This window comes from Inhella sp. (assembly GCF_041912635.1).
Taxonomy (GTDB): Bacteria; Pseudomonadota; Gammaproteobacteria; order Burkholderiales; family Burkholderiaceae_C; genus Inhella.
This window is the reverse complement of sequence record NZ_JAYRMO010000030.1, coordinates 1-54,000: the sequence shown is the minus strand read 5'-3', so window position 1 is coordinate 54,000 and position 54,000 is coordinate 1. Positions and strand designations below refer to the sequence as shown.

The following is a 54,000-nucleotide window of genomic DNA, read 5'->3' as shown; positions in this document are numbered from 1 at the left end:
GAAAGCCCAGCAGCCCGAAGGCCGGCAGGCCGAGCAGCGTGGGCCCGCCGCCCACCGTCATGACGATGGACGAACCGATGATCAGCGCAGCGATCACCAGCGCCAGCGAAAGCCGGCTCGACGCCCGCTCCAGCTGGTCGCCCACCTGGCGGATGTGGGCAATGTCCACTCCCACGCGCAGTTGCCCATGGCGGGCGCGGCGCAGCAGGCGCGAAAGATCCTCGGGCAGGCCTTGCGCCACCTTGAGCGTGCGCGTCAGCAGCTGCCAGCCGCGCTGGGCGATGGCCTTGGGCTGGTAGCGCGCCGTCATCACCTGGCGCAGCAGGGGCAGGGCCTCGGCCGTCATGTGGAAGTCGGGGTCGAGCGCGCGGCCCATGCCCTCCATCGAGATGAAGGCCTTGATCAGCAGGGCCAGATCGGGCGGTAGCGCCAGGTGGTGCTCGCGCAGCACCTGGGTCACCTCGGCCAGCATCTGGCCGATGTGCAGCTGCGCCAGCGGCACGCCGTGGTACTGGTCCACGAAGGCCTCGATCTCGTCCTCCAGCTGCTCCAGGTTCAGGCCGGCGCGGTGGTCGCCGGCCCATTCGAGCAGCACGTCGGCCACTTCCTGGGGGCGCCGCTCCACCAGGCCCAGCAGCAGCTGCAGCAGCTGCTCGCGGCGCTTCAGCGGCAGCCGCCCCACCATGCCGAAGTCGATCAGGGCGATGCGGTTGCCGGGCAGGTAGAACACATTGCCGGGGTGCGGGTCGGCGTGGAACAGGCCGTCCTCGACGATCATCTTCAGCACCACGCGCGCGCCGCGCTGGGCCAGCAGCTTGCGGTCCAGGCCGGCGCGGTCCACGCGCTCCAGGTCTTCGCCCGGCACGCCCTCGATGAAGTCCTGCACGTTCACGCGTTCATGCGTGAAGGCCCAGTGCACGGCCGGGATCTGCACCTCCGGCAGGCCGGCCAGGTTGCGGGCGATGCGCTCGGCCTGGCGGCATTCGTTGGCCAGGTCCAGTTCGCGGCGCAGCGAGCGCGCAAATTCGCGCACCAGCTGCACCGGGCGGTAGGGCTGCAGCGTGGGCCAGTCGCGTTCGGCGCTGGCGGCAAAGCGCGCCAGCAGGCGCAAGTCAGCTTCCACCACTTCGTGGATGTTGGGGCGGCGGATCTTCACCACCACCGCGCGGCCGTCCTGCAACCGGGCGCGGTGCACCTGGGCGATCGAGGCCGCCGCCAGCGGTTCGGGGTCGAACTCGGCGAACACCGTCTCGGGCTCGCCACCCAGGTCCTCGCGCAGCTGCGGCCGCAAGGCCTCCAGCGGCACCGGCGGCACGCGGCTGTGTAGCTTGGAGAGCTCGGCAATCCATTCGGGCCCGAGCAGATCGGCACGGCCGGCCAGGATCTGCCCGAGCTTCACAAAGGTAGGCCCCAGCTCTTCCAGCGCGCGCCGGGTCTGGGCCGGCGGCTCTAGCCGGGCCAGCGCATCGGCCTGCGGGATGTGCAGCGCGCGACCGGCGCGCGCCAGCGCATCGGCCAGGCCGAAGCGCCGCACCATGTCGCCCAGGCCGTGGCGCACCAGCACGGACGCGATGTCGTGCATCCGCCCGATGTCCTGCATGCCCCCGACGGCTTCGATCAGCATGGAGTCAGTATCTGCGTTGCGTCAGCTCAGCTGCGCACGCTGTCCGGCGTGGTCCAGGCCTTCAGGGTCACGCTCAACAGGTACAGGCCGATCAGCGTGCCGAACGGAAAGCCGAGCAGCATGATGACGGCGAGGGCCACGGAGAGGCTGCGGCCCAGGTTGCTGCCGGTGCGGCAGGCCCTGCCCGTCCACCAGTGCACGCAGGCCATCAGGCCGAAGAACAACACGAAAGGCAACGGGCTCAGCCAAGCCGGCACGGCGGGCCCCACAGCCACACTGAGACCGGTCAGCAGCGTCAACAGGCCATACAGCACAAGCAGCGCGCGATGGACAAGAAAGGCTTGTTCCGGCTTGGTCATCTCACCGCGCTGGGTCCGAGGCACTGCTCAGCCCTCGCGGTAAAAGGCTTCCACCTGGCCCTTGAGCTTGATCAGCATCGGCCGGCCCTTGCGGTCCACCGTCTTGCCGGCGGCTACCTTGACCCAGCCCTCGCTGACGCAGTACTCCTCCACGTCGCTGCGCTCCTTGCCGTTGAAGCGGATGCCGATGTCGTGCTCGAAGACTTCGGCCACATGGTGGGGGCTGCGCGGGTCGATGGCCAGGTGGTCGGGCAGCGGGGGGCGGGTGTCGCTCATGGTGAATTCGGCAAAAAGGGGGCAAAGGCGGCGATTGTCCTGCCCATATCCGAGGGCGGGGCAGGGCCTTCGCTTGCCGGATTGACGGCCGCGCCGCCCAGCGGGGATGCTCGCGGCCACTACGGGAAGGAAGATGCCCTACCAAGCCGCACGTTATTCGCTCAAGCTGCAACTGGGTCTGCTGGTGGCCGTCTGCGTGCTGCCGCCGCTGGCCTTCGGGGGCCTGCTGGTACAGCGCTACTGCGAGCAGCTGCGCGCCCAGGTACACGGCCAGACCCTGCTGCTGGCCAAGAAGGTGATGGCCGAGGTGGACAGCGAATGGGCCGCCATCGAAGGCGGTCTGGCCGTGCTGGCCACCTCGGACGACCTGGCTCAGGGCCGGCTCGAAGATTTCCGCCAGCGCGCCCAGGCCGCCATTGCCAGCGGCATCCTGCTCAACTACGTCATCACCGATGCCCAGGGCCGCCAGCTGCTCAACACCCTGGTGCCGCCCGGCCAGCCGCTGCCGCAGGAGGGCACGCCGCCGGCCCTGCAGCGCGTGTTCAGCGAACGCCGCACCGCGCTGACGGACTGGTTCATCGGCCCCGTCACCGGCCGGGCCACCGTGGCCATGGGCGTGCCCGTGCGGGTGGGCGACGAGGTGCGCTACAGCCTCAACATGGGCCTGCCGGCCGCGCGCCTGAGCGAGTTCCTGACCCGCCAGGCCCTGCCCGATGGCTGGCTGGTGGCGCTGATCGACCGCTCCGGCCGCATCGTCACGCGCTCGCGCGAGGCTGCGCGCTTCATGGGCCAGCCCATCACCCCCGATCTGGCTGAGGCCCTGCGCCAGCAGCGCGAGGGCCGACTGATCGGCACCACCAAGGAGGGCGTGCCCGTCTACACCGCCTTCACCACTTCAGAGCGTTGGGGCTGGCGCGTGGCCGTGGGTGCGCCGGTGGACCTGCTGCAGGCCGAGCAGCGCCATCTGCTGCGCGGCCTGGCCGTGGCGGGCGCGCTGGCCCTGCTGGCCGGAGTGCTGACGGCGATGTGGCTGGCGCGCCGCGTGCTGGCCACCGTGCACGCGCTCAACCATGCGGCGGCCACCCTGCACCAGGGCAGCGCCCTGCAGCTGCCCCAGCTGCAGCTGCGCGAGGCCGAAGAAGTGGGCCAGGCCCTGCAGCGCGCCGCCCAGGCCATGGAGCAGGTGCAGTACCTGGCCAACCACGACCCGCTCACCGGCCTGGCCAACCGCGGCCTGTTCTTCGAGCTGGGCCGCCAGCGCCTGGAGCTGGCGCGCCGCCAGCAGCGCCCGCTGGCCCTGCTGGCGCTCGATCTGGACGGCTTCAAGGGCGTGAACGACCACGAGGGCCACGCCGCCGGCGATGCCGTGCTGAAGGAAGTGGCGCAGCGCCTGCAGGCCAGCTGCCGCAGCGCCGACGTGGTGGCGCGCCTGGGGGGCGACGAGTTCATGCTGCTGCTGGGCGACAGCGATGCTGAGCAAGCCCGGCAGACCGGCGAGCGTCTGCTGGCCGCGCTGGCCCCGCCCTGGGCCGCCACGCAGCAGCCGGTCAGCGTCAGCGTCGGCCTGGCCCTGTTCAGCGGCGGTGCCGAAGACCTGGAGACCTTGATGCAGCGTGCCGACCGCGCGCTCTACGCCGCCAAGGCCGCGGGCAAGCAGCGCCTGTCCGAGTAGGCCCGGCTTGCCAGACCGGGCCGGCGCCGCGATGCTCGGCCCCAGCATGCACACCCTCAAAGCCATCGGCATCGTCGCCTGCTCCTCCGAAGGGGCGGCGCTGTGCTACCGCACGCTCTGCCTGGAAGCGGCCGAACGCCTGGGCCCCCATGCCCACCCCGAGGTGGTGATGCACGGCCACTCGCTGGCCCGCTATGTGGAAGCGCTGGACGCCAACGACCTGCCCGCCGTGGCCGCGCTGATGCTCGACTCGGCGCGCAAGCTGGCCAAGGCCGGCGCCGGTTTTCTGATCTGCCCGGACAACACGATTCACCAGGCCCTGCCCTGGGTGCTGCCCAAATCGCCCCTGCCCTGGATCTCGATCGCCGACGCCGTGACCAAGGCTGCCCACCAGCGCGGCCTGCGCCGCCTGGGCCTGCTGGGCACCAACTGGCTCGTGGGCAGCGAGGTCTACCCCCAGGCGCTGGCGGTGCGCGGCATCGCCTGCGTGCGCCCGAACACGGCTGAGCGCGAGCAGGTCTCGCAGCTCATCATGGACGAGATGGTGCGCGGCAGCTTCACCGACGCCGCGCGCCAGCACTGCCTGCAGGTGATGCAGCGCCTGCGTGACGAGGAGCGCTGCGACGGCGTGGTGCTTGGCTGCACCGAGCTGCCCCTGCTGATGGCCGACAGCGAGGGTCCGCTGCCCATGCTCGACTCGACCCGCCTGCTGGCACGCGCCGCGCTGTCGCGCGCGCTCGACTGATGCGCCGCACCGCGGCACTCGCCGCCGTGCTGCTGCTGGCCGCCTGCGCCTACCCGCGCACCGTCAGCGTGTACGACGCCGAGTGCCAGGTTGAGCGCCGAAAGATGGTGCTCGAAGTGGCCGAGTACAACCGCGTGCGCGGTTGCGTCAACGAGGGCTGCGTGGCCCAGCTGGTGTTCGAAGGCGCGGTGCTGGCCACCTCCACGGTGATCTCGGGGAGCATCGTGCTGGTGGGGAACATCGTGTATTGGTTGGAGCAGAGGCGGGGGTGCCCGGAGGTGGTGGTGCCGGCTGCTTCGTCGGCTTCGGCGGTGGGGCGCTGAGGCTTACTTCGTTGGAGCCCGCAGGGGTCTTCAACCCCTGCACCCCGACCCGCATTTCTTTGCTGCGCCAAAGAAACGCGGGGCAAAGAAAGGCGCTCAATGCACGCAGCCGGCCTCGGGCCGGCCGCGATTGGACGGCTGGCTCACATGGCTCCCACGGCCCTCCCCTGCCTGCGAAAACCTGCCCGCTAAGCTGGCCGGAGTACCGGCCGACTAGACCACCGCAAACCATCGCGGGCTTTCTGCGATGACGGGAGCCCCAATGAGCTTGTGGGTTCGGTGGCTGCAGCGCGCCGAGTTGCACAAGCCATGCACGACGATGCCGACCCATGCGAACCCTGCAAACCCAACTGACTCTGTGGACCGAAGGCCTGCTTGACCGCAGTGCGCTGGTGGACTGGGCCGCTGCCCAGATTGCGGCACAGGATGAGCCGGCCTGGGAGTTGATCGAGTTGGTGCTGGAGGGGCCCGAGGCTTGCATGCGCAAGGCGGAGGCGGACTTTCCGATCCGTCCGCTGGAGCTGACCTACGCCGACCACTTTGCCCTGCGCGCCTTGGTGCTGGAGTTGACTGACGACGCGGCCAGCCTGCGTTTCTGCGGCTGGGCCGCGCAGGCGGCGTTGGCGGAGGACCTTGAGAACCCGATGGTCAAGCTGGGCTACCGCCTGGACCACTGGTTGGTGGACTGCGAGAACGCCGTCGGCGCCTTGCAATGCCTGCGCGAGCAACTGCCCGCTCTGCTTCCTGAGTGCCGCGACCGCGCCGCCCGCCTCGGCTGGAGCTGAGCCCCCGTTACAAGCCCGCACACCCCCTTGTACGCATTGCGGCCCCCGCCCGCCATTGCGTACAAGCCAGCCCGCGCGCATCTGCCGAGCATGCCGGTCCCCCTGTTTACCGGAGACCGACCATGTCCACCCCCCGCCTTGCGCTGCTGGTCAGCGCCCTGAGCCTGCTCAGTGCCGGTGCCCAGGCGCAGCAGGTGTTGCTGCGCATCCAGCAGGATGGCCAGCAGCAGCTCAGCATCAGCCATGCCCAGAAGGGGCGCTTCGCGCTGCAGCCCGAACGCAGCGAGGTGGCCGAGGGGGAGCTGCTGGTGATCGGGCGTGATGCCCAGGGCCAGGAGCTGTTCCGCCAGGCCACGCGTCGGCCCAACCACATCCGAGCCGAGGTGTTCGACCCGCGCACCGGCAAGATCCAGCAGGCCAAGGACCTGAGCGGCGCGGGCGCGCTGGAGGTGCGCCTGCCCTACCCGGAGGGCCTGGCCAGCATCGAGCTGCAGGAGCAGCGCAGCGGCCGCGTCGGCATCAGCAGCGCCAATGCACTCAAGCGCATCGGCCGCAACGAGATCGAGGCCCTGGCCCAGGCCGATGCCGTCGCGCGCAGCCGCATCAGCCCGATGGCGGTGGCCAGCGGCAGCGCCATGCTGTGGGAGTCCGGCGCCACCGGCGCGCGCATGGACCTGATCCTGATTGGTGACGGCTTCACCAGCGCCGAGCTGGGCCGCTGGCAGACCGAGGCGCGCCGCATTGCCGATGGCATCCTGGCCGACCCGCTGTTCGCGCGCCACAAGAACGCCTTCAACATCCGCCGCGTCGATGTGGCCAGCGCCCAGTCCGGCGTGAGCGAAGGCGGCGTGACGCGCAACACCGCGCTGGGCACGGTGATCGGTTGCTACAACATCGAGCGGCTGGTGTGCGTGGACGAGAACAAGGTGCTCAACACCGTCAGCCCGCTGACCCCCGCCGATGGCCGCGACGTCTACCTCGTGGTGGCCAACAGCAGCACCTATGGCGGTGCGGCGCTGGGCAATGTGGGCACCATGACCCTGCACCCGCAGTCCATCGAGGTGGCGCTGCACGAGATCGGCCACTCCGCCTTCAACCTGGCCGACGAGTACGACTACGGCAGCTGCGGCACCAGCAGCGAACCCAGCGAGGTCAATGTGACCCGCCAGACTTCGCGCGCCAACATCAAGTGGCGCCAATTCATCAACGCCAACACACCGGTGCCCACGCAGGCCGGTTCGGTGGCCAACGGCACGGTGGGTCTGTTCCAGGGCGGCAAGTACTGCACCAGCGGCGTCTACCGCCCCACCGAGAACTCGCGCATGCGCGCCCTCAACAACCCCTGGCATGGGGTGAACGAGGCGCGCGCCCAGGCGGTGTTCGATTCCTACACCGGCACCCAGGTGAACCTGCCGGCCATCACCAGCCAGCCCGCCAGCGTGACGGTGGACGCCGGCCGCACGGCCACCTTCAGCGTCAGCGCCAGCAGCAGCGCGGCGCTGAGCTACCAGTGGCGCCGCAACGGCAGCACCATCAGCGGCGCCACCGCGGCCAGCTACACCACGCCGGCCACCACGGCGGCCGACAACGGCGCGAACTTCTCGGTCGTCGTGACCAACAGCCGCGGCAGCGTGACCAGCAACAACGCCACGCTGACGGTGCGCAGCGTGGGCGGCGGCACCACGGTGAGCGGCAACCTGGCCAGCGGTGGCAAGGCCAGCTTCCCCAGCGCCTCGCCCGGCTACCACTACAGCGCCAACGGCGGCAGCTTCAGCGCCACGCTCAGCGGCCCGGCCGCGCCGGTGGACTTCGAACTCTTCCTTTACAAGTGGAACGGCAGCGCCTGGGCCGTGGTGGCCAAGTCCGAGGGCCCCACCAGCCAGGAGTCCATCAGCTACAGCGGCACGGCCGGCTACTACTACTGGGAGGTCAAGTCCTACAGCGGCAGCGGCGGTTTCACGCTGAGGTACAGCCTGCCGAACTGAGGCTCAGCAAGCCCCCCAGCCCCGGCAGCAGCCAGGGCGAGGGGGCGCGGCGTGCCTGCTCGCGGTATTGCGAGGGCGCAAGGCCCATCACGCGGCGGAACTGGCGGCAGAACTGCGCCTGGTCGTAGAAGCCGCAGTCCAGCGCGATCTCGGCCAGGCACTCGCTGCCGCCCTGCAGGCGCAGCGCGGCGGCGCGCACGCGGTTGTGCACGATGAACTCCATCGGCCCCATGCCGAAGATGCGCCGCACCAGGCGCGCAAAGCTGGCCGGGCGCAGGCCGGCCAGCTGGCTCAGCCCGGCCACCGTCAGCCGGGTTTCGCTGGCCTTGGTCATGCGGTCCACCGCCTCCACCAGGCCTTCGTCCACGGCGGCGCGGGCCAGGCCCTCGATGTCGCGCGACAGGCTCAGCAGCCCGCTCTGCTCGCCGCGGGCGTTCAGCAGCGGGTACTTGTGCGTCACCGCCCAGCCCGGCAGGCCCTCGGCCAGCAGGATGGGGTCGAGCTGCTGCAGCAGCGGCTGGCGGTGCGTGGCCACCCAGTCGTCCTGCAGCTCGTAGCGCCGCGCCAGTTCGGCCGGCCACAGCGAGCGTGCCGGCAGGCCCTGCAGGCGCTCGGGTGCACGCCGGCCCAGGCGCCGCGCCAGCGAGGCGTTGAAGCTCACGTAACGCCCGGCGTCGTCCTTGACGACGAACAGCAGGCCCGGCACGCCGTCGAACAGCAGCGCCGTCTGCGCCGCGCCGCGCAGCAGGGCCTGGGCCTCCAGGTCATCGGCCGGCAGCAGATCCCAGCACTGCACGCAGCGTGCAGCCGGCGGGGCCGGGGCGCGGAGACGGCGGGCGGGTGCGGGCACGGTGCAGGCGGAAGTGGGCCGGGGGCGCGGATCCTGCCCCGTGCGGGCGGGCTGTGCGCTCGGGGCCGGCCCGATCCGGTTTGCCCTGACTAGGCAGCGGCGGGTTGCCGTGCTTGCGCAGCGTGAGGTTTAGAGCGTGCGCGCCGCAAAGGTGTCACAGGCCGCCAGCGCGCCCTGCTGCAGCCCGGCCCGGAACCAGCGCTGGCGCTGCGCCGCGCTGCCATGCGTGAAGCTCTCGGGCACCACCACGCCGCGCGCGGCCTTCTGCAGCACGTCGTCGCCAATGCGGCTGGCGGCATTCAGCGCCTCTTCCACATCGCCCTGCTCCAGCCAGCCCTTGCCCTGCTGCGAGTGGTGCGCCCACACGCCGGCCAAGCAGTCCGCTTGCAGCTCCAGGCGCACGCTGAGCTGGTTGCCCTGCGCCTCGGACACGCGCTGGCGCGCCTGCTGCACCTTGGCGCTGATGCCCAGGCGCTGCTGCAGATGGTGGCCGACTTCGTGCGCGATCACGTAAGCCTGCGCAAAGTCGCCCGGCGCGCCCAGGCGGCTCTGCAGGGTCTCGAAGAAGCCCAGGTCCAGGTACACCTTCTCGTCGCCCGGGCAGTAGAACGGCCCCATCGCCGCCTCGCCACGCCCGCAGGCGGTCTGCACCGGCTCGCGGAACAGGGCCAAGGTGGGCGGCGCGTAGCCCACAGCGGGCTGCCGGGTCTTGAAGTAGGCGGCCCAGACATCCTCGGTATCGGCCAGCACCGTGGCCACGAAGCGCTCCGACTCCGTCTGCGCCGCCAGCGGCCGCCCCGGCTCGCTCTGCGCCCCCGGTGCGCCGCCCCCACCCATCAGGCCGAGCACCGTCATCGGGTTGACGCCAAAAATCCAGGCCGCCAGCAGCGCGATGACGATGCCGCCCAAGCCCAACCCGCGCCCACCCACCCGCGGCCGGCCGCCCCCGCCGCGCAGGTCCTCGATGCGCTCGCTCTGGCGATGCCCTTCCCACTTCATGGCCGGCCCTCGCTCAGAACTTCAACAGGCCGCTGAGCTGGCCGAGCAAGTCGGCCACGCCCCCCTCGGGCAGCTGGCCCTGCGGCGTCAGCCGGTCCACCGCGCCCGGCAGCTGCTGGGCCAGCTGGGCGCTGATCTGCTGGCTGTCCAGCCCGAACTGCGCCGCCAGCGCGGCCAGCGGCCCGCTGCCCAGCGCCGCCTCGATCTGCTGCGCCGAAACCGGCAGGTTCTGCCCCGTGCCCACCCAGCTCTGCACCAGCTCACCCAGCCCGCCCTGGCCCAGCTGCTGCACCAAACCAGCCAGGCCCTGGCCGCCACCAAACTGCTGCAGCAAGGCGCCGATCAAGGCCGCGCCATCGGCACCTTGGTCACCGCTGCCGCCGAGTGCTCCGGCAAGTGAATCGAGCAGGCCCATGGTGATCTCCGTTGTGTTGAGGGGGCCTGCATTGACGCACGGGGCCGGCGGGCTGTCGAGTCCGGGAGCCCCGGCGGCTTGGCGGGCGACCCGGTGGAGCACAGTCGCTTACAGCGCGCGAGCCTCGTTCCGGTAGAACCGCCACCTCGTCCACAAGATGCGAGCCGAAGAAGTTGCATTCCAAACCCGTTGCCTCCGTGCGCTTGGCTCCCAGGTTCTGGCTGGGCATGGTGCTGCCGGCGCCGTTGTTGGTGCCCGCGTTCATCGGCTTGGCGATCGATGTCGGTGCCTATGCGGCGCTGCCCTTGCTCTTCCTGGCTGCCGTAGCGCTCCCGGCGGCGGTGCTGCTCAACGGCTGGGTGCTGTTTCTGCGCTGGCCACCGCAGTGGCTTGCGCTCGGTAGCCTGCTGGCGCCCGCTGTCCTGCTCTGGGGTGCGGCGGATGCCGTGCGTGCGCAGCGGGGCGATGAGGCGGGGGGGCTCGCGCAATGGCTGTTCGACACGTTGAAGTGGGCGGGCAATCGGCCGACCGAGTCGGCCGCGCTGTGGCTGCTTCTACTTGCGGGCTCGCTGGGGGCCGCCAAGCTTTACCACCTCCAAAGGGCGAGTGCATGAAGGGGGTGCGGCGGCAGCCTTCTCCCAAACGGCCAGGTGTGCAGGATTCGCTGCACTGCAAGCTTCGCGTCTATGCCAAGCAGGCGCCGGCCGGCGCAGTGCCGGCGGGCTTTGCCGAGTTCGTGGACTCCCCCGACTGTTTGCAGCACGGCATTGCGTTCCTCCGAGGCCTGTACAAGGAGGTCGATGTCTGGGTGCGGGAACTGCTGGCGCCGGAGCAGCAGGACGCCATGGTTCAAGCAATGCGCGCGGCGGGGGTACTGGAGCCCGAACTGCCCAGCACCCAACGCACCCGGCGCATTCGCCGCTTGTTGCGCACACAGGTGACGCTTGAATCTGAGCAATTGGAAGAACTGCGCCAGGCACGGGCCTGTTGGCAGTGCCTGGCCCTCAGCGCTGCCGAACTGCAGCAGCTTCTCGAAGGGCAGATCGCTGAACCCGCAGACCGCCCTACAAATTCCCCGCAAACAGCTTCCGAATGAACATCGCCTTGAAGCCCTGGGCCTCATCCAGCCCCAGGCGCTCCAGGTAGGCCGGCGGCGCTTCCTTGCCTTCCCAGAAGGCCTTCATGGCCAGCTTCACCAGCTCGACCGGGTTCTGCGTGGCCTTCTTCAGCCGACGCAGCGCACTCGGGTTGGGATTCACCAATGCTTACCAAAAGCCTGCCCAACTCCAGCTTTTGGAGATGGTCACGGCAGTCCAAAGCCGCGACAGTCCGCCCGCAGTTCCAAGCTCTCGCTGAAGTTAGTGCCTGAGCCCTGATGACGAGTGGCCCGGGGCCACGCTGGACAGTGGGAGAGACAAGATGAAGAACTGGCGCAAGGCCATCACGGCCCTGTTGTTCGCGCTCGGCACCGCCGGCGCGCAGGGTGATTCCGTCACCATTTCGTATCTGGAAGGCAAGGCGCCGGTCGCACCGGATGCCATGACCGCCTACGGCGTCGATCTCTTCGGCGACCGCATCAACCTCTACAACGGTTCGCTGTCCTTCCAACACACCGATCTGAGCCTGCCGGGCAACAACGCCTTGCCGGTGGCTCTGGTGCGCAGCCACAGCCCTGGGCGCTCGCATCAAGTTCGTGGCCAGCTCGGCACCTGGGACATCGAGACCCCGCGCATCGGTGGCAGCTTCTCCCAATTGCGCGGCTGGGTCACCAGCAGTGGCGGCGTCGATCGCTGCAGCGGCTTCTCGCTACCGCCCATCGTGTCCGTTGGCGGCGGTGGTCCGAGTTCCTCGACCTTGCCTTCCGTGCTGCCGCGCCCGCCGGCCGGAGCAGCCTCCACGCCGGAGCCCAATGCCACGTCGGTGGTGGGCTTCAACGCCTCGAACTACTGGCAAGGGACGCACATCACAGTCCCAGGACAGGGCAGCCAGGAAGTGCTGCGTCGGTCCTCTGGTTACACCGGCAGCCCCAGCGACGCCTCTTACCCTCTGGTCACCCACCAGAACTGGCAGATCCGCTGCTTGCCCAGCATCCAGAACGGCAGCGGCGAGGGCTTCCTGGCTGTTGCCCCCGATGGCACGCGCTATCGCTTCGACTGGATGGCCAGCCGACAGCAGACCAACGTCAAGAAGGCCGGCGCCGAGATCGCTCGGCAAGACGTTTACCTGATGGCCACGCAGGTCAGCGACCGCTTCGGCAACTGGGTTCGCTACAGCTACGACAGCGCCAACCCGATGCTTCTCACCCGCATCGAGTCCAGCGATGGTCGCCTGATCACGGTGGGGAACGCCAGTGGACGCGCGGCATCTGCCAGCGATGGCACCCGCAGCGTGACCTACGGGTACAACGGCATCGGCAGCCTGACCAGCGTGCGGCAAAACGATGGCAGCACCTGGACCTTCAATCTGGATGGCATGGTGCCCGCCACCCTGCAGACCGCCGGTGAAGGTGCCACCTGCGACACGGTCGGGGACTTTCCGTCGGAAGCTTTGACCGGAACCATCACCCACCCGTCCGGCGCGGTGGGCAGCTTCACCACCAATTTCGTCTTGTTGGGACGCACCTTCGTGGAGCGGTACTGCATACCGCACCCCAACGGGACCAGCGCCACGATCGGCGCCGTCTATCCGCGCTACGTCAACACCCAGGCCCTGACCGCCAAGCAAATCAGCGGACCCGGCATGGCCACGCTGAGCTGGGGCTATGCCTACACAGCCCCGGGCGGCTGGACGACCTGCACCACCTGCTCACAAGAGCGCACCATCACTGTGACCGAACCTTCGGGCAGCCGGACGCGTCATGTGTTCGGCAACCGCTGGCGCGTCAGTGAGGGCCAGCTGCTGCGTCTGGATGAAGGTTGGAACGGCAGCACGGCGCTCCGGACCACCAACTATCGCTACCGCCAGCCAGCCGGCCAGGCCTACCCGGAGCAATTCGGCGTCAGCCTGCTGCCGAACGAGGACTGGCTGGCCAGCCGCCACCGCCCCGAGGACTTGCGCACTGTGAGCCAGCAGGGCCAAACCTTCACGCATGAAGTACTGAACACCGCGGCTGGTTTTGATTACTACGTGCGCCCGACCCAGGTGCGGAAGTACAGCAGCCTGGGCTTCAGCCGCACCGAGCGCACTTCCTACAACGATCACCTTGGCCATTGGGTGATGGGCCAAATCGCAAGCGTGACCGAGGTCGCTGTTGGTCAGGTCATGGAGGCCAACTCCTACTACCCGGCAACGGCACTGAAGGCCACGACCAGCCGCTTTGGCAAGCAGATCGAGGCCTTTGAGTACAACCCCGACGGCACGCTGGCCGTGGTGCGCGACCAGGCCAATCGCCCCATCCAGTTGCTGCAACACAAGCGCGGCAAGCCGCAGACCGTGCTCTACCCGGACGGCACATCCGAGAGTCAGGTCATCAACAACCTGGGCAACGCCGACAGCCGCACCAACGCAGCGGGCTCGACCACGACTTATCAGTACGACGCCATGGGGCGCGTGTCGGCTGTCATCTACCCAACCGGCGATCCGGTGGGCTACAGCCCCACCATCCAGACCTTCGAGCAGGTCGGCTCCTCTGAGTTCGGCATCGCAGCCGGGCACTGGCGCCAGACCATCAGCACCGGCAATGCCCGCAAGGTGCGCTTCTTCGATGCACTCTGGCGCGAGCGCCTGGAGTGGAGCTACGACGCCGGCAATTCGGCGGCGACCAGCAAGTTCGAGGAAACGCGTTACGACAAGCTGGGCAAGACAAGTTTTGTCAGCTACCCGCAGCGCACCTTCGGCACCGTCGACGGTGCCATCGGTGGGCAGACCACGACGAACGATGCCTTGGGCCGTCCGACTCTGCAGGTGGCCAGCAGTGAGCTGGGCAATCTGAGCACTGTCATCACCTACCCGGCCAACTTGTTCCAGCGCGTCGTCAAGAACCCACGCAACTTCAGCACCACCTACGCCTTCCAGGCCTTCGAAACCCCCAGCGAAGACTCGATTGCGCAGATCTCTGCACCCGAGGGCGTGACGCTGACCATTCAGCGCGACGTGTTCGGTAAGGCCCTGCACATGACGCGGGCAGGTGGCGGACTCAGCGCCACACGCAGCTACGTCTACGACAACTTCCATCGCCTGTGCAAGACGGTCGAGCCCGAGACCGGTGCGACGGTGCAGGACTACGACGCCGCCGGCAACGTGGCCTGGCGCGCGCCGGGCCAGGCGCTGGCCGGCACCAGCAGTTGCGACCTGGGCAGCGTCAGCCCGAGTGCCGTCATCAGCTTTGGCTACGACGCACGCAATCGCCTCAAGACCACCAGCTACGCCGACGGCAGCCCGGCTGTGACTCGGAACTACGAGAGCGACGGCCTGCTGCGCAGCATCGAAAGCGGCGGCGTCACCTGGGTTTATGACTACAACCGCCGCCGCCTGATGTACCGCGAGACCATCAGCGGTGCGGGCCAGAGCTACGCCTTCAATCACGGCATCGACAGCCAGGGTAACCGCGTGAGCCTGACGTATCCGAGCGGCCTGAACGTGGCCTACGCGCCCAATGCGCTGGGCGAACCGACCCAGGTGGGCGGCTATGCCAGCGGCGTGGCCTTCCACCCGAACGGGCAACTGGGGAACTACACGACCGGCAGCGGTATTGCGTTCAGCGCCACCCAGAACGCCCGTGGCCTGCCGCTGCGCTGGAGCCATGCCGGCGTGGTGAATGACGAGTACAGCTACGACGGCAATGGCAACGTCTCTCGCATCGCCGATCTGCAGGAGGCCGGCGCCACCACTCGGGTACTGGGCTACGACGGCCTGGACCGCCTGAAGACCGCCAGCGGCATTTGGGGGTCTGGCAGCTTCACGTACGACGGGCTCGACAACCTGCGCTCGGCCAGTCTGGGCAGCAAGAGCATCAGCACCACGCTGGACGCGCAGCTGCGCATCGGCAGCATCACCGTCAACGGCAGTGCCCAGACGATTGGCTACGACGCCTACGGCAGCGTGCGCAGCAAGGGCAGCCAGACCTACGGCTTCGACCTGGGCAACCGCATGACGGCCGCCACTGGCAAGGCCAGTTACCTGTACGACGGCCACGGCCGGCGCGTGTGGATGGCCTTCGCCGATGGCAAGACCCGGCTGCAGGTCTACAGCAACGACGGCCGTTTGCTGCTGACGCAGGACAGCGCGCAGGGCCGCACCGAGCACATCTACCTGGGCAGCCAGCTGATTGCCGAAGTCGGGCCCACCGGCGTCGAGTACCCGCACACCGACGCACTGGGTTCACCGGTGGCGCGCACCAATGCAGCTAGGCAGATCCTCAGCCGCACGCGCTACGAGCCCTACGGCGGCATCCACTCGGGCACGGCGCCGACGGTGGTGGGATACACCGGGCATGCGCAAGATGCGGATACCGGGCTGGTGTACATGCAGCAGCGGTATTACGAGCCGCTGATTGGGCGGTTCTTGTCAGTGGATCCGGTATTGGCCAACACTGCCGATGGCGCAAGCTTCAATCGCTACGAATACGCAGAGAGCAACCCATACAGGTACACCGATCCCGATGGGCGGGAAATTGTTGGGTACTTCAGTGGGGACTCTACAAGCAGGCTTGATGGGCAAGTGCAGGGCGGCGGCAAGAAGAATGGAGCAGGCCCAAGGGTCCATCCTGATCCAAAGTCCCTCGTCGGCAAACCGGCACTTCCGAATGCCGAAGGCAGCAATGAATGCGTTGAACTGGTGAAGCAGACAGTAGGAAACCGCCAGCCGACCACCACATGGCGCAAAGGAGAGAAGGTTGACGAAAAAACACTCCCGGGGACTGCTATCGCCGCAGGCTGGGATCTAGATGGCCGATTCCCTGGAGATAGGGAAACTGGGCAACATGCTGGCCTATTGGCAAGCAATAAGCGGGCGGATGGCAGTTTCTCAATTGTGGATCAATCTCGCCACATCCTAGAATATCAGGGGGCTATAGGGATGCGTAATGTCAGACCAAAGCCATTCGATCTCGGCTCATCCAGCAATAACGCAAGAGAGTACTATGTCATTATTTTCGGCAAGTAGATCTGCTCCCGTGCTTTTGATTGCTCAGGTTGCACTACTGAGTGGCGGCGCTTCGGCGCAAAGCTGCCCGATGCAGCTCGATGAAATCACAGTTCGGTCCATTCACAAAAATTGGGTTGTCAAGGGCAAACCTATTGTTGGGGCCACTCTCTCAGGCATGGGGATTATTGAGGGTCCGCTGGAGGGTGGTAATGGCGTTCCACCTGGTTATTTATTGCCAGAGCTGGAGGAAGATAGAATAGTATGGCGTCTTGAATACAGAGACCGGTCACAGGAGTATTGGTTTCAGTGTGTGTACCAAAAACTATCAATCTCCAGGCGCTTGCTTCCCGAAATAAATTTTTGTGACGGAGGCGTACAAGTGATTGATGCAAGAGGCCGTAAAGCCATTAGGCCGTTGGGCCGCTGCGAATGACAGAGGTGGCCAGGGCAATTCATAAATTCCCCGCAAACAACTTCCGAATGAACATCGCCTTGAAGCCCTGGGCCTCATCCAGCCCCAGGCGCTCCAGGTAGGCCGGCGGGGCTTCTTTGCCTTCCCAGAAGGCCTTCATCGCCAGCTTCACCAGCTCGACCGGGTTCTGCGTCGCCTTCTTCAGCCGGCGCAGCGCGGCCACGATCTTGAGTTCGTCGGGCGTCAGGTCGGTGCCGAAGGGGAAGCCGGGCAGCAGGCCCTGCTCGGTGAAGGGGTGCAGCTTGGCGTCCAATTCCTGCGGGGTGTTGTGGCGGTAGGCCTCGGGAAGCTGCCAGTCGTCCTCCAGCTTGCCGTGCTGCTTGGCTTCCTTGATCAGTTCGTCCTGGAAGCGTGAATCGGCAATCGCCAGCAGGCGCTTGACGATGTCGGTGTCGCTGCAGCCGCGCAGCTCGGCCACGCCGTATTCGGTGATCACCACATCCCGCAGATGGCGCGGGATGGTGCAGTGGCCGTAGCGGTAGACGATGTTGCTGACCGGGCCGTCGGCGGTTTCCTTGGTGGCGCGCAGCATCAGGATGGAGCGGGCATCGGGCAGCGCATGCGCCATGGCCACGAAGTTGTACTGGCCGCCCACGCCGCTGACCACGCGGCCGTCTTCCAGCGCATCGGAGGCCGCCGCGCCCAGCAGCGTCACCTTCATCGTCGTGTTCATGAAGGCGGCCTTGCGGCGCTGCGCACGCTTCAGGTCCATGGCCGCGCCGCCGTGGGCGTCCAGGCGGTTGATGGCGTCGATGCGCGTCATGTCGATCTGCGCGCGCTGCTCGGGGGTGAGGTCGCGCAGGGCTTGGTAGAAGCTGCCGGGGCCGAGGAAAAAGCCGCCGGTCATGCAGACGCCGCCGCTCAAGGTGGCGGGGTCCAGCTGGCCTTCGTTGACGGCGAGCTGGGTGGCCAGGTCGTCGAACACGCGGCGGCGCACGATGCCGGCCTGCATCAGCTGCAGCAGGCCGTTGACGAACATTTCCGAGCAGCCGTAGAGGCCCTCCTGGAATGGCCCGAGTTCGCGGCCGGCCAGGCCCTCTTCGCCATTGGGGCACAGCGTGGCCAGCATGTGGCGGTAGGTCTCGGCCTGCTGGTCGCGCAGGATCAGGGCCTGGGCAATGGCGTCGCCCAGGCTGCCGATGCCGATCTGCAGCGTGCCGCCGTCCTGCACCAGGGAGCTGGCGTGCAGGCCGATGGCGTAGTCGGTGGTGCTGATCTTGCCGTTGGGCGGGCCGAACAGGGTGTGCGTGCCCTCGGGGCAGTCGACCACGGCGTCGAAGAAGTCCGCCACCACCGCCGCGCCTTCCATGAAGGGCAGCTGGCGGTTGATGACGGCGATCTTCAGCAGCGGCCGGCCGGCAGCGGCGCAGCGCTCCACCAGCTCGGCGGTGAGGTCGGGGTTGCTGGAGAGGCTGAGCTGCTGCTGGCCGTCCTGCCAGCGCTCGGCCACGGCCTGCGCCACCACATTGATGCCCTGGCCCACCAGATCGCGCGCGGCAAAGGTGTAGTTGGTGCTGATGTAGTGCTGCTGGGCGGCCAGGTTGTTGAGGTAGTCGCCGGTCTTCATGAAGAACTCGCGCACCTCGATGTTGGGCGGCAGGCTCTGGGCCCGCAGGTCCTTCACATAGTCGAAGTCGGGGTAGTCGCGGAACACTCGCTCCACCAGCGGGGCCAGAAAGGCTTGCTCCAGCTCGCTCTTGCCGCTGGGCTTTTCCAGCGAGAGCGCGGTGACGATGGCCAGGCGCCGCGTCGGGTCCGCCTTGATGCGGCGGTACAGCGCATTGACGAAGGGGTTGGGCTTGCCGATGCCCAGCGGCAGGCCGAGCACGATGGGGCCCGGAATGCGGGCGAGCACGGCGTCCACGGCGGCGCCGAGCGAATCGAATCGTTGTGTCATGAGAGGGTCTCCTGCCGCGATGCTGCCCGTGCGGGCGGGCGGTGGCCTTGATGTGCGGCAACATCGGCGCATGGAATGCCGCCCCCGCTGCGCTGCCTGCTGCATCGCGCCCTCGATCTCCTCACCCATTCCCGGCATGCCGAACGGCAAGCCGGCCGGCGTGCGCTGCATCCAGCTGGACGAGGAAGACCGCTGCAGGATCTTCGGCCAGCCCGAGCGCCCGGCCGTCTGCGGCTCGCTGGAGCCCAGCGCCGAGATGTGCGGCGACAGCCGCGAGCAGGCGATGCGCTGGCTGGGCTGGATGGAGCAGAGCACCCAGCCCTGAGGGAGCTCAGCGCTTCAGTGCCGGGTCCCAGTGCTCGGTGATCTTGCCGTTCTGCACGCGGAATTGGTCGAACCAGGTGGTGGTGTAGGGCTTGCCCTCGGCGTCCTGGCGCGTGGCCACGAAGCTCAGCACCACCAGATCGCCCTCGGCCACGATGGCCACCATCGGGTTGTGCTGCTTGTAGTCGGGGTGCAGGTACTGCGCGGCGCGCTCCAGCTGGCGGGCCTCGAAGACCTCGCGCCAGAAGTCGTAGACCAGGCGTTTGTTGGCGGCCAGCTGCGGGTCGGTGCTGGCCAGCACCGCCTCGTGGTCGGGGTTGGCGACGACGGGCAGCTCGGCCCAGGCCGGGGTGCTGAGCAGGGCGGCCAGGGCGAAGGCGGCAAGACGCATGACGGGCTCCTTGAGGGGGCCGGCAGTGTCGCCAGCCGCACCGGGTCAGCCGAAGGTCAGCGGCGCGCCTTGTTCATCACCACCATGCCGGCCAGCACCAGCGCGCCGCCGGCCAGCAGGGAGGCGTCCACCGCCTCGCCCAGCCAGAAGGTGGCGATGGCCACGCCGAACACCGGCACCAGGCTGATGTAGGCCGAGGCCGCGCCGGCGCCCAGCGCGGCGACGCCCTCGAAGTACCAGGCGTAGGCCAGCACGGTGGAGCCCACCACCATGAAGAGCAGGGCGCCCCACCAGCCCAGGCCCAGCTGCAGCGGCAGGGCCAGGCCGGCGGGCTCGAACAGCGCGGCGCTGAGCAGCAGCAGGCTCAGGCCGAAGCCGGCGGTGACGGTGGTGGTGGTGAGCGCGTCGATGCCGCCCAGCAGCTTCTTGCCCAGCAGGGTGTAGCCGCTCCAGCACAGCACGCAACCCAGCAGCAGGGCCTCGCCCACGCCGGCACCGCCGGTGAACAGGGTCCAGGGCTTGCCATGCGTCAGCACCACGGCGGCGCCGCCCACGGCCAGCACCATGCCCAGGGCAATGCGGGTGTTCAGGCGCTCGCCCAGCAGCCAGGCGGCCAGCAGCAGGGTCAGCACCGGGTTGGTCGTCACCACCAGGGCGGCGCGGCCGGCCGGCAGGTGCTGCAGACCCATCAGGAAGAAGGCCGCGTAGCCGAACACGCCCAGCGCCCCGCCGAGTGCCAGGCCGGCCCATTGGCGCGGCGTCAGCGCTTTCAGCGTGGCCGCGCCGGAGCGCACCAGCAGCCAGCCCAGCAGCAGCAGCAGCGAGAGCGCGAAACGCCAGCTGCTGGCCGACAGCGCCGGTGCTTGGCTGGCCACCACCTTGCCGGCCGGCCAGGCCGCCCCCCAGAGCCCGGCCATGCCCAGCAACTTGAGGTGAACGAGCCAGGGGCGGGTGGTGGCAGGGGCGGTGGCGACAGCGGTCATCGGCGCAGTGTCGGGGTTTCCCCGTAACCGGGTGGGGGCTGGGGCCGGCGGCCTGCCTAAGATCCGCCCCCTTTTCCCTTGCAGCCCCGACCGCCCATGCTGAGTGCACTGATCTCCGTTGCCCTGTTGCATTGGCTGGTGCTGGTGACGCCGGGCGCCAATTTCCTGCTTGTGGGGCAGCTGGCGGCCTCGGGGCAGCGGCGGGCGGCGGTGCTGGCCTGCCTGGGCATCACCTGCGTCACCTTCACCTGGGCGCTGCTGGCGGTGCTGGGCGTGGGCGCGGTGTTCGCGCTGCACCCGCTGCTGCGCCAGGGGGCGCAGGTGGCCGGCGGTCTGTACCTGCTGTGGGTGGCGTGGCGCCTGCTGCGCTCCGGTGCCGCGGCCGCGGCGGCCCTCGGGGCAGCCGCACAGCTGCGCGGCGTACAGGCCTTCCGGCTCGGCTTTCTGACCAACATCCTGAACCCCAAGACGGCGCTGTTCTTCAGCAGTGCCTTCGCGGCCCTGCTGCCGCCGGGGGGCGGCTGGGGCCTGAGCGCCGCGGCGGTGCTGCTGGTTTATCTGAATGCCCTGGTCTGGCATCTGTTCCTGGCGCTGGCCTTTGGCAATCCGCATGTGCAGCGCGTCTATGCGGCGCGCCGCCGGGCCCTGAACCGCCTGTGCGGCAGCCTGGTGGGGGTGTTCGGCCTGCGCCTGCTGGCGCCGGCGCTGCTGGAGTTGCGCGCGCGCTGAGCTCGTGAGGGGAATAACCCGAACTAGCTTGAACAGGGGACGGGAAGTGGTTTTCAGCGCGGCGCGGACCTGTCATCCTTGCGCCCATGCCTACACCTGCTTCCCTCCCTGGTGCCCGGCCAGCTTCCGGTGCGTCCGCGCAAGAACGCCGCTGCGGGCGCGACCGGCGGCAGCGTGATGAGGGCCCACCGCGCGGGCTGCGCGAACGCCGCACCCATCTGGAAGCGCGGCGCCCGCAGGTGGAGGAGTTGGAGATGTCGCTCGAAGAGTTCCAGCGCCTGATGGATCAGACCGCCCCGCCGCAGCTGGACGAATCGACCCGTGCCATGGCCGAGCGGGCGCAGATTGCGCGCGACCGGCATCGCAACTAGGGCCTGTTAACACTACGGGAAGCCACGCGAAAGGGCCTGGCTGCTCACATCTCCCGAAACAGGTGCAGATAGCTGCGGCTGACCGGCAGGGTCTCGCTGCGGCCGCGCAGCTCCAGCGTGGCGGTGTCGTTCTCGGCGCGGCGCACGCGGCGCACCTGGTCCAGATTGACGACGACGGCACGGTGCACCTGGGCGTAGCGGGCCGGGTCCAGCTGGGCCAGCAGCTCCTTCAGCGGCAGGCGGATCAGGGCCTCGGCGGCGCGGCCCTGGTCGTCGCGGTAGGCCACCAGGGTCAGCTTGCTGTCCGCCTTCAGGTAGTCGATCGCCTCGACCGGAATCATCAGCAGCGCGTCGCCCACGCTGGCGCGCAACCAGCGCAGGCGCTCCGGCCCGGCGGCGGGCCCGGCCGCCCCGCCACCGCGCAGCTGCTGCGCGAGCTGACCGGCCAGGCGCAGCAGCAGTTCTTCGCTGTGCACCACCGGGCTGCCCAGGCGCTCCTGCAGGCGTGACACCGTTTCGGCCAGGCGTGCCGGCGTCACCGGCTTGACGAGGTAGTCGAGCACGCCATGCTCGAAGGCCTCGAGCGCGTACTGGTCGTAGGCGGTGACGAACACCAGATGCGCACGCCGGCCGATGGCGCGCGCCGCCTCGACGCCGCTGACGCCGGGCATGTGCACGTCCAGAAAGCAGATGGCGGGCTGCAGGCGCTCGAACTGCTCGATGGCCTCGCGGCCGTTGCGCGCCTCGGCCACGATCTGCAGCTCCGGCCAGGCCTTGGCCAGGCGCTGGATGAGCAGCTCGCGCAGCAGCGGTTCGTCGTCGGCAATCAGGGCGGTGGGCGGTGCGTTCAAGCGGCAATCTCCAGGGCCGGGAAGCTCAGTTCCACGCGCACGCCATGCGGCTGCACGGCGTGCAGCTGCAGCTGCACCTCGCCATTGAACACGAGCTCCAGGCGCTCGCGCAGGGTCTTCAGCCCGGTGCCCAGGCCGCGGCCGCTGGCGCCCAGGCCCACGCCGGTGTCCAGCACCGTGACGCGGCAGCGGCCATCCTCGCGCCGCAATTGCAGCTCGATGCGGCCGCCGTCCTCGCTCGGGTCGATGCCATGGCGCACGGCGTTCTCCACCAGGGTCAGCAGGGTCAGCGGCGGGCAATGCAGCTTCAGCACGCCGGGGTCGAACTCGACCGCGATCTGCAGGCGGTCGGGCATGCGCAGCTGCATCAGGTCCAGGTAGGCGCGCACCATCTCCAGCTCCTGGCCGAGGCGGTGGCCGGCCTCATCCAGCCGCGGCACGGCGGCGCGCAGGTAGTCGATCAGGCTCTGCAGCACGGCAGGCGCACGCGTGCTGCCGGTTTCCACCAGGGCCTGGATATTGGCCAGGGTGTTGAACAGGAAATGCGGCTGCACCTGGGCGCTGAGCAGGCGCATGCGCCCATCCAGCGCCTGGCGCGCCAGCTCGCTGCGCTCCAGCTCGAAGGCCAGAGCCTGCTCGGTCACCCAGGCTTCGCGCTGCTTGACCAGGGCCGAGAGCGCCACCCAGGGCGCCAACAGCACGCCGAGGATGGTGAACATGGCGAAGCCCGCCACGCGCTTCTCGTCCATCCAGAAGGGCGGCGCGCCGGCTTGCGTGCTGGCGATGTAGAGGGCCAGCGTGGCAATGGGCACGGCCAGCCCCACGCCCATCACCTGCAGGGCCCAGCGCGCCAGCCAGCGCGGCAGCTGGCGCGGCCACTGCTCCAGCAGGCCGAACACCAGCAGTAGCACCGCCCCGAGGCCGAAGACGCGCAGCCACAGTCCGAGCAGGTTGGATTCCCAGGCCAGACTGAGCAGGGCGGCCACGACGGCGCAGGTGATGGCGGTGGCGCGCACGCGGCGCCAGCCGAACAGCTGGCGCCAGCCGCGCGGCTTGGGCAGGGTGGGGGACATGGCCATCACGATAGTGGCAACGATGCGGCTGACCTCACGCGGCCACCAGCCCCTCAGCGCGCGCGGCTTGTGGCCGGGCCAGCACCCAGGCCAGCGCCAGGAACCAGGGAATCTGGCCCAGGCCGAACAGCATCACCGCCTCCTGCAGCGGCGGCCAGATGCTCAGCACCCCGCCCAGGCCGATCAAGGTGCCGAACCCGATCAGCCCGCGCCCCCAGGCCTGCGCCTGGGCGGCCGCGGCGCCGATCAGCAGCACCCAGACGCCGCCCACCAGCTCGTTGCCGCCACCCAGGGCGTCCTGCACCACGCCCAGGGCCAGCCACAGGCCCAGCAGGCCCTCGCGCGCTGGCTGGCGCGCCAGCACCTCCACGCCCAGGATGCCGATGAAGCCGCTGGCGATCAGCAGCGCGGCCCAGACCCAGGCCAGCGGCGTGGCCAGCGCCATCCAGCCCGGCGCGCGCGCTGCAAGGCGTTCGTGCAGGCCCTGCGCCAGCAGCCCCAGGGCCAGGCCCTGGGCCGGGTAGAGCAGCAGCCAGGCCTGCCAGGCGCGTCGGTGTTCCAGCACGAAGTCCAGCCGGGTCGTCGGCGTCAGCGGGCCACCGGGGTTGAACAGCGTCGTCTGCAACACGAAGCTGAGCACATAGCCCAGGCCCAGAAAGGCGGCCGACCAGGCGGCGGCGCGGGGGAGGTTCAGATTCATAGCGGCGGGCTCCAGAGCATGTGGAAGGCGCCGAACAGGCCCGCGGCGGTGAGCAGCACCAGGGCGCCCAGCAGCAGGGCCACGGCGACCTGGAAGGCCGGACGGGCGCTGCGCCGGGCAGCACGCAGCAGCTCGAACACCGCCAGCGGCAGCAGGGTCTGCGCAAAGGCCAGGGTGGTCAGGAAAGGGCCGTCGAAGGTCTTGGGGTCGAAGCCCACCGGCTTGCCGTGCCACATCAGCCACAGCGGCAGGCCCAGGCGGAAGAACCACACGCCCGAGACCGCCAGGAAGAGCCGCAGCGCCCAGGCGCGGTGCGCCTCGATGCGGCGCGCCCGCGCGGCCCGCCAGGCCAGCCCGGCGAAGGCCAGCATCAGCAGCGCGTTGAAGCTGATGCCCAGGTGCTGGCCCAGGCCGCCGACGGCCGGCCGTGTCCACACCAGCAGCAGACCGCCGATGGCCATCACGGCGGCGGCGATCAGATAGGCACGGCCTATGCCCCGATGCAGCGCGGGGAGCGTGCGCCGCAGCGGTGGCAGCAACTGCAGCGCCCCGCCGACCAGGATCAAAAGCGCGAACAGCAGGTGCAGGCCGACCAGGGCATTGCCCCAGGCATCCCCTGGCGTGTAGCCATTCGGCAGCTTGAGGTTCCAGGCATCGAACCGGCCCTGCAACGTGGGCAGCAAATAGGCCGCCACCAGGTAGGCGGCGAACAGCAGCTGGCCCCCGAGGGCGAGCGTGAACCAGAGGGCGGCGCTGCCGTCGAGCAGGCGCCGCGCCAAGCCGGTCGGAGGCGAGAGCGGCGGCGCTGCCGCCGCGAAGGCATGGGACATCGCAGACTTTCAGTAGTGGCGAGGTTGCTCATGCTGCGCAAGCTCCCTTCGCGACGGGCTGGCGGCGCGACGGCCGCCGCCCAGGCGCGACCGAAACGCGCGCTTCGCATACCGAAGCGCGCCGGCAGGCCGAACACCATGTCCGCTTTCAGCGCAACCGCGCCGCCGGGCTTTCCAGAATGGCCGCACCGATCTGGAGTTCCCGATGTCCTACCGAGTCCTGGGCCTTGACCCACAAGCCTTCCTGCCCCTCTACAGCCTGTCCGACGCCGAGCTGCAGGCACGCGGCGCCCGCCGCCTGCGCGTGACCGAATCGCACGCCGCGCCCGACCGCATTGAGCTGCGCGACGCCGAACCCGGCGAGACCGTGCTGCTGCTCAACCACTGCTACCTGGAAGCCGACACGCCCTACCGCGGCACGCACGCGATCTTCGTGCGCGAGGGCGCGACGCAGCGCTTCGAGGCCGTGGGCGCGCTGCCCGACGCGATCCGCCGCCGCCTGATCTCGCTGCGCGCCTTCGATGCCGACGGGATGATGGTGGACGCCGAAGTGGCCGAGGGCGCGGCGCTGGAGCCCTTGATCGCGCGCTTCCTGGCCGACCCGCAGGTGGCTTTCCTGCACGCGCACCATGCGCGGCGTGGCTGTTACGCGGCCCGCATCGAAAGGGCCTGACGGCGCTGCGCCCACCAGGCGCTCAGCCGGCCCCAATGCTTGTCGTGGAAGTAGTGCACGACGGTGTTGACCGCCGGCTCCACGAAGGTGATGGCACCGGCGATCGCCAGATCGCCCGTCAGCGCATAGCTGACGCCGAACGCGACCCCGAGGTGCAGGACGCCGAAGGAGGCGGATTTGGCCATGACGGAACTCCGGGTTCTTGAACGGGCCGCCATGATGAAGAAAGGCCGCGTCTGCGGCCAATCGAAAGCGTGGATGGCGGCCATAGCCGCCTCCACCCAGATGCTCCGCTCAGCGGTTCAGCGGTTCAGCGGCTCACCGCCTCCCGCATATGCCGGGCCACGTAGACCAGGCAGGCCGAGGTCAGCACCGCCGCGGTCAGCACGGCTGGGCCCCATTGCAGCAGGGTGATGGGCTCGCCCTTGAGCACCAGCATCATCAGCTGGTTCTGGCCCAGGCCCGGGATCCAGAAGTACCAGGGGGCGTCGCCGCCGGGGTTCATGATCGAGACCATCGGGGCCAGGCTCACCACCGTCATCACCAGGGTGGCGCTGGCCTGGGCTTCCTTGAAGGTCTTGGTGCGGATGGCCACGGCCATCAGCAGCGCACCCAGGGCGGCGCACAGCGGCAGCAGGATCAGGGCGAAGCCCGCCACCTCGCCCCAGCCGAAGCGGAACATCGCGGCCAGCGCGTCGCTCTTGAGCAGCAGCTGGGCCGGTATGAAGCTCAAGCTGCACAGGCTGGTCACGCCCGCGCCCAGCAGGGCCACGGCCAGCCATTTGCCGCTGACGATACCGAGCGGCTTGGCCGGGTTCATCAGCAGGGGCTCCAGCGAACCGCGTTCGCGCTCGCCCGAGGTGCTGTCCAGCGCGGCGGTCAGGCAGCCATAGAGCACGGCCATGATGACGAACATCGGGATCATGCTGGTGATGCGCGAGGCGCGGGCGCCGGGGCTGGCGAGGTCGCGCTCGTTCAAGTCCACCGGGCGCAGCAGCTCGGGCGAGACGCCGCGCAGCATCAGGTGCAGGCCGGCGCGCTCACGGCCAAAGCCCTCCACCAGGCGGCTGATCACGCCGCTGCCGGCGCTGGCGCGCTGGTTGGCGCTGTCGGTCACCAGCTCCAGCTCGGGGCCGTCGCCGCGGGCCAGCTTGTCCTCGAAGTCGTCCGGCACCACGAGCACGGGGTCGGCCAGCTTGCTGTCGCGCAGCCGCGCCTCGTAGTCGGCCGGGGCTTCCTTGATGGTGTAGTTCTGGCGCTCCAGGTAGTTGCGCAGCGTAGGGGCGTGCTGCATGCCTTGCACCACGATCTCGCGCTGCTCGGCGCGGCTCTCGAACTGCGCGATCAGGCCGCTGAGCATCATCAGCATCAGCGGGCCCATCAGCAGCGCCGGCACGGCCAGGCGCAGCAGGGTGCGGCGGTCGCGCAGGGCGTCCACCAGTTCCTTCAGGAACACGATGGCGACATGGTTCATCAGGCTCGGCGTTGTCATCACGCAGCCTCCTTTTCATTGCCGAAGGCCAGGGCCACGAAGGCGTCTTCGAAGCGCTCGCAGCCGGCCTGTTGTTTGAGTTCGTCCACCGTGCCGCGCGCGACCGAACTGCCGCGGCTCACCACCACCACCTCGTCGCACAGGTACTCGACCTCTTGCATGATGTGCGTGGAGAAAACGATGCACTTGCCCTGCTCGCGGGCCAGCACGCGCAGGGCCTCGCGCAAGGACCGGGTGGCCAGCACGTCCAGCCCATTGGTGGGTTCGTCCAGCACGATGTTGGCGGGGTCGTGCACCAGGGCGCGGGCCAGCGCGGTCTTCATGCGCTCCCCCTGGCTGAAGCCTTCGGCACGGCGGTCGATGACCTTCTTCAGATCCAGCAGCTCGCTCAAGGCTTCGCTGCGGGCTTCGGCCTGTTCCTGGCTCAGGCCCTGCAGGCGGCCGAAGTAGACGATGTTCTCGCGCGCCGTGAGGCGCGGGTACAGGCCATGGGCATCGCCCAGGATGCCCATGCGCGCCAGCGCGGCCTGAGGCTCGCGCAGCACGTCAATGCCATCCACTTCGATGCGGCCGGCATCGGGCTGGAACAGGCCGGCGAGCATGCGCAGGCTGGTGGTCTTGCCCGCGCCGTTGGGGCCCAGCAGGCCGGTGATGCGGCCGTTGCCGGCCTGCAGGCTGACGGACTTCACGGCATCCACCCAGCTGGCGGCGGGCTTTTTCAACAGGGCACCGAGGCCGCTGGCCTTGGGGGCGGGCGCCTTGAAGCGCTTGGCAATCTGGTCGAGCGTGATCATGGCTTCACCTCCGCGTTCTTCTTGTCGGGCTTGGGCAGGCTGGGGTCGGGCGGCACGAAGGCCAGCGGGCGCGGCATCTTGGCGGCGCAGTCGGTCTTCACGCCCAGGGCCTCGGCATCGGTCTTGGCGTCGATGAAGCGGTTCACCACCTCGCGCATGCAGGGCAGGGCCATCACGCCGTGGCCGGCGGCCGGTACCACCTGGTGCAGGGCCTTAGGCCCAAGGGCCTTGGCCACGCGCTCGCCGTGGCGGGGTGGCGTCACCGGGTCGGCACCGCCGCTGAGCAGCAGCACCGGGCTTTGCGCCGGCGGCAGTGTGTAGAAGGCCTCGGGCACGCTGCCACGCGGCCATTGCTGGCACATGCGGCCGTAGAACTGGGCGTCGGCACGGCCGTAGTCGCGCCCTGCCGCTTCCTTCGCCTCGGCCATGCGCGGCAAGTCTTCGGCGCAGATGACCGACAGGTGCATGCCCAGGGCCAGCGCCGTCTGCCGGCCGCCCATGCTGCTGAGCAGGCCGCTGAGCGCGTTGAAGTTGCCGTCCGCAGCGCTGGCGATGGCGGCGGGCAGGGCGCTGGCAAACGCCGGCACATACAGCGGCCCGCGCACCGCGCGCAGCACATGCTCGCGCTGCAGCATGGCCTTCTCCAGCTTGCCGGTGAGCGGGTGCTGCAGCGTCACTTCGCGCGGCAGGCTGGCCAGCAGGCGCTGCCATTGCTCGGCCAGTTTCGGGTAGGCCTTGTCGCAGCCCGGCTGCTGCTCGCAGGCGGCCAGCAAGGCGTCCAGCGCGGCCTGGTTGTCGGGGCTGAAGGACAGGGGCAGGGCCATGTCCGGCGGGGCCAGGCCGTCCAGCACGGCGCGGCGCACCTTGGTGGGGAAGGCGCGCAGGTACTCCAGCCCGGCGCGCGTGCCGTAGCTGCCGCCGATCAGGTTCCACTGCGCCACGCCCAGGGCCTCGCGCACGGCGTCCAGGTCCTGCATGGCGATGACGGTGGTGTACTGGCGCAGGTCGCCATGCGGCAGCTTCTCCAGCTCGGCGCGGCAGGCATCGGTGCGGCGGTAATTGGCCTCCAGGTCCAGGCCTTCGGCCACGGGCAGATGGCGCTCCTCCGGGCACTCCAGCGGGGCGGACTTGCCGGTGCCGCGCTGGTCCACGAACACCAGGTCGCGGCGCTGCTGCAGGCGTGCCAGGCGGCCGGTCAGCATCGGCATCAGCTTGACGGCCGACTGCCCCGGCCCGCCGGCCAGGAAGACCACCGGGTCGGGCAGCTTGTTGCGCGCCAGCGCGGGCACCACCACCACGTGAAGGTCGATGGTCTTGCCCTGCGGCTGGGTGGGGTCGAGCGGGCGCTGGAGCTGGCCGCACTGCACCTCGGTGGCCACGCCGCTGAGCCGGCAGGGCTTGAGCTCGATCGTCGGGGCGGCCGCGGCCGCCAGCGGCACGGCGCTCAGCAGGGCCGCCAGCACGGAGAGTCGTTTGAGCATGGGGGTTTCTTGGAATGGGACGGCGCGCATTGTGTTGGCGCGCACGCATGACGGGCCGCCGCGGCGGGCGAATGGCGGAAGGGCCGGGCGAAATGCAGGCACGGCGGCATGAACGGCGGCGGTTCCAATGCCTCCCTTTCTAGGAGACCACCATGCACAGCACCGTTCAGCTCACCCTTGAAGACGCCCGCCGCGTGGCCGCCGCCGCGCGCGCCAAGGCGGTGGCGGAGGGCTGGCATGTCGTCATCGCCATCGTCGACGCCGGCGCCCACCTGATCTACCTGGAGCGCGCCGACGGCACCCAGCTCGGCAGCGTGGAGGTGGCGCAGGCCAAGGCCCGCAGCGCCATCCTGTTCAAGCGCCCCACCAAGGCCTTCGAAGACGCGGTGCAGGGCGGCCGCACCGTGCTGCTGAGCCTGCCCGGCGCCACACCGATCGAGGGCGGCTTGCCGCTGGTGGCGGCGGACGGCAGCTACCTGGGTGCCATCGGCGTGTCGGGGGTGCTGTCCAGCCAGGACGGTCAGATTGCGGCGGCCGGGGTGGCGGCGCTCTGAGCAGCTGACAGAAAGCGCATTCCCGCGTGCGCTGCGGGGCTGAGGGTGGGCGGCCTATGGTGCGCGCCTTCGTTCACTCAGGAGGACCCCCATGAAGCTGTACTACGCCCCCGGCGTCTGCTCCCTTTCGCCCCACATCGTGCTGCGCGAGCTCGGCCTGCCCTTCGAGCTGGTCAAGGTCAACACCAAGACGCACCAGACGACCGACGGCGGCGACTTCTACGCCATCAACCCCAAGGGCTCGGTGCCGGTGCTGGAGTTGGACGGCGGCGAGCGCCTCACCGAGGGCCCGGCCATCGTGCAGTACCTGGCCGACCAGCACCCTGACAAGGGCCTGGCGCCGGCCAACGGCACGCTGGCGCGTGCGCGCCTGCAGGAGTGGCTGAACTTCACCACCAGCGAACTGCACAAGGGCTTCGGGCCGCTGTTCAACCCGGCCTTCCCGGACGCCGCCAAGGCCCTGATCCGCGAGCGCCTGCTCAAGCTCTTCGCCTGGGTGGACACCCAGCTGGCCGGCCGCGAGTACCTGCTGGACAGCGGCTTCAGCGTGGCCGACGCCTATCTCTTCACGGTCAGCAACTGGGGCCAGCTGGTGGGCGTGGACCTGGCGCCTTTCACCCATCTGGCGGCCTACCGCGCCCGCGTGGCCGCGCGCCCGGCGGTGCAGGAGGCCATGAAGGCCGAAGGCCTGAAGGGCTGAAAGGCTGATCAAACCCGGACCTTGCGCTCGATGCGCGCCAGCGTGCCGTCCTGCGCCAGCGTCTTGAGCGCCGCGTCCACGCGCGGCATGAAGCCGGGTTCCGTGCGGACCCTCGAAAAGGCCAGGTAGTTCGGGCTGTCCGAGTGGTGCTCGAAGGCCTGGCGCAGCAGCTGCTGTTCCAGGCCAAGCTGGCGCACTTCCCAGGCGCCGGCGATGGCGGTCACCACCATGCAGTCGGTACGGCCGGCGCGCAGCATGGCGGCCAGGGCGGCGATGTCCCGCCCCGGCACCAGGCGCGCGCCACCTTCCTGCACGAGCGGGGGCGGGTAGTGAAAGCCCGCCACCACGCCCAGGCGCAGGCCGCGCAGGTCGGCCAGGCTGTTCACCGCCGGCCCGCCGGGCAGGCAATAGAAGCGGTAGTTGGCACCGCTGCGGTAGGGCGCTGACCAGAGCAGGTAGCGGTCGCGGTCGTCGCGCCGGCTGATGGTGGTGGTGAAGTCCGCGCGGCCCCACTCCAGCATCAGCAGGGCGCGCTTCCAGGGCACCAGCTCCAGCTCACAGCGCAGGCCCAGGCGCTCCAGCACGGCGCGGGCGATCTCCACGTCGATGCCCTCGCCGTCCGGGTGGCCCGGTGGGTTCACGAAGGGCGGGTAGACGGTGTTGACCAGCTGCAGCGGCCGCGCAGCCGGGGCCGTGCCCTCAGGAACTGCGGCGCCGCCGGGTGGGGCCAGCAAGGCCAGCGGCGTGGACAGGACAAGGCGGCGGTGCATGGCGGGGGCTCGGGCGGGCGGCAGCCCAGGCTAGCCCCGCCGCCCGGCGCGCGCGCACCCAGGCGCTGCGTGCGACCAAAAAACGCAGCTTTTGGTCTCAATCAAGCAGCTGGACCGGCGGTGTGGCCCGGCCTCAGAGCGGCGGCGCGTCCTCGCCCAGCAGGCGCACCTGCTTGGCCACCGGGCCGCGGTCGCCGCGTGCCAGCAGGTAGCTCAGGCTGCACTGCAGATAGAGCTGGTCGGCCGCGCAATCCTGCAGCTCCGAGACGTGGAAGAACAGGTTGTCGCCGCCCAGCACCGGGCGGATGAAGCCGTAGCCCTTGTCGGGGAACCAGTTCACCAGCACGCCCGGGCGCTCCAGCGCGTCTTCCACTTCGGCGGGGGCCGGCGCGGGCACCGGCGCGTTGCGCGGCGGCAGGTCGGCCGGGCGCGAGAGGAAGAGGTTGTTCACCAGCGGGTCGGCGCGGCGTTCGCGCGCGTCGATCACCTTGTCCATCATCACCGGGTAGTGCACCTTGTCCAGCAGCGCACCCGAGACCTGGGTGCGGTACTGCTTGCCCTCGCGCTCGAAGCTGAAGTCCCAGCCCAGCAGCATCACGCGCGTGCCCAGGCCGGCCAGCTTGCGCACCAGCGGCACGAAGTCGCCGTCGCCGGTCAGCAGTACCACCACGTCGTAATGCTTGAGCTGGGTCGCCTCGAAGCACTCCAGCGCCATCCAGACGTCGATGCGGCGCTCCTCGAAGCTGCCATCGGCCAGCACCGAGACATGCTGCTGGAACAGGTTCACGTCGGCGCGCAGCAGCATGTCCTCGAACAGGCGCTCGCCGAACAGCTTGTCGCGCTCCTGCGCCATCTGCGCGGTGAGCCGGCCGCGGAAGTAGCTGGCGTCGACGATCTGGCACAGGCGCGGATCCGCACCCTCGGCCTTGGCCACCTCGGCCACGATGAAGTCGTGCAGGCCCTTGATGGACAGCCGCGCGCGGCGCTCGTGCTGGTAGAGGTAGTAGTTGGTGACCTTGTTGAAGTAGGTGCCGTCGTAGAAGACGGCGATGCGGCAGGGGCTGGGCATGTTGGCGGGGGGATGTTGCGGAGGGATGTGTGAATGCCTGGCGCTTTGGGGTGCGCGAGGGGGGCGGATTGTCGGTGGGCGGCGGATGGCTTCGCTTCGTGAGAGCCCTCGGGGGCTTCACCCCCGAACCCCGACCCGCATTTCTTTGCTGCGCCAAAGAAACGCGGGGCAAAGAAAGGCGCCAACCCACACAGTCGCCCTAGGGGCGAACTGTGATGGCGGTGCTTGGGCTCACACTGACACGAGCCCTCTTCTGACTGCGACGGGCAGGACGACGAAGGCGCCCGGAGTACCGGTCGTCCCGGGCACCCAGGACCATGACCGCCAAGCTCCGAAGAACAGACCCCCAACCAGCGCCACGGGGTACCCAGTTGCTCGTTGGGGGTCCGTTCATCGCAGAGAGCCCTCGATGGTTTGCGTGGGTCTAGTCGGCCGGTACTCCGGCCAGCTTAGCGGGCAGGTTTTCGCAGGCAGAGGCGGGCTGTGGGAGCCATGTGAACCAGCCGTGCAATCGCGCGCCGCCCTAGGCGGCGTGCGTGCATTCAGCGCCTTTCTTTGCCCCGCGTTTCTTTGGCAAGACAAAGAAATGCGGGTCGGGGTTCGGGGGTGAAGCCCCCGAGGGCTCTGACGCAAGCCCCCAAGCCCAATACCAGCCCCTCAGCCCATCAACCCCTCACCGCGCCTGCCGCCGCCCCGCCATCTCCGCCCCCATCGCCTGCAGCTGCCCCGCGTCACACAGCGCCGCCGCGGCGGGGAAGGCCTGGCCCTCTTCCAGTTGGATGTGCGCGCGGTAGAGCGCGCAGAACGCCGGCCACTCGGCGCAGTCGGGGTGCTGGGCACGCTGCACGGCGAAGAGCTGGTCGCGCAGCGGCAGCCAGGCGCCGTGCATGCGCCGGTGGTCGGCGGCGATGCGGTCGGCCAGCTCGTCCAGCCCTTTTGCGCGCAGGCGCGGCAGTACATGGCGCTCCTCGTCCTCGTGGTGGTGCGGGGCGGCGATTTCGAAGTAGCGCAGCACATCGGCCGCGGCCTGCTGGGCCTGGGTGTCGGGGCCGACCTGGGCCAGGTGCGCGGCCAGGCGTTCCAGCAGGTGCAGCATGCGCTCCACCCGCTCGTGACAGGCATGCAGCATTTCGAAGGGTTCGTCGAAGCCCGCGCTGGGCGAGGGGAACAGACTGCTCATGGCGCGAAGACTCCAAGCGGGTGGTGGCTGCGTGCCACGCTGACGAGCAGGCCCACGCACAGCAGGGCGGCCACGAAGCAGGCCGCCTTGGCGGCGCGGGTGGGCGCGCGCTTCAGCGCCAGGCTGCCCAGCACGATGTAGAGCACCAGCAGGCCCAGCTTGACGGGCAGCCAGGCCTGGCTGACCTGCAGCAGCACGGCCAGGGTGACGCCCGCGGCCAGCAGCAGGGTGTCGAACAGCACGCTGGCGGCGCGCACGGCGCCCCGCATGGGCCAATGTGCGCCGGCCAGCACGCACAGGCCGCGCAGCGTGAACAGGGCCACGCTCAGCAGCGCCAGGCCGATATGCGCATGGCGCAGCAGGGGGTACCAACTCATGAGGGGGATTGTCCGCCCCCTTTCCTCACCAGCGCGCCTCCAGCCCCAGGCGCCAGGTGCGCGGCAGCTCCTCGTAACTGAACAGCGGGGACTTGGCGGCCAGGCGCACATCGGTGGCGTTGTCCAGGCCGGCGCGCAGGCGCAGCTTGGGGTGCAGCTGCCAGCTGGCGTGCAGGTTGACGAGGCTCAGCGGCGCCATACGCTGCGCGGGCTGGCCGGCCACGGTGCTGGCCAGGTGCAGGCCGGTCTGGTTTTCCCAGGCCAGGCCGGCGCTCCAGGTGGCGGCGCGGTAGTCGGCGCGCAGGCCGGCGGTGCGGCGGGCGCGCTTGTCCAGCCAGTTGCCCTGGCCGTCGCGGGCGCTCAGCCAGGTCTGGTGCAGCTGCAGCTGCCAGGCGCCGCTGCGCCAGGCCAGTGCGGCCTCCAGGCCTTGCAGGCGCGCGCGGTCGAGGTTCTCGAACTGGTAGGTGCCGCGCAGCGGCGTGCCGCTGATCAGGCGCGGGGTGATGAGGTCGCGGATGCGGTTGCGAAAGGCCATTGCCGAGGCCCCGAACTGCGCGCCGTCCCAGGCCAGGCCGAGCTCCCAGTTGTCGTTCACCTCGGGGCGCAGGTCGGCGCGGCCCAGGTAGGTGTGCGGGCCTTCGTCCTCGCGGTAGCTGGGGTCGATTTGCTTCAGCGTGGGAGCCTTGAAGCCATGGCCGTAGCCGCCCTTGACGACCCACTCGGGCGCGGCGCGCCACACCGCGTAGACGCGCGGGCTGAGTTCGCTGCCAAAGCGCTCGTGGTGGTCGGTGCGCAGGCCGGCGGTGAGCTTCAGCGCGCTCACCGGCGCGCCTTCCCATTGCGCAAACAGCGCGCGGTGTTCGGCCTCGGCCTGGCCGCCGGGCAGGCCAGCGTTGTCCAGCTGCTCGCGGCGCAGCTCGAAGCCGGTGGTGAGCTGCTGGCTGCCCCCCAGGGCGCCATGCAGCTGGCCTTCCAGCACGCGGTCGTTCAGGGTGTTGGGGCGCAGCGAGGCCACGCCGTTCGTTTTCAGGTTGCTGACGCCCAGCTCGGTGGCATAGGCGCGCAACTGGCTGTCCCAGCCGCTCCAGTCCGCTTCCCAGGCCAGCGACGCATGGCGGCGTTCCAGCCAGTGCAGGCTTTGGTGGTAACGCCGCTGGCCGCTGCGCTCGCGCGTGTCCAGCCAGCGCTCCTCGTCCTGGTAGCGGGCGTCGAACAGGATGCGCTGGCCCTTCAGCGGCTCGGTCTCCAGGCGCAGCGCGGCCTCGCGCGGGTGGCGGCCTTCCACGGCCGTCAGGCGCGGGTCGTCGGTGCTCGGGCTGGCCTCGCGCCGGCTGTCGCTCACCGAGAGCCCGGCGCGCAGGCCCGCGGACAGCGGCAGGCGCAGGCTGGCCTGGGCGCGGTGGCCGGAGCCGCCGCGCGCGCCCTCGCGCCCTTCCAGCAGCGCTTGCGCCTGCAGCTGGTCCGGCAGCGGCTTGGTGATGACGTTGATGACGCCACCCAGGGCCTCGGCGCCGTAGAGCACCGACATCGGGCCGCGCACCACCTCCACGCGCTCGATGTCCTGCGCGCCGGTCCAGTCGAGCTGGAAGTCCGAGGCGCCCACCAAGCCGTCGCTGGCGGCGATGCGCTTGCCATCCACCAGGATCAGCGTGTGGCGCGGGTCCATGCCGCGCAGGGCCAGCGCCTTGCGTCCGCCGATCGGCCGGCCAAAGCTGCTCACGCCCGGTTCGGCGCGCAGGGCTTGCAGCAGGTTCTCGCTGCCGCGCTCGGCAAGCTGTTCGCTGCCAAGCACCGTCATCGCGGCGGGCGCCTCGGCCAGGGGCAGGGCGTGGCGGGTGGCGCTGACCACCACCACGGGCAGGGTGAGGGTCTGTGCTTGCAGCGCTGAGGTGGCCAGCAAGGGGCTCAGAGCGAGGGCCAGGGGAGTGAGGGCGGATCGCATGGTCTTCAAGGGTTGGGTGATAACCCCTAGCCTGCGTGCCGCCGCGCTTGCGGGCCTTGAAGCGCTTCAATTTCGCGTGCCGTGCGGGCCGGACTTGCGCTGCATCAACACGCTGCCGTTTGCTCGCAAAAGTTTGAAGCGGGTCAAGGCCGCGGCGCCCCGTGCTGGTCAGCATCGGGGCCACCATGAGCAGTGTGTGCGCGGGCCTCGGACAGGCCCTTCAACAAGGCTGGCGGCAGGGTTTCCCGCTGCAGGCCTCGCCCTTCCAGGAACTGGCGCGCCAGACCGGCGCGAGCCTGCGCGAGCTGCTCAGCCAATGCCAGCAGCTGCAACGCCAGGGCGCGCTGCAAGGCCCACGCGTGCACTGGGCCGAGCGCCTGAGCGCCTGGCGCCTGCGCGCCCGCCTGCGCCTGCCTCAAGACCAGGAAGCCGCCGCGCTGCGCCGCCTGGCTGCCCTGCCGGGCTGCGCTTGGATCGAGCAGGCCGAGCCCGTGCCCGGCACCGCGCTGTGTACCCTGCACTTCGAGCTGCAGGCGCGCAGCGCGGCCAGCCTGCAGGCCCAGCGCGAGCTGCTGCAGCAGGCCTGGGGCCCGGCCCTGCGCTGGCTGAACCTGCCCGCGCCGCCCTGCCCGGTGTGCTGCTGCAGCGCCCCCGACGGCCCCTGCACCGACCCCGCGCTGGCGCAGCGCCTCGAAGGCGGCCTGCCCCTGTGTGCCCACCCCTTCCAGGCCGTGGCCATGGAACTGGGCCGCAGCGAGCGCGAGGTGCTGACCCGCCTGCGCCACTGGCAGGGCGCGGGCGATCTGCAGGCCCTGGGCCTGGCGCCGCCGCACCGCAGCCAGCACCAGCCGGTGGCCAACGCCTGGCTGCGTGAGGCGCTCACCCCCGCGCACCGCGCCACGCTGGCGCGCCACGCCGGCGTGGTGGATGTGCAGGTGCTCAGCGCCGCCGGCGAGGCCGACGCGCGCCTGTGGATCGGCCTGGGCGCGCCGCGCGAGCTGGCGCTGCCGCAGCTGGAGCAGCTGCTGGCGGCGGAGGGCTTGCTGGGGCTGGTGCAGGAGCGCTGGCTCGGGCTGCGCAGTGCCCCGCGGGCGCAAGCCTTGTTGTTTTCGGAGGCGTCTGCGCCCACGCCTGTCCGCAAAACAGGCAGCGCCTGAAAAGCAGACAGCCCGTTCGGCCGCCCTGTCTGCCTGGCGAACACCGGCGCGCGCCGGAGGGGGCGCCCGCGGCCTCATCGCGGTCGCCGCACGCGCGCCAATCTCCGTCACCCTGATGGTTTTCCCGCGCTTTGGGCCTGTGTCGTCCAACTGGGCACGCCGCTTGCGCTTGTCAGCCCAGCGTCCAGCCGACCCACCCGACGAGCCGGCAGGCGACCCGACACAGCCCGAACCCACCCGAACCCCGGAGACCACCCCATGCGACCGATGACCCTGCTGCGCCTGCAACCCCTGGCCCTGGCCGCCGCCACCCTGCTGGGCACCCCCGCCCTGGCGCAGACCGTGCCGGCCCAGACCGATGAGGCCGCGCAGCTGGAGAAGGTCACCGTCACCGCGCGCAAGCGCGAGGAGACGCTGCAGGACGTGCCGGTGGCCGTGACGGCGCTCACCGCGCAGAGCCTGGACCGCCTGGCGGTGCGCAACCTCGGTGATCTGCAGGGCCAGGTGCCCAGCCTGACCATCTACGCCGCACGCGGCAGCAACAGCACGCTGACCACCTTCATCCGCGGCGTCGGCCAGGCCGACCCGCTCTGGGGCGTGGACGCCGGCGTGGGCATCTATCTGGATGACGTCTACATGGCCCGCCCGCAGGGCGCGCTGCTGGAGGTCTTCGACATCGAGCGCATCGAGGTGCTGCGCGGCCCGCAGGGCACGCTGTACGGCAAGAACACGATCGGTGGCGCGGTCAAGTACGTCTCACGCGCGCTGGGCACCGCCACCAGCGGCAATGTGGCGCTGGCGGTGGGCAACCACGGCCTGCTGCAGGCCAAGGGCATGCTGGGCGGCGCCACCGAGGACGGCCAGTTCCGCGCCCGCCTGGCGCTGGCCAAGAGCGACCGCGACGGCTACGGCAAGAACCTCACCGACGGCTCCGACGTGAGCAACCAGGACACCGGCGCCGCGCGCATCCAGGCCGGCTGGTTCCCGGAAGGCCTGCCGCTGAACGTGCAGGTGAGCGCCGACCGCACCCGCGACGACTCCAACATGCGCGGCTTCCAGCGCATGGCCGTGAACCGTTTCGACCCCGCCGCCACGCCCGCCAGCACCGGCCGCTACGACATCGCCAGCGGCATGCCCAACAAGAACTACACCCACGCCGGTGGCCATGCCATCACGCTGGGCTTTGATCTGGGCAAGGACTGGAGCGGCAAGCTCATCAGCGCCTACCGCAGCTCGGACACCGACACCTCGATCGACTTCGACGGCCTGCCCAACAAGATCGCCGACGTGCGCGCGCTCTACAGCGACAACTCGCGCAGCCACGAGCTGCAGCTGGCGCGCTCCGGTGGCGGCGTGATCGGGCTCTACCGCTTCGAGGGCGATGCCGGCGGCCAGGTGCTGAACAACTTCTTCAACCTCAGCTTTGGCGACACGCGCGGCCAGGTCTATACGAAGAGCAATGCCGCCTATGTGGACTGGGAATGGGAGCTGAGCGAGGCCCTGAGCCTGAGCACCGGCCTGCGCTACACCAGCGAGGAGAAGCGCGCCGTGGTGCTGAACCGCGCCTACAAGGACGCCACCTTCTCGGTGCCCATCGCCACCGTGTCCGACTTCGACAAGACCCGCAAGGTCAGCAACACCTCGCCCAAGCTCTCGCTCGGCTACGAGCTGAGCAAGGACACCAAGTTCTACGCCACCGCCTCGCGCGGTTTCAAGAGCGGCGGCTACAACATCCGCGCCAACGTCACCGCCGTGCCCTCGTCCAGCAAGCCCTTTGAGGACGAGACGCTCGATTCCTTCGAGCTCGGCGCCAAGCTGCGCCTGGACGAAGGCCGGCTGGAGCTCAACAGCGCCGTCTTCCACAACAAGTACAAGAACGTCCAGCTCTCGGTCTTCACCAGCTTCACCCAGGCCAATGGCCAGCCCGGCTTCTTCGGCGACTTCACCAACGCCGGCCGCGCCACGGTCAACGGCCTGGAGCTGGAAATGATCTGGCGCCCCACGCGCAACCTCACGTTGCGGGGCAACGCCTCGGTCATCGACGCCAAGTACGACGAGTACCTGGACCGCGGCGTCAACGTGGCCGACCAGAAGAAGTTCAGCAACACGCCCAAGACCAGCGGCGCGCTGGACGTGGAGTACCGCATGCCCTTCGCCCTGGGCGGCGAACTGCGCGCCCGCGCCGGCGTGAGCTACCGCAGCAAGGTCTACCCGACCACGGACCTGAGCGAGGTCATCGCCCAGCCCGGCTACAGCCTGTGGTCCGCCGGCCTGATCTGGGAGCGCGACCGCCACTGGACCTTCGCGCTGCAGGGCACCAATCTGGGTGACAAGGCCTACCGCACCGATGGCTACAACATCGCCGCGCTGGGCGTGCTGGATGGCTTCTACGGCGCGCCCCGCCAAGTGAGCCTGAGCGCGTCGTATAAGTTTTGACCCCCCCGAAGCGCCTGCGGCGCCTCCCCCCAGGGGGCGCCACCAGCGGCCCGGCAAAGCCGGCTCCGCGGTGGCACTTGATCGCGCCTGCGTATTGCCAAGAGTGAGCCTTCTGGCTACCAAGAAAGTTTGGAATGGACTGGGTGCACCGCTTCTTCCGCAGCGACGACGGCCTGCGCCTGCACGTCACCGAATGGCCCGGCCCGCGCGCCGACGCGCCCGTGCTGCTGTGCCTGCACGGCCTGACGCGCAACGGCCGCGACTTCGAGCGCCTGGCGGCGCACCTGTCCACGCGCTTTCGACTGCTCTGCCCGGACCAACGCGGCCGCGGGCTTTCGGCCCACGACCCCGACCCGAGCCGCTACCGGCCGGACCGCTATGTGGCCGACATGCTGACCCTGCTGGATCAGGCCGAGGTGGCTCGGTGCCAGGTCATCGGCACGTCGCTGGGCGGAATGATGGGCGTGATGCTGGCCGCGCTGCAGCCGCAGCGCTTCCAGACCCTGGTGCTGAACGACGTAGGCCCGGTGCTGGAACCGACGGGCCTGGCGCGCATTGCCGGCTACGTGGGCCACCAGGCCGCCGCCACCAGCCTTGAAGAAGCGGCCGCCCGCACCGCCGCCGTGCAGGCCCCGGTGTTCCCTGACTTCGCGCCGCAGGACTGGCAGCGCATGGCGCTGGAAACGCACCGCGTGGAAGACGGCCAATGGCTGCCCGACTACGACCCCGCCATCGCCCAGGGCCTGGCCAGCGGCAGCGCGGTGCCGCCGCTGTGGCCGCTGTTTGAAGCGGCCGCTGCCACGCCCATGCTGCTGCTGCGCGGGGCGGAATCTGACCTGCTCAGCGCCGCCACGGTGGCGGAGATGAAGGCGCGGCTGCCCAAGCTGCAAGCGGTGGAAATGCCGCGGCGTGGACATGCGCCCACGCTGATGGAGGCCGAGGCGCTGGCGGCGCTGGAGGGATTCTTGAAGGGGTGAGCGGCGAGAGATCGGCAGGGCGCGCTCTCCGCTCCCAGAGCCTGCCTTGTCTATCGCTGCCACGACGGGGGGCACTCCTTACAATTCAACAGAAAGTAAGGAGACTGCCATGACCGAATCCACCATCACCGCCAAAGGCCAGACCACGGTCCCCGCCGATATTCGGGCCTTGATCGATGCCCAGCCGGGTACGCGCCTGGTCTGGTCGGCGATGCCGGACGGCACCCTAATCGTGCGGGCCAAGAGCCAGTCCGTGCTGGACATGGCCGGGATGCTCAAAGCCCCCAAGGGCAAACGGGTGAGCACCGAGGACATGAACCCCTGGCGCTGAGCCCAGGCCACCCGCGATGCCGGCGCTCGACACCAATGTTCTGGTCCGCTTCCTCGTCGAAGACGACGCCGCTCAGTTTGCGGCGGCGCAGCGCTTGATCCGGCGCTGCGTGCAAGAGGGGCAAGCGCTGTTCGTGCCCGTGACGGTGGTGCTGGAACTGGAATGGGTGCTGCGCAAGCGCTACGGCTTTGCAAAGGACGCGGTGGTGCAGATGTTGGCCGCGCTGCTCTCGGCCGCCGAACTCAGCTTCGAATCAGAGCGCGCGCTTGAAGTGGCGCTGCAGCTGTACCGCGAAGGCGCGGCGGATTTCGCCGACGGCCTGCACATCGCACTGGCCGCCCAGGCCCAGGAACTGCCGTTGTGGACCTTCGACAAGGGCGCCGCCAAGCTCAGCGGCGCCCGCCTGGTGGGCAAGGCCTGAAGCTCAGGCCTTCTGCCTGCTTACGGGCAACCCGCCCCGAACAGCTCTTCCACCCAGGCTGGGTAGTCCACGAAGGGGTTGCGGTTGCCCTGACGCTCGACGATGCGCGCATGGCGGCGGATCTCGAAGGCATCCACCGGGTCCTGGCGGTGCCAGCTCACCAGGGTGCAGCGCTTGCCCAGGAAGTTGCCGCTGGTGCCGGTGTTGTCGGCCAGTTCCAGATTGGGCACGCCGGTGGCGTCGTTGCCCTCGTAGCGGATGGCCATGTAGAACATCATGCGGGCGATGTCGCCCTTCACTGCGGCGCGCGGCTCGAAGCTGTCGGCGTCGGTCAGGTTGCCGGGGGCTTCGCCGATGGCGCTGCCGCCCCAATCGAAGTCTTTATTGCCACGCGTGCTGTTCACCGTCACATCGGCCGGGCGCAGGTGGTGGATGTCGGTGTGCGCCCACTGCGCTTCGTCGGGGAAGCCATGGCTCTTGGGCCACACGTGTTCCCGGTTCCAGGCATCGGGGTCGGAGTTGCCCGAGGCATTGAAGGTCTTGGCCTGCGAACGACCGGTGTAGAGCAGGATGACGTTGGCGCTGTTGGCGGGGTCCTCGTCGGTGTACTTGATGGCGTCCCACACTTCCGTGTAGGTCTTGCGCTGGTGGCCCAGGGCGGCGTGCTGGTTCAGCGAGGTGCGCAGCGCCAGGCCGGTCTTGCCGATGGCCTGCACGTAGTAGGTGGCGAAGCCGTCCCAGGTGGCACCGGTGCCCGGCGGCGGCGTGCTGGCCGCGGTGTACTGGGCCTTGATGCTGACGCCCGAGAAGGCCTGGTAGCCGTACAGCCCGACGTAGTAGCTGGTGGCCTGCGGCTGCGCCCAGCTGCAGGACTCGTTGTTGCCGTTGACGAGCGGGCGGCAGTCGTAAGCGGTGCTGCTGGGCTCGGCGCCGGCGCGCACGTACAGGTCGGCCGCGCCGGTGCCGCCGCTGCTGCTGATGACGAGGTTCGTGGCGCCGGCCGGCACGTCGATGCGGTAGCGCAGCCAGGCGCCGGCGGCGGCGCCTTGGCCGGTCAGCTCCACGCCGTTCTGCAGCGTCACCGTGGCGGGCGGCGTGCTGGCCGCGGTGTAGTTGGCCACCAGGCTGGCGCCGCTATAGCTGCTGTAAGCCAGCACGCGCACGTAGTAGGTGGCGGCGCTGGGGCTGGCGAAGTTGCAGGTCTCGGCGTTGCTGCTGCCGTTGGACAGGCAGTCGTAGCTGCTGGTGGTGGCCTGGGAGCCACGGCGCACGTAGAGGTCGGCGTCGCCCGTGCCGCCGCTGAGCTTGAAGCTCAAGGCCGTAGCACCGGCCGGCACCACGAGGCTGAAGTCGCGCGTGCTGCCCTTGGTGGCCGAGAGGTTGGTGACCGCCACGCCCTTGTTGAGCGCGGTCTGCGCCAGTGCCGGCGCCAAAGCACCCAAGGTGAGCCCCAGGGCCAAGGCCCACTTCGAAACGATCAGCCGCATGTCATGCCTCGACTTTTTTGCGAAGCCGCGCACCTTAGCGAGGGGCCGTGACGTTTGGGTTACCGCGCCGCCACAACGCGGGTTTTCACACCTCCCTTTAGAGGAAGGACCTTCCCCATCAGGTTTCTTCGGGTAGGTTTACACGGGGGGCCGCCCAAGCAACCAGGCCTGCAGAAAGGGGTCTTCCACCTGCGGCGCGCCGCTACGCGTCAGCACCCCCAGCTTGCGCAGGCGCTCCAGCGCGGCACGCACCTTGCCCACCGTGGGTGCCGCCTCCACGCCGGGCAGCTGGCCGAGCTGCTGGCGGGTGTCCTGCCCCAGCGGCGCCAGGCCGGCGGCCACGGCGCGGGCGAGGCCGCGCTCCAGCGGGCCCAGGGTGTCGATGAGTGCGCGCCAGCCGGCCACATGGCGTTCGTCCGCCAGGTACTTGGCAAAGCCGCGCTGCACATCGGTCTCGCCCTCGGCGGACATGGACTTGACGACGTCGCGCATCAGCGCCGGTTTGTGGCCCAGGCGCTCGAACAGCTGGCGCAGGTCGTCCAGCAGGGGCTTGCGGCCCTTGTGCACACGGCCGTACTGCTCGGCCAGCGCCTTCAGAAATTCGTCGCCCAGGGCCGGGAAGTTCAGCACCTGGGCGAAGTGGTACATCGGCGCGCCGGCGGTGGCCAGCAGCTGGGCCAGTGCATCGGGCGAGGAGCCGGTGAGCACCGCGTAGACCTGCTGGCGGCGCTTGTGCAGCACGGCGCGCAGGCTGCCGGCCAGGGCCTCGGCGCTGGCGGCCGAGCCCTCGGCCAAGGCCTGCGCCTCGTCCAGCATCAGCAGCACGGGCCGGCCGGCGGCGGCGTGCAGGCGCTGGATCAAGGCGTCAAAGCGCAGCTCGGGCGCCTCGGGCAGCTTGCGGCGCGTGGGCGCAGCGCCCAGGTCCACGCTCACGCCCAGGGCGCTGAGCTTGGGCACCGGCGTCTTGGCCAGCTTGCCGGCCGACTGGGCGGGCACGCTGGCATCGTCCAGCGCCTCTTCCAGCGCGTGGTTGATGGCGGCCAGCGGCGCCCCGCGCTGTAGCCACAGGTCGGCGTACACCGGCAGCCAGCCGCGCTCGCGTGCGGCCGGGGTCAGGTCCTGATCCAGGAACCAGGTCTTGCCCAGGCGCCGCGGCCCGAACAGTGCCAACGGCCGGCCCGGCTGGGAGGCCAGCAGGCCCAGATAGCTGGCGGCCAGCTCGGGGCGCTGGATGCTGACGGAATCGAAATCGGCCTTCATGGCGGCCATTGTGGCCGGATGCTGTGATCACAACAATTGTCGTTTCTGCAGCAGCGAAGGACATCGTTCACTCATGCCGCAGCGCCTCGATCGGATCGAGCCGCGCCGCACGGCGCGCCGGCACGTAGCCGAACAGCACGCCGATCAAGGCCGCAAAGCCGAAGGCGAGCAGGTGGATGTCGGCATCAAAGCGGTAGGGCAGACCCATCAGCTGCGTCAGGCCCAGTGACGCGGCGAGGGCCAGAGCCAAGCCCACCAGGCCGCCGAGCGCGCTCAGCACCACGGCCTCGATGAGGAACTGCAGCAGCACCTCGCGCTCCAGCGCGCCGATGGCCAGGCGGATGCCGATCTCGCGCGTGCGCTCGGTCACGCTGACCAGCATGATGTTCATGATGCCGATGCCGCCCACCAGCAGGCTCACGGCGGCCACGGCGCCGAGCAGGGCGGTCATCACCTCGGTGGTGCCGGCCAGGGTCTGGGCGAGCTGGCGGGTGTCGAGGATGTTGAAGTTGTCCTCGTCGCCCGCGCTCAGGCGGCGGCGCTCGCGCAGCAGCTGGCGCAGGCTGGCCTGCACGCTGGCGCTGTCGGCCTCGGGTTCGCGCGCCACCAGCAGCAGGCCCACATTGGTGTTGCCGCTCAGGCGGCGTTGCAGGGTGGCCAGGGGCAGCACCACCACATCGTCCTGGTCCTGCCCCATCGCCGCCTGGCCCTTGGCGGCCAGCAGGCCGATGACGGTGCAGCCCAGCTGGCGCAGGCGCAGGCCCTGGCCGATCGGGTCGGCGCTGCCGAACAGCTCACGCCGCACGGTGGCGCCGATGACGCACACCGCCGCGCCGGCGCGCTCCTCGGCTTCATTGAAGAGCCGCCCGCCGGCGAGCTGCCAGTTCAGCGCCTCGAAGTAGGCCAGGCTGCTGCCCACCGCCTGGGTGGACCAGTTGCGCGCCCCCGCCACCGCGGCCACGCCCAGGCTGGATTGCGGCGCCACCGCGCGCAGGCCGGCCAGCTGGGCGGTGATGGCTTCGGCATCGGCGCGCCTGAAGGGCGGTGCGCCGCCACCGTCGCGCCCCGGGCCCAGGCGCTGGCCGGGCCGCACCATCAAGAGGTCGGTGCCCAGGCTGGCAATCTGATCGGCCACCGCCTGGGTGGCGCCGCGTCCCAGCGTGACCATGGTGACCACCGCCGCCACGCCGATCACCACGCCCAGGATGGTGAGCCCCGAGCGCACCAGGTTGCGGCGGATGGCGCGCAGCGCCAGCAGCAGCGCATTGCCGATCATGCGGGGGCCTCGCTGCGGCGGGCGTTCTGGGCTTCATCGCGCGCCAGGCGGCCGTCGCGGAAGTGCAGCACGCGCTGCGCCCAGGCGGCCATGTCGGGCTCGTGCGTCACCATCAGCACGGTGATGCCGCGCTCGCGGTTCAGGCCCTCCAGCAGGGCCATGATCTCGGCACCGCGCTGGCTGTCCAGGTTGCCGGTGGGCTCGTCGGCCAGCAGCACGGCCGGCGCGCTCACCAGCGCGCGCGCAATCGCCACGCGCTGCTGCTGCCCGCCGGAAAGTTCCGCCGGCGTGTGCGCCTCCAGACCTTTCAGCCCCACCGCCGCCAGGGCTTCGCGTGCGGTGCGGCGGCGTGCGGCCGCGCTCTCGCCGCGGTACAGCAGCGGCAGCTCGACGTTTTCCTGCGCACTGGTGCGCGCCAGCAGGTTGAAGCCCTGGAACACGAAGCCGAACCAGCGGCGCCGCAGCAGCGCGCGCTGGTCGCGGCTCAGGCCCTGCACCTCCACGCCCTGGAAGCGGTAGCTGCCGCGGCTGGGCCGGTCCAGGCAGCCGAGGATGTTCATGGCGGTGGACTTGCCCGAACCGCTGGGGCCCATGATGGCCACGAACTCGCCGGCCTGGATGCGCAGGTCCACCCCGGCCAGCGCCACCGAGGCCGCCGCGCCGCTGCCGTAGACCTTGGTGACGCCCTGCAGCTCCAGCAGCGGCGGGTTCATTTCGTGGCCTGCACCAGGCCGGTGATGACGGCCATGCCGGGCTTCAGCTCGTCGCTCATCACCTCGGTCTGGCGCCCGTCGCTGACCCCCGGGCGCACCGGCACGGCGCGCGGCTGCCCGTCCTGCAGCACCCAGAGCTGACGCACCTGGCGGGTGTCGGTGCCCGCCGCGCGTGAAGCCCCGGCGCGCGGCGGGCGCGGCATCAGTCGGGCCATCACGTCGCTGCCGGCACTGGGCTCGGGCTTGGCGGCCGGCGGGCTGAAGCGCAGCGCGGCATTGGGCACCAGCAGCACGTCCTGGCGCTGCGCGGTGGTCACCCAGGCGGTGGCCGTCATGCCGGGGCGCAGGCTGAGGTCGGCGTTGTCCACCGTCAGCTCGGCCAGGTAGGTGGTGACGTTGTCCTTGGTGGTGGGCCCGTAGCCCACGCGGCGCACCTGCGCCGGGTACTCGCGCTGCGGGTAGGCGCTGACGCTGAAGCGCGCGGCCTGGCCTTCGCGCACCTGGCCCACATCGGCCTCGTCGATGGCCACGTCCAGCTTCATCGAGCGCAGATCCTCGGCCAGCGTGAACAGGGTGACGGCCTGCAGCGAGGCGGCCACGGCGTTGCCGGGGTCCACAGCGCGCGCCAGCACCACGCCGTCAATGGGCGCGCGCAGCGCGGTCTTGCGCAGATTGCTTTCGTCGGCCCGCAGCGCGGCCTCGGCCTGCAGCACCTGGGCCTGGGCGGCCGCGGCCTGCGCCTGCGCGCGCAGCTGCGCAGCGCGCACGGCCTCCAGTTCCTGCGCAGCCGGCAGCTGCCCGCCCGAGGCCTTCTGGATGGCCAGCTGGCGTTGCAGCGCGGCCTGGGTCTCGGCCTGCGTGGCCTCGGCCTGGCGCAGGCTGGCGCGCGCCGCCGCCAGCGCCGCGCGCGCACCCGCCACCTGCTCGCGCAGGCGCGTGCTGTCCAGCTCGGCCAGCAGCTGGCCGCGCTGCACGCGGTCGTTCAAATCCACCAGCACGCGCGCCACCGTGCCGGAAAGCTCGCTGCCCACATTGACCTTCTTGGTGGGCTGCACGGTGCCGGTGGCGCTGATGGTGACGGTGAGCGCACCGCGTGTGACTTGGGCGGTTTGGTAGCGCGGCGCCTGGGCGGCACGTGGCCACAGCGCCCAGGCCAGCAGTGCCAGGCCCAGGCCGAGGAGCGGCAGCAACAGCCAGATCCGCCGCCGGCGCGGCGGCTCGCCCAGCAACTGGCTCAGGTCGGGGTTGGGCATGGCCATCCTTGGTTGGACACAGTTTCCATGCTGGCAGGCCCGGCCTGGGTTTGGGCTGAGCCAGATCAAGGCTGTGATGAAGGCGGGCGCCTGGGGCGGGCTACAGCGAGTCGAAGGTAGGTGGCAGCGTCGCCACCGTCGTCAAGCTGCTGCGCGTGGCCATGCTGCTGCCCGCCGCTTTCACGCGCGCCCGCAGCGGGGAAGGCTGATGCATTGGGCGGCTGGATTGCAGCGGTTGCGGCCGGTCAGCCTGCCAACTTTGAGGTCGCATGACGGCACTCAGGGGACTTGGGTCGGTGTTTGCAACACCTGGGCCCACAATCAATCAGCTCCTCCAACTCGACAAAATGCGACTCGCTCTTGCTTCGCTCCTGGTCGCCGGCATCGCCGCGAATGCCGCCCTTTTCGCTTGGCAGCTTCGCGCTCCGCCGAAGACAACGACAACGGTCTCCACGGACAGCCATGTCGTGATGCGCACCCCAGGCGGCCTGCTGGAAGTGAGCACCATTGCCGCTGAAGAGCGCTTTGACTCGTCGACAAACCACACGGTTCTCGGTGTTCCCTTGGGCAAGACGGTTGCACAGATCAGGGTTCCCGCGGTCTACCGCTATCACATCCCCCTGGCAAAGGACTGGTCCTTGCGCCAAACGGGCAATGCACTCGTTGTCATCGCACCGAGCGTTAGGCCCTCCTTGCCCGTCGCCATCGACACCGGGAAGTTGGAATCCTTCGCGTTGGGGCTCTGGTCGCCTCTGACCGGTGGGCAGGTCGTTTCATCGCTGCAAAAGTCGATTACTTCTTCGCTGGCCAACAAGGCTGCGACGCCGCAGTTGATCAATCTTCAGCGGGAGTCAGCGCGAAAGACGGTCACTGAGTTCGTTCAGAAGTGGGTCATTCAACAGCCTCAATGGCAAGGAAACAAGGCGCCGGCGATCCTTGTCCTCTTCGAAGATGAGCCGCTTGGGCAACGTGCTGCACCGCTGCTCACCAACGCGCGGTAGCCATCGGAGGCTAGCCCATTTCAATGGAACGTACATAGGGGTAGCTGCACGGCTTTACGAGGTGCTCATCCTCAGATGCCAAGACGGCGAACCCTGAATGCGCCAGAGCTTGGCCGGGGTGCTGAACCTATTCGCTCGGCAGCTTCGGGTCGGTAGCTGTCTGCTGCGTTGACCTACTCAAACGACTGCACTCAGCCTGATGCAGCCCCCCAGGAAACCACAAGACTGCCCAGCCTCGACTGCCCAATCGCCCGGCCACAAGGTGACGACAACCACGCCATTCGAAACCACGCATCCCAGCGGGTAGGGAGCAGGCAGCGCCGCCATTCGTCCAGACCGTGCGCTTGCCGTCGTGAATGGTGGGGTGGTAAGGGCTCATTGGCGCTGTGGTCTGAAAGCTCAGGCGTGTGGGTGATGGCCCGCGACAAAATCGCTCGGCCTGCACCAAACAACCACCTGGCCCGCAGAACAACTTTTCAGGACAGGGTTTGAACCCGGCGGCAACTGCCAAGCAATCCTTGACAGTTGCCACGGACGGCACCCACGCGCTGCATCCTGGCTTTGACCGGCGCCGCAAGCAGCAGGAAGTCCTGCGGGCCGACTGGCTCGATGAGGTCGAACTGAAGGCGCTGGAGCGCACCCTCAAACACCGTCCCAAACCATGACCGACGACGACGACTACGAACTCATCCACTCGCCGCTGACGCAAACGCACAGCGCCGAAGGGCACACGCTGCAGATCGAGATCTACCGCAGCGCCGACAGCCCCTGGATCCTGGAGATCGTCGATGAACAGGGCACCTCCACCGTGTGGGACGAGGAGTTCGAGACCGACAGCGCCGCGCTGGAGGCCGCTTTGGCAGCGATCGCGGCCGAAGGCGGTGTCCACAACTTCGTGATGCAGGCTCAGCAGGCAGCCCGGGAGGCCGAGCCCGAGCAGTTGCGCCGGCTGGCGCAGATGGCCGCACCCGCGCGACCCAAGGGCCCCGCGCGCAACATGCTGCTGCCCCTGAGCGAAGAGGAACTGGCCGAGTTGGATGGCTTTCTGCTGGAGCTGGATGCCGAAGAGAGCATGACCCTGGACATGCTGGACGGCTTTCTGCATGCCCTGGCGATGGGCCCGGAAACCGTGCCACCCAGCCGCTGGCTGCCCAGGGTGTGGGGCCAGAGCGAGGGCGCGATGCTGCCGCCGGCCGACAGCCTGGACGAGGCAAACCATTGGCTGGGCCTGGTGACGCGCCACTTCAACAGCATCGTGGCGGGCTTTGAGCACCGCCCACCGCTGGTGGCGCCCTGCTGGCCCACCGTGCGCTTCGGCGAGCTCGGCGAGTTTGAAGACGCGGAGATGTGGGCTTGCGGCTTCGTCGAGGGCGTCCAGCTGAACCGGCCGGCTTGGCAGCCGCTGCTGGAGCACCCGCAGGGCCAGCGCTGGTACCGCCCCATCGGCCTGCTGGGTGCAGATGATTTTTCAGCCGACCAGGACGAGCTGACCCGTACCCCCGAACAGCGCGCGGCGCTGGCGGCGGAGATTGAAGAGAGCCTGACGCAGATGCATGCGTTCTGGCTGCCGCTGCGGCAGGCCATGGCCGAGCGCGGGCAGGCCCAGCGCCTGAGCCAGAAGGTGGGCCGCAATGAGCCCTGCCCCTGCGGCAGCGGCAAGAAGTTCAAGAAGTGCTGCGGCGCGCCGTCTGAACTGCACTGATCGGGTCAGGGAGCGGGTCGGGCCCTAGGAGTCCGCGCGCAGCTGCTCCAGATCGAGCAGCCAGCCGCGCCAGCGCTCGCGCGCCCGCTGCCACTGCGCCGGGCTGGCCTGCTGCAGCAGCACGGGCAGGTCGGCGTAGGTGCGCTCGCGCTGCGCCTGGGTGGCAGGGCCGCGCGCCTCGGGCAGGCGGGCGCCGCCCATCAGCAGCAGGCGCGTGCCGGCTTCCAGATCGCCCGCGGCCCAGGTGCGCAGGCCCTGTTCCGTCCAGGCCTGGCGCTGCGCGCGTTCCTGCCACAGCGCGGCCGGTGCCGGGCCCCAGCTCTGGGCCTGGCGCTCGGCGGCGGTGCGCAGGGGCCGCTCCAGCCGGCCCAGCCAGCGCTCCAGGCTGTCCTTCAGCGCATCGGCGCGCTGGTCGGCGTCGGCCTCTTCCGCGCGCCACTCCTGCAAATGCTCGCGGCGACGCTCGCTGTAGTGCTGCCATTGCTCGGGGCGCAGCGTGGCCAGCCAGGGGGCGGCCAGCGGGGCGGTGCGGCGCAGGGTGCGCTGCAGGGATTCATCCAGACGCTGCTCCAGCGCCTGCAGCTCGGCGGCGTCCACACGACCATCGTCCAGTCCACGCAGGGCGGCCTGCAAGAGCGCCTGCCAGTGCGGCAGCTCCTCGCGCCGGTGCCAGGCGTGCAGCTCGGCCAGGGCCTGGTCCAGCTGATCGCGCTGGCGGCGGTCGAGGTCGAACTGGCGGTCCAGCCACCAGGCCGTCAGGCGCGCGGCCTGGTTGTAGGCCAGCTCCAGGCTGGAGCAGCTGGCCAGCAGCAGGCAGCAGCTGAGCAGAAGGGCCAGGCGGCGCATGGCGGTGAGGTCAGAGCGGGCCGAGCACCCGCATGGAGTAGTCGGTCGCCTTCAGGTCCTTGGTCAAGGTCCCGAGGCTGATGCGGTCCACCCCGGTTTCGGCAATGCCGCGCAGCTGCTCCAAGGTGACGCCGCCGCTGGCCTCCAGCAGGGCGCGGCCTTGCGTCAGCGCCACCGCCTCGCGCATGCCTTCGAGCGTGAAGTTGTCGAGCAGCACGCTGGTGGCGCCGGCCTCCAAGGCTTCGTGCAGCTGGTCCAGGTTTTCCACCTCGATCTGGATGCCGACGCCGCTGTTGAGCGCCTGCGCGGCGCGCAGCGCGGCGGCCACGCCACCGGCGGCGGCGATGTGGTTTTCCTTGATCAGGATGCCGTCGTACAGGGCCAGGCGCTGGTTGGCGCCGCCGCCCACGCGCACCGCGTACTTCTGCGCCAATCTCAATCCTGGCAGGGTCTTGCGCGTGTCCAGCACCAGGCAACCCTTGGGGTTGGGGCTGGCGCCCTCGATCGCCTGCACATGCAGGCGCGTGCGCGTGGCCACGGCGGAAAGCGTCTGCAAAAAATTCAGCGCCGGGCGTTCGGCGCTGAGCAGGGCGCGGCCATCGGCCTCGATGTCGAGGATCACCTGATCGGGCTGCATCGCCGCACCTTCGGCCACATGCCAGTTCAGCTGGCTGCTCGGGTCCAGGGTCTTGAACACGCCCTCGAACCAGGGCTGGCCGCAGCACACCGCCGCTTCGCGGCAGCGCACCTGGGCGCGCACGCGCTGGTTCGCCGGCGTGAGGCGCGCGGTCCAGTCGGCCACGCCGATGTCTTCAAAGAGCGCGTCGCGGATGTTGCGGGCACGCGCCTCGCCCAGGGTTTCGTTGTGGTCAAACATGGGCCAGCTCCAGGCGCAGCGGCGGCAGGCCGTCGATCGCGCAATCCACCACATCGCCGGGTTTGAGCGCCGCCACGCCAGCCGGTGTGCCGGTGTAGATCAGATCGCCGGCCTGCAGCGCGTAGAACTCGCTCAGCCGCGCCAGCAGCTCGGGCACGGTCCAGATCAGCTGGGCCAGATCGCCCTGCTGGCGCGGCTGGCCGTTGACGCTCAGCGTGATGGCGCCACGCGTGGGCAACGTGCCCTGCAGCGGCACGAGCGCGCCGATGACGGCCGCCTGGTCAAAGCCCTTGGCGACATCCCAAGGCTTGCCGCCGGCCTTGGCCACGGCCTGCAGATCGCGCTTGGTCAGGTCAATCCCCACGCCATGGCCCCAGATGGCCGCGGCCGCCTGCTCCGGCGTGGCCTGCTGCAGCGGCGCGCCCAGGGCGATCACCCACTCCACCTCGTGGTGCAGGTCCTGCGTGGCCAGCGGCCAGGGCAAGGCGCCCTGCGCGGCCGGCTCGAACACGGCATCGGCCGGCTTGCTGAAGAAGAAGGGCGGCTCGCGGTCGGGGTCATGGCCCATCTCGCGGGCGTGGTCGGCGTAATTGCGGCCCACGCAGTAGATGCGGTGCACGGGGAAGCGTTCGGTGCGGCCCTGCACGGCCACGCTGGGCAGGGGCGGCGGCGGAAAGAGGTAGGTGGCGCTCATGGGGCGCGATGGTAGGGCGAGGCTTTTAGCCGCTGCGGCGCGGGCGCCGGTAAGCCCTTGTCAACGCCCCCCGCATCCATGCGCCCGCCCCCTGAACGGGCAGGCGCGCGAACGCCTGCGGATGGCGAGACTGCGCGCCTCGCCGCATCAGGAGGCCCGCATGTTGCAGACCCCGCAGGAAGTCGATCCCGCCGTCATCTGGGGCATCCCCAACACCGGCAGCGTGCAGCTGCGCCCGCACGGCCTGGCCGAGGCGGGATCCATCTACCCCGCCTGCGATGGCCGCCGCTTCCTGGCCACGGTGGGCGGCGGCGAGGCCTACTTCATCCAGGTCGAGGCCCTGCCCAGCGAGCGCTGGAAGGAAGGCCGGCTGTTCAGGCAGAGCGCCTTCTACTTCGGTGCCGATGTGGGCGGCTTCAGCGGCACCTCGCGCATCCTCAACGTCAAGCTGGCGGCCACCAAGTCGGTGCTGTCGGACTTTCTCGACATCTACCTTGGCTGCATGGCCGTGGCCGGCGGCCCCACGGCCCTGGCCATCACCGGCATGAACCTGGTGGTGGCGGGCGGCAAGATCAAGCGCAACTACAGCCTTTACTGCGACGCGCTCGAAGCCTTCGTCGGCAACGACATGGAGCTGCGCCGCCTGATGCCGACCTTCCACGAGCAGGTCTACGCCGGCCTGTTCCTTGGCCGCATCGAATCGGACCTGACCGGCAAGGCCAAGGAAATGGCCGCCGGTGCGATTCCCGCGCCCAAGGCCGTCAAGGGCCTGATCGGCGTGTTCCTCGGCAAGGTGGGCGAGGACGCCTTGACCGCGCTGCTGAAGACCATCAAGGAGCTGATCAACGAGGTGCTGATCAAGACCATCGACCACGTGCTGGCCAAGAAGCCCGCCCTCACCGAAGAGCAGATCCGCCTGCTGGCCGTGCACCACGTGGTGCCGATGATCAACAAGGTCAGCCGCGTGGCGATGCGCGAGGACCGCGCGAAGGAGATCGTGCGCGAGGCAGTGCGCAATGCGGCGGCGGTGAAGCCGAGGCTGCAGAAGATCGCGGCGGCGATTGAGGCCCTGAGTTGAGGCGCCGGTCTCCGTAAGAGCCCGCCGGGTCTCGGCCCGGCACCCGACCTACCTTCTTTGCTTCGCCAAAGAAGGTAGGCCAAGAAGGGCGACCCCGATGCCTGCGCCCCCGGCTGTGCCGGGGGTTCCCTGCGGTGCGCGAAGAGCGGGCCCGGCGCAGAACTCGCTGCGTTGGCTTCGCTCACTCCGCTCAGACAGTTGCGCCAAGTCAAAGCATGAAGCACGCTGCGCGCGCGGGCCCGCTCTTCTGTGCTCCTCGGGTTGGCATAGGGGAGGATCCAAACAGCTGAGCAGCCAACAGCCGAATACCGAACAGCCAGGACTTCAACTGTCGCGCCGTTTCCCGGCTGTTGGCTGTTTCGGCTGTTCCGCCCCTTCGGAAGCGCCGAGCAGCGCAAGAAGCTGGGGCCGCGTGCGACAGCACGCGTTCCCAACTGACTCGGCCCGACTGGCTGAGCGGAGTGAGCGAAGCGAACGCAGCGAGTTTCGGGCCGGCCCCAGTTTCTGAGCAGCGCAGGGAACCCCTGGTGCAGCCAGGGGCGCTGGAGCGGGGCTTGACCTTTCCTGATTAGTAATGTGCCTCAGCACCGCCAAGGATCTCCGGAATTGGATGCGGCGGACAGCGCGCCACATTCACGATGAGTCGGGCGACGAGGCCGCGCAGCTCGAAGCGGCGGTTGAAGCGGTAGGCGAAGGCGGCGAGGTAAGTGTCGGCATGCTT

Annotated in this window: 54 protein-coding genes and 1 pseudogene (1 of these 55 only partly in view); 23 read left to right on the top strand and 32 right to left on the bottom strand. The window is 69.6% G+C overall.

What is annotated here, in order from left to right; genetic code table 11:
• The 3 genes in view from ACE3QP_RS16785 to ACE3QP_RS16775 are tightly spaced (at most 27 nt apart) and all read right to left on the bottom strand, a layout consistent with a single transcriptional unit that may run on beyond the window.
• A protein-coding gene (locus ACE3QP_RS16785) for an ABC1 kinase family protein (protein ID WP_374437637.1) crosses the window boundary here: on the bottom strand, positions 1-1,624 show its 5' portion. It extends 80 nt beyond the left edge of the window; the window shows 1,624 of its 1,704 coding nt (coding positions 1-1,624); the start codon lies at positions 1,622-1,624; the stop codon falls past the left edge of the window.
• 26 nt (positions 1,625-1,650) lie between these two features.
• Positions 1,651-1,983, bottom strand: coding sequence for a hypothetical protein (locus ACE3QP_RS16780; RefSeq protein ID WP_374437636.1), 333 nt, complete (start codon positions 1,981-1,983; stop codon positions 1,651-1,653).
• A gap of 27 nt (positions 1,984-2,010) precedes the next feature.
• Positions 2,011-2,259 (bottom strand): DUF3297 family protein, encoded by a 249-nt coding sequence (locus tag ACE3QP_RS16775; protein WP_374437635.1) that lies wholly within the window; start codon positions 2,257-2,259, stop codon positions 2,011-2,013.
• Between the two features lie 133 nt (positions 2,260-2,392).
• Between ACE3QP_RS16775 and ACE3QP_RS16770 the strand changes: the two genes are divergently transcribed.
• The 5 genes from ACE3QP_RS16770 (at position 2,393) to ACE3QP_RS16750 (ending at position 7,769) form a co-directional block, all read left to right on the top strand.
• On the top strand, positions 2,393-3,931 hold the full coding sequence (locus tag ACE3QP_RS16770; protein ID WP_374437634.1) for a diguanylate cyclase domain-containing protein: 1,539 nt from the start codon (positions 2,393-2,395) through the stop codon (positions 3,929-3,931).
• 46 nt (positions 3,932-3,977) lie between these two features.
• On the top strand, positions 3,978-4,676 hold the full coding sequence (locus tag ACE3QP_RS16765) for an aspartate/glutamate racemase family protein (RefSeq protein ID WP_374437633.1): 699 nt from the start codon (positions 3,978-3,980) through the stop codon (positions 4,674-4,676).
• Positions 4,676-4,999 (top strand): hypothetical protein, encoded by a 324-nt coding sequence (locus tag ACE3QP_RS16760; RefSeq protein ID WP_374437632.1) that lies wholly within the window; start codon positions 4,676-4,678, stop codon positions 4,997-4,999. Before ACE3QP_RS16765 ends, ACE3QP_RS16760 begins: the two co-directional genes overlap by 1 nt.
• A 329-nt stretch (positions 5,000-5,328) precedes the next feature.
• Positions 5,329-5,784: a hypothetical protein gene (locus ACE3QP_RS16755; protein WP_374437631.1), complete on the top strand. Its 456-nt coding sequence runs from the start codon at positions 5,329-5,331 to the stop codon at positions 5,782-5,784.
• 122 nt (positions 5,785-5,906) lie between these two features.
• Positions 5,907-7,769 (top strand): M64 family metallopeptidase, encoded by a 1,863-nt coding sequence (locus tag ACE3QP_RS16750; RefSeq protein WP_374437630.1) that lies wholly within the window; start codon positions 5,907-5,909, stop codon positions 7,767-7,769.
• On the opposite strand, the gene ACE3QP_RS16745 is transcribed toward ACE3QP_RS16750, so the two are convergent.
• The 3 genes from ACE3QP_RS16745 to ACE3QP_RS16735 form a co-directional block, all read right to left on the bottom strand.
• On the bottom strand, positions 7,741-8,619 hold the full coding sequence (locus ACE3QP_RS16745; protein ID WP_374437629.1) for a helix-turn-helix domain-containing protein: 879 nt from the start codon (positions 8,617-8,619) through the stop codon (positions 7,741-7,743). The genes ACE3QP_RS16750 and ACE3QP_RS16745 overlap by 29 nt on opposite strands.
• Positions 8,620-8,748: 129 nt before the next feature.
• A complete protein-coding gene (locus ACE3QP_RS16740) occupies positions 8,749-9,618 on the bottom strand; it encodes a neutral zinc metallopeptidase (protein WP_374437628.1) in 870 nt (289 codons plus the stop codon).
• A 13-nt stretch (positions 9,619-9,631) separates the two neighbouring features.
• A complete protein-coding gene (locus tag ACE3QP_RS16735) occupies positions 9,632-10,135 on the bottom strand; it encodes a YidB family protein (protein ID WP_374437627.1) in 504 nt (167 codons plus the stop codon).
• A gap of 71 nt (positions 10,136-10,206) precedes the next feature.
• Here ACE3QP_RS16735 and ACE3QP_RS16730 point away from each other — a divergent pair, with 71 nt between their 5' ends.
• Both ACE3QP_RS16730 and ACE3QP_RS16725 read left to right on the top strand, forming a co-directional pair.
• Positions 10,207-10,647 (top strand): hypothetical protein, encoded by a 441-nt coding sequence (locus ACE3QP_RS16730; protein WP_374437626.1) that lies wholly within the window; start codon positions 10,207-10,209, stop codon positions 10,645-10,647.
• Between the two features lie 38 nt (positions 10,648-10,685).
• On the top strand, positions 10,686-11,129 hold the full coding sequence (locus ACE3QP_RS16725; RefSeq protein WP_374437625.1) for a hypothetical protein: 444 nt from the start codon (positions 10,686-10,688) through the stop codon (positions 11,127-11,129).
• Here ACE3QP_RS16725 and ACE3QP_RS16720 read toward each other — a convergent pair.
• On the bottom strand, positions 11,098-11,292 hold the full coding sequence (locus ACE3QP_RS16720) for a hypothetical protein (RefSeq protein WP_374437624.1): 195 nt from the start codon (positions 11,290-11,292) through the stop codon (positions 11,098-11,100). The two genes, ACE3QP_RS16725 and ACE3QP_RS16720, sit on opposite strands and share 32 nt — an antisense overlap.
• Positions 11,293-11,452: 160 nt before the next feature.
• On the opposite strand from ACE3QP_RS16720, the gene ACE3QP_RS16715 reads away from it, so the two are divergent.
• Positions 11,453-16,135 (top strand): BPSL0067 family protein, encoded by a 4,683-nt coding sequence (locus ACE3QP_RS16715; protein ID WP_374437623.1) that lies wholly within the window; start codon positions 11,453-11,455, stop codon positions 16,133-16,135.
• A 10-nt stretch (positions 16,136-16,145) separates the two neighbouring features.
• Complete coding sequence (locus ACE3QP_RS16710; RefSeq protein ID WP_374437622.1) at positions 16,146-16,550, top strand: STY0301 family protein; 405 nt, start codon at positions 16,146-16,148, stop codon at positions 16,548-16,550.
• A 19-nt stretch (positions 16,551-16,569) separates the two neighbouring features.
• Here ACE3QP_RS16710 and ACE3QP_RS16705 read toward each other — a convergent pair whose 3' ends face one another.
• Positions 16,570-18,486, bottom strand: a complete 1,917-nt coding sequence (locus tag ACE3QP_RS16705) for an acetyl-CoA hydrolase/transferase C-terminal domain-containing protein (protein ID WP_374437621.1) — start codon at positions 18,484-18,486, stop codon at positions 16,570-16,572.
• A gap of 70 nt (positions 18,487-18,556) precedes the next feature.
• Between ACE3QP_RS16705 and ACE3QP_RS16700 the strand changes: the two genes are divergently transcribed.
• Positions 18,557-18,811: a YkgJ family cysteine cluster protein gene (locus ACE3QP_RS16700; protein ID WP_374437620.1), complete on the top strand. Its 255-nt coding sequence runs from the start codon at positions 18,557-18,559 to the stop codon at positions 18,809-18,811.
• Between the two features lie 6 nt (positions 18,812-18,817).
• Here the strand turns inward: ACE3QP_RS16700 and ACE3QP_RS16695 are convergent, their stop codons facing one another.
• Positions 18,818-19,201, bottom strand: a complete 384-nt coding sequence (locus ACE3QP_RS16695) for a hypothetical protein (protein ID WP_374437619.1) — start codon at positions 19,199-19,201, stop codon at positions 18,818-18,820.
• 56 nt (positions 19,202-19,257) lie between these two features.
• A complete protein-coding gene (locus tag ACE3QP_RS16690) occupies positions 19,258-20,184 on the bottom strand; it encodes a DMT family transporter (protein WP_374437618.1) in 927 nt (308 codons plus the stop codon).
• Positions 20,185-20,280: 96 nt separating this feature from the next.
• Here ACE3QP_RS16690 and ACE3QP_RS16685 point away from each other — a divergent pair, with 96 nt between their 5' ends.
• Positions 20,281-20,913, top strand: a complete 633-nt coding sequence (locus ACE3QP_RS16685; protein ID WP_374437617.1) for a LysE family translocator — start codon at positions 20,281-20,283, stop codon at positions 20,911-20,913.
• A 415-nt stretch (positions 20,914-21,328) separates the two neighbouring features.
• On the opposite strand, the gene ACE3QP_RS16680 is transcribed toward ACE3QP_RS16685, so the two are convergent.
• From ACE3QP_RS16680 to ACE3QP_RS16665, 4 genes are read right to left on the bottom strand one after another with little or no spacing between them, the layout of a single operon-like run.
• Positions 21,329-22,135 (bottom strand): LytR/AlgR family response regulator transcription factor, encoded by an 807-nt coding sequence (locus ACE3QP_RS16680; RefSeq protein WP_374437616.1) that lies wholly within the window; start codon positions 22,133-22,135, stop codon positions 21,329-21,331.
• Positions 22,132-23,208, bottom strand: coding sequence for a sensor histidine kinase (locus ACE3QP_RS16675; RefSeq protein ID WP_374437615.1), 1,077 nt, complete (start codon positions 23,206-23,208; stop codon positions 22,132-22,134). The genes ACE3QP_RS16680 and ACE3QP_RS16675 overlap by 4 nt, the downstream gene beginning before the upstream one ends.
• 34 nt (positions 23,209-23,242) lie before the next feature.
• Complete coding sequence (locus tag ACE3QP_RS16670; protein WP_374437614.1) at positions 23,243-23,908, bottom strand: hypothetical protein; 666 nt, start codon at positions 23,906-23,908, stop codon at positions 23,243-23,245.
• Positions 23,905-24,738, bottom strand: coding sequence for a DUF2306 domain-containing protein (locus ACE3QP_RS16665; protein WP_374437613.1), 834 nt, complete (start codon positions 24,736-24,738; stop codon positions 23,905-23,907). Before ACE3QP_RS16665 ends, ACE3QP_RS16670 begins: the two co-directional genes overlap by 4 nt.
• A gap of 205 nt (positions 24,739-24,943) precedes the next feature.
• Between ACE3QP_RS16665 and ACE3QP_RS16660 the strand changes: the two genes are divergently transcribed.
• Positions 24,944-25,411 (top strand): DUF1203 domain-containing protein, encoded by a 468-nt coding sequence (locus ACE3QP_RS16660; RefSeq protein WP_374437612.1) that lies wholly within the window; start codon positions 24,944-24,946, stop codon positions 25,409-25,411.
• Here the strand turns inward: ACE3QP_RS16660 and ACE3QP_RS16655 are convergent.
• The 4 genes from ACE3QP_RS16655 to ACE3QP_RS16640 all read right to left on the bottom strand — a co-directional run bounded on the left by ACE3QP_RS16655 (position 25,384) and on the right by ACE3QP_RS16640 (position 29,178).
• Positions 25,384-25,596 (bottom strand): DUF2061 domain-containing protein, encoded by a 213-nt coding sequence (locus tag ACE3QP_RS16655; protein ID WP_198112974.1) that lies wholly within the window; start codon positions 25,594-25,596, stop codon positions 25,384-25,386. The genes ACE3QP_RS16660 and ACE3QP_RS16655 overlap by 28 nt on opposite strands.
• A gap of 125 nt (positions 25,597-25,721) precedes the next feature.
• Complete coding sequence (locus tag ACE3QP_RS16650; RefSeq protein WP_374437611.1) at positions 25,722-26,903, bottom strand: ABC transporter permease; 1,182 nt, start codon at positions 26,901-26,903, stop codon at positions 25,722-25,724.
• The gene (locus tag ACE3QP_RS16645; protein ID WP_374437610.1) at positions 26,903-27,697 is read right to left on the bottom strand and encodes an ATP-binding cassette domain-containing protein; all 795 of its coding nucleotides are present in this window, start codon (positions 27,695-27,697) and stop codon (positions 26,903-26,905) included. The genes ACE3QP_RS16650 and ACE3QP_RS16645 overlap by 1 nt, the downstream gene beginning before the upstream one ends.
• Positions 27,694-29,178, bottom strand: a complete 1,485-nt coding sequence (locus ACE3QP_RS16640; protein WP_374437609.1) for an alpha/beta hydrolase — start codon at positions 29,176-29,178, stop codon at positions 27,694-27,696. The genes ACE3QP_RS16645 and ACE3QP_RS16640 overlap by 4 nt, the downstream gene beginning before the upstream one ends.
• A gap of 152 nt (positions 29,179-29,330) precedes the next feature.
• Between ACE3QP_RS16640 and ACE3QP_RS16635 the strand changes: the two genes are divergently transcribed.
• Entirely contained in the window at positions 29,331-29,732 is a 402-nt protein-coding gene (locus tag ACE3QP_RS16635) for a heme-binding protein (protein ID WP_374437608.1), read from the top strand.
• Between the two features lie 91 nt (positions 29,733-29,823).
• Positions 29,824-30,432 (top strand): glutathione transferase GstA, encoded by a 609-nt coding sequence (gene gstA, locus ACE3QP_RS16630; RefSeq protein ID WP_374437607.1) that lies wholly within the window; start codon positions 29,824-29,826, stop codon positions 30,430-30,432.
• An 8-nt stretch (positions 30,433-30,440) separates the two neighbouring features.
• Here gstA and ACE3QP_RS16625 read toward each other — a convergent pair whose 3' ends face one another.
• From ACE3QP_RS16625 to ACE3QP_RS16605, 5 genes are all read right to left on the bottom strand, one after another.
• Positions 30,441-31,202: a substrate-binding periplasmic protein gene (locus tag ACE3QP_RS16625; protein ID WP_374437606.1), complete on the bottom strand. Its 762-nt coding sequence runs from the start codon at positions 31,200-31,202 to the stop codon at positions 30,441-30,443.
• 133 nt (positions 31,203-31,335) lie between these two features.
• Positions 31,336-32,271, bottom strand: coding sequence for an NYN domain-containing protein (locus ACE3QP_RS16620; RefSeq protein WP_374437605.1), 936 nt, complete (start codon positions 32,269-32,271; stop codon positions 31,336-31,338).
• A gap of 673 nt (positions 32,272-32,944) precedes the next feature.
• A complete protein-coding gene (locus ACE3QP_RS16615; protein WP_374437604.1) occupies positions 32,945-33,451 on the bottom strand; it encodes a hemerythrin domain-containing protein in 507 nt (168 codons plus the stop codon).
• Entirely contained in the window at positions 33,448-33,828 is a 381-nt protein-coding gene (locus ACE3QP_RS16610) for a SirB2 family protein (RefSeq protein ID WP_374437603.1), read from the bottom strand. Before ACE3QP_RS16610 ends, ACE3QP_RS16615 begins: the two co-directional genes overlap by 4 nt.
• Before the next feature lie 25 nt (positions 33,829-33,853).
• Positions 33,854-35,770, bottom strand: a complete 1,917-nt coding sequence (locus tag ACE3QP_RS16605) for a TonB-dependent receptor plug domain-containing protein (RefSeq protein WP_374437602.1) — start codon at positions 35,768-35,770, stop codon at positions 33,854-33,856.
• 185 nt (positions 35,771-35,955) lie between these two features.
• Between ACE3QP_RS16605 and ACE3QP_RS16600 the strand changes: the two genes are divergently transcribed.
• The 5 genes from ACE3QP_RS16600 (at position 35,956) to ACE3QP_RS16580 (ending at position 41,092) form a co-directional block, all read left to right on the top strand.
• A complete protein-coding gene (locus ACE3QP_RS16600) occupies positions 35,956-36,927 on the top strand; it encodes a hypothetical protein (RefSeq protein WP_374437601.1) in 972 nt (323 codons plus the stop codon).
• A 258-nt stretch (positions 36,928-37,185) separates the two neighbouring features.
• A complete protein-coding gene (locus tag ACE3QP_RS16595) occupies positions 37,186-39,363 on the top strand; it encodes a TonB-dependent receptor (protein WP_374437600.1) in 2,178 nt (725 codons plus the stop codon).
• Positions 39,364-39,497: 134 nt separating this feature from the next.
• Positions 39,498-40,340 (top strand): alpha/beta fold hydrolase, encoded by an 843-nt coding sequence (locus tag ACE3QP_RS16590; protein ID WP_374437599.1) that lies wholly within the window; start codon positions 39,498-39,500, stop codon positions 40,338-40,340.
• Positions 40,341-40,449: 109 nt separating this feature from the next.
• Positions 40,450-40,671 (top strand): AbrB/MazE/SpoVT family DNA-binding domain-containing protein, encoded by a 222-nt coding sequence (locus ACE3QP_RS16585; protein WP_374437598.1) that lies wholly within the window; start codon positions 40,450-40,452, stop codon positions 40,669-40,671.
• A 16-nt stretch (positions 40,672-40,687) separates the two neighbouring features.
• On the top strand, positions 40,688-41,092 hold the full coding sequence (locus tag ACE3QP_RS16580; protein WP_374437597.1) for a PIN domain-containing protein: 405 nt from the start codon (positions 40,688-40,690) through the stop codon (positions 41,090-41,092).
• A 20-nt stretch (positions 41,093-41,112) separates the two neighbouring features.
• Here the strand turns inward: ACE3QP_RS16580 and ACE3QP_RS16575 are convergent, their stop codons facing one another.
• The 5 genes from ACE3QP_RS16575 to ACE3QP_RS16555 all read right to left on the bottom strand — a co-directional run bounded on the left by ACE3QP_RS16575 (position 41,113) and on the right by ACE3QP_RS16555 (position 47,081).
• Entirely contained in the window at positions 41,113-42,579 is a 1,467-nt protein-coding gene (locus tag ACE3QP_RS16575; RefSeq protein WP_374437596.1) for an endonuclease, read from the bottom strand.
• Positions 42,580-42,717: 138 nt separating this feature from the next.
• On the bottom strand, positions 42,718-43,839 hold the full coding sequence (locus tag ACE3QP_RS16570; RefSeq protein WP_374437595.1) for a hypothetical protein: 1,122 nt from the start codon (positions 43,837-43,839) through the stop codon (positions 42,718-42,720).
• 67 nt (positions 43,840-43,906) lie between these two features.
• On the bottom strand, positions 43,907-45,115 hold the full coding sequence (locus ACE3QP_RS16565) for an ABC transporter permease (protein ID WP_374437594.1): 1,209 nt from the start codon (positions 45,113-45,115) through the stop codon (positions 43,907-43,909).
• Positions 45,112-45,828: an ABC transporter ATP-binding protein gene (locus ACE3QP_RS16560; protein ID WP_374437593.1), complete on the bottom strand. Its 717-nt coding sequence runs from the start codon at positions 45,826-45,828 to the stop codon at positions 45,112-45,114. Before ACE3QP_RS16560 ends, ACE3QP_RS16565 begins: the two co-directional genes overlap by 4 nt.
• Positions 45,825-47,081 carry an efflux RND transporter periplasmic adaptor subunit gene (locus tag ACE3QP_RS16555; RefSeq protein ID WP_374437592.1) on the bottom strand — a complete coding sequence of 419 codons (1,257 nt, stop codon included), beginning with the start codon at positions 47,079-47,081 and terminating at the stop codon, positions 45,825-45,827. Before ACE3QP_RS16555 ends, ACE3QP_RS16560 begins: the two co-directional genes overlap by 4 nt.
• A gap of 269 nt (positions 47,082-47,350) precedes the next feature.
• On the opposite strand from ACE3QP_RS16555, the gene ACE3QP_RS16550 reads away from it, so the two are divergent.
• From ACE3QP_RS16550 to ACE3QP_RS16540, 3 genes are all read left to right on the top strand, one after another.
• Positions 47,351-48,082, top strand: coding sequence for a hypothetical protein (locus ACE3QP_RS16550; protein ID WP_374437591.1), 732 nt, complete (start codon positions 47,351-47,353; stop codon positions 48,080-48,082).
• Positions 48,083-48,570: 488 nt separating this feature from the next.
• Complete coding sequence (locus ACE3QP_RS16545; protein WP_374437590.1) at positions 48,571-48,747, top strand: hypothetical protein; 177 nt, start codon at positions 48,571-48,573, stop codon at positions 48,745-48,747.
• Positions 48,744-49,784 (top strand): UPF0149 family protein, encoded by a 1,041-nt coding sequence (locus ACE3QP_RS16540; RefSeq protein ID WP_374437589.1) that lies wholly within the window; start codon positions 48,744-48,746, stop codon positions 49,782-49,784. The genes ACE3QP_RS16545 and ACE3QP_RS16540 overlap by 4 nt, the downstream gene beginning before the upstream one ends.
• A gap of 24 nt (positions 49,785-49,808) precedes the next feature.
• Here the strand turns inward: ACE3QP_RS16540 and ACE3QP_RS16535 are convergent, their stop codons facing one another.
• From ACE3QP_RS16535 to ACE3QP_RS16525, 3 genes are read right to left on the bottom strand one after another with little or no spacing between them, the layout of a single operon-like run.
• Positions 49,809-50,630, bottom strand: coding sequence for a DUF6279 family lipoprotein (locus ACE3QP_RS16535; protein ID WP_374437588.1), 822 nt, complete (start codon positions 50,628-50,630; stop codon positions 49,809-49,811).
• Between the two features lie 10 nt (positions 50,631-50,640).
• Entirely contained in the window at positions 50,641-51,507 is an 867-nt protein-coding gene (nadC, locus tag ACE3QP_RS16530; protein ID WP_374437587.1) for a carboxylating nicotinate-nucleotide diphosphorylase, read from the bottom strand.
• Positions 51,500-52,201 carry a fumarylacetoacetate hydrolase family protein gene (locus tag ACE3QP_RS16525; protein ID WP_374437586.1) on the bottom strand — a complete coding sequence of 234 codons (702 nt, stop codon included), beginning with the start codon at positions 52,199-52,201 and terminating at the stop codon, positions 51,500-51,502. Before ACE3QP_RS16525 ends, nadC begins: the two co-directional genes overlap by 8 nt.
• Positions 52,202-52,361: 160 nt before the next feature.
• Between ACE3QP_RS16525 and ACE3QP_RS16520 the strand changes: the two genes are divergently transcribed.
• Positions 52,362-53,279, top strand: a complete 918-nt coding sequence (locus tag ACE3QP_RS16520; protein WP_374437585.1) for a hypothetical protein — start codon at positions 52,362-52,364, stop codon at positions 53,277-53,279.
• A 568-nt stretch (positions 53,280-53,847) separates the two neighbouring features.
• On the opposite strand, the pseudogene ACE3QP_RS16515 reads toward ACE3QP_RS16520, so the two are convergent.
• Positions 53,848-54,000 (bottom strand): annotated as a pseudogene (locus ACE3QP_RS16515) (IS1595 family transposase); the annotation flags it as partial.

Bases quoted from the DNA above. Each gene is read 5' to 3' on its own strand.
- ACE3QP_RS16780 (WP_374437636.1), bottom strand. From the start codon at position 1,983: ATGACCAAGCCGGAACAAGCCTTTCTTGTCCATCGCGCGCTGCTTGTG.
- ACE3QP_RS16775 (WP_374437635.1), bottom strand. From the start codon at position 2,259: ATGAGCGACACCCGCCCCCCGCTGCCCGACCACCTGGCCATCGACCCG.
- ACE3QP_RS16770 (WP_374437634.1), top strand. From the start codon at position 2,393: ATGCCCTACCAAGCCGCACGTTATTCGCTCAAGCTGCAACTGGGTCTG.
- ACE3QP_RS16765 (WP_374437633.1), top strand. From the start codon at position 3,978: ATGCACACCCTCAAAGCCATCGGCATCGTCGCCTGCTCCTCCGAAGGG.
- ACE3QP_RS16760 (WP_374437632.1), top strand. From the start codon at position 4,676: ATGCGCCGCACCGCGGCACTCGCCGCCGTGCTGCTGCTGGCCGCCTGC.
- ACE3QP_RS16755 (WP_374437631.1), top strand. From the start codon at position 5,329: ATGCGAACCCTGCAAACCCAACTGACTCTGTGGACCGAAGGCCTGCTT.
- ACE3QP_RS16750 (WP_374437630.1), top strand. From the start codon at position 5,907: ATGTCCACCCCCCGCCTTGCGCTGCTGGTCAGCGCCCTGAGCCTGCTC.
- ACE3QP_RS16740 (WP_374437628.1), bottom strand. From the start codon at position 9,618: ATGAAGTGGGAAGGGCATCGCCAGAGCGAGCGCATCGAGGACCTGCGC.
- ACE3QP_RS16715 (WP_374437623.1), top strand. From the start codon at position 11,453: ATGAAGAACTGGCGCAAGGCCATCACGGCCCTGTTGTTCGCGCTCGGC.
- ACE3QP_RS16705 (WP_374437621.1), bottom strand. From the start codon at position 18,486: ATGACACAACGATTCGATTCGCTCGGCGCCGCCGTGGACGCCGTGCTC.
- ACE3QP_RS16700 (WP_374437620.1), top strand. From the start codon at position 18,557: ATGGAATGCCGCCCCCGCTGCGCTGCCTGCTGCATCGCGCCCTCGATC.
- ACE3QP_RS16695 (WP_374437619.1), bottom strand. From the start codon at position 19,201: ATGCGTCTTGCCGCCTTCGCCCTGGCCGCCCTGCTCAGCACCCCGGCC.
- ACE3QP_RS16690 (WP_374437618.1), bottom strand. From the start codon at position 20,184: ATGACCGCTGTCGCCACCGCCCCTGCCACCACCCGCCCCTGGCTCGTT.
- ACE3QP_RS16685 (WP_374437617.1), top strand. From the start codon at position 20,281: ATGCTGAGTGCACTGATCTCCGTTGCCCTGTTGCATTGGCTGGTGCTG.
- ACE3QP_RS16675 (WP_374437615.1), bottom strand. From the start codon at position 23,208: ATGTCCCCCACCCTGCCCAAGCCGCGCGGCTGGCGCCAGCTGTTCGGC.
- ACE3QP_RS16670 (WP_374437614.1), bottom strand. From the start codon at position 23,908: ATGAATCTGAACCTCCCCCGCGCCGCCGCCTGGTCGGCCGCCTTTCTG.
- ACE3QP_RS16665 (WP_374437613.1), bottom strand. From the start codon at position 24,738: ATGTCCCATGCCTTCGCGGCGGCAGCGCCGCCGCTCTCGCCTCCGACC.
- ACE3QP_RS16660 (WP_374437612.1), top strand. From the start codon at position 24,944: ATGTCCTACCGAGTCCTGGGCCTTGACCCACAAGCCTTCCTGCCCCTC.
- ACE3QP_RS16655 (WP_198112974.1), bottom strand. From the start codon at position 25,596: ATGGCCAAATCCGCCTCCTTCGGCGTCCTGCACCTCGGGGTCGCGTTC.
- ACE3QP_RS16650 (WP_374437611.1), bottom strand. From the start codon at position 26,903: ATGACAACGCCGAGCCTGATGAACCATGTCGCCATCGTGTTCCTGAAG.
- ACE3QP_RS16645 (WP_374437610.1), bottom strand. From the start codon at position 27,697: ATGATCACGCTCGACCAGATTGCCAAGCGCTTCAAGGCGCCCGCCCCC.
- ACE3QP_RS16640 (WP_374437609.1), bottom strand. From the start codon at position 29,178: ATGCTCAAACGACTCTCCGTGCTGGCGGCCCTGCTGAGCGCCGTGCCG.
- ACE3QP_RS16635 (WP_374437608.1), top strand. From the start codon at position 29,331: ATGCACAGCACCGTTCAGCTCACCCTTGAAGACGCCCGCCGCGTGGCC.
- gstA (WP_374437607.1), top strand. From the start codon at position 29,824: ATGAAGCTGTACTACGCCCCCGGCGTCTGCTCCCTTTCGCCCCACATC.
- ACE3QP_RS16625 (WP_374437606.1), bottom strand. From the start codon at position 31,202: ATGCACCGCCGCCTTGTCCTGTCCACGCCGCTGGCCTTGCTGGCCCCA.
- ACE3QP_RS16620 (WP_374437605.1), bottom strand. From the start codon at position 32,271: ATGCCCAGCCCCTGCCGCATCGCCGTCTTCTACGACGGCACCTACTTC.
- ACE3QP_RS16615 (WP_374437604.1), bottom strand. From the start codon at position 33,451: ATGAGCAGTCTGTTCCCCTCGCCCAGCGCGGGCTTCGACGAACCCTTC.
- ACE3QP_RS16610 (WP_374437603.1), bottom strand. From the start codon at position 33,828: ATGAGTTGGTACCCCCTGCTGCGCCATGCGCATATCGGCCTGGCGCTG.
- ACE3QP_RS16605 (WP_374437602.1), bottom strand. From the start codon at position 35,770: ATGCGATCCGCCCTCACTCCCCTGGCCCTCGCTCTGAGCCCCTTGCTG.
- ACE3QP_RS16600 (WP_374437601.1), top strand. From the start codon at position 35,956: ATGAGCAGTGTGTGCGCGGGCCTCGGACAGGCCCTTCAACAAGGCTGG.
- ACE3QP_RS16595 (WP_374437600.1), top strand. From the start codon at position 37,186: ATGCGACCGATGACCCTGCTGCGCCTGCAACCCCTGGCCCTGGCCGCC.
- ACE3QP_RS16590 (WP_374437599.1), top strand. From the start codon at position 39,498: ATGGACTGGGTGCACCGCTTCTTCCGCAGCGACGACGGCCTGCGCCTG.
- ACE3QP_RS16585 (WP_374437598.1), top strand. From the start codon at position 40,450: ATGACCGAATCCACCATCACCGCCAAAGGCCAGACCACGGTCCCCGCC.
- ACE3QP_RS16580 (WP_374437597.1), top strand. From the start codon at position 40,688: ATGCCGGCGCTCGACACCAATGTTCTGGTCCGCTTCCTCGTCGAAGAC.
- ACE3QP_RS16575 (WP_374437596.1), bottom strand. From the start codon at position 42,579: ATGCGGCTGATCGTTTCGAAGTGGGCCTTGGCCCTGGGGCTCACCTTG.
- ACE3QP_RS16570 (WP_374437595.1), bottom strand. From the start codon at position 43,839: ATGAAGGCCGATTTCGATTCCGTCAGCATCCAGCGCCCCGAGCTGGCC.
- ACE3QP_RS16565 (WP_374437594.1), bottom strand. From the start codon at position 45,115: ATGATCGGCAATGCGCTGCTGCTGGCGCTGCGCGCCATCCGCCGCAAC.
- ACE3QP_RS16560 (WP_374437593.1), bottom strand. From the start codon at position 45,828: ATGAACCCGCCGCTGCTGGAGCTGCAGGGCGTCACCAAGGTCTACGGC.
- ACE3QP_RS16555 (WP_374437592.1), bottom strand. From the start codon at position 47,081: ATGCCCAACCCCGACCTGAGCCAGTTGCTGGGCGAGCCGCCGCGCCGG.
- ACE3QP_RS16550 (WP_374437591.1), top strand. From the start codon at position 47,351: ATGACGGCACTCAGGGGACTTGGGTCGGTGTTTGCAACACCTGGGCCC.
- ACE3QP_RS16540 (WP_374437589.1), top strand. From the start codon at position 48,744: ATGACCGACGACGACGACTACGAACTCATCCACTCGCCGCTGACGCAA.
- ACE3QP_RS16535 (WP_374437588.1), bottom strand. From the start codon at position 50,630: ATGCGCCGCCTGGCCCTTCTGCTCAGCTGCTGCCTGCTGCTGGCCAGC.
- nadC (WP_374437587.1), bottom strand. From the start codon at position 51,507: ATGTTTGACCACAACGAAACCCTGGGCGAGGCGCGTGCCCGCAACATC.
- ACE3QP_RS16525 (WP_374437586.1), bottom strand. From the start codon at position 52,201: ATGAGCGCCACCTACCTCTTTCCGCCGCCGCCCCTGCCCAGCGTGGCC.
- ACE3QP_RS16520 (WP_374437585.1), top strand. From the start codon at position 52,362: ATGTTGCAGACCCCGCAGGAAGTCGATCCCGCCGTCATCTGGGGCATC.